We start from the raw sequence: 57,175 nt of genomic DNA, 5'->3' as shown, positions 1-57,175 counted from the left end.
GAGTCGCGGAAGACGTCCTCGCCGATCTGGTTCATCACGACAGAGAACCCGCCGAGGAACAACCCCGACAGCACCATCCCCGCCACGGCCGACCCCACCTCGACGGTCCGCCGCGGCGGAAGGACGCCCGCCGTGGACACCGCCTCGGCGCAACCGGCCGGCTCGCCCCGCCGAGGCAGCGCGTCCCGCCCGGAACGTGCTGCGTCGGCGGGCGCGTCAGCCGTCGTCGTCGGCCTTGCCATCGATCCTCACCTCCGAGAGGCGCAGCGTAGGGCTGTGCTCCGCGACGACGCCCGGCCCGTCGCACCCGTCCACGCGGACGCGGCGGACGTCCGAGTCCGCGACGTACCCGAAGTGGAAGCCACGGCGCGTCATGAGCTCCACGCCGTCGGCCATCGCCGGGTAGCCGGCCACCGGGTCGTCGGCGAACGAGACCACGACGTCGTCGAGCGTCAGCTCGGTGACCGGCTGCTCCGGCAGTCCGTACACGTGCGCGGCCGCCGCGTGCACGCCGCGGGCGCTGACGTGCGCGACGTGGATACGGCGGAAGAGCGGCGTGGTGTCGTCGACGGGGTGCGGGGTCCGGTCGGCGACGTGCGGCTCGTCGCCGCCGGGGCCGCAGAAGTAGAACGGGTTGATCACCAGGGGGCACATGACGTCACTCATGACGACGTTGCTCACGCGGACGTCCTCGACCACGCCGCCGCGCCCACGCCGCGCCTTGATCCGGATCCCGCGGTCGGTGCCCTGGAAGACGCAGCCGGTGATGACGACGTTCCGCACGCCGCCGCTCATCTCGCTGCCGATCACCACGCCGCCGTGGCCGTGCACCATCGTGCAGCCGGTGACGGTGATGTTCTCGCACGGCACGCGGCGCGGCGAACGCTCGGTGCCGGACTTGATCGTCACGCAGTCGTCGCCGACGTCGATGTGGCAATCGCTGATCCGCACGTTGCGGCACGACTCCGGGTTGATCCCGTCGGTGTTCGGCGAATCCGCGGGGTTCGTGATGCGCACCCCGGAGATCGCGACGTCCTCGCACAGCAGCGGATGCACCGTCCACGAGGGCGAGTCGCGCAGTGTGACGTCGCGGATGGTCACCCGCTCGCACTCGTGCAGCCCGATCAGGGTGGGCCGCGGGTGATCGAGGTCGCCGGGCGAGTTCCGGAACGTGTCCCACCACGGCACTCCCCCGCCGTCGATGGTGCCGAGGCCGGTGATCGCGACGTCGGTGGCGCCGTGCGCGTACAGGCACGGCGAGTGCACGACGGCGGGTGCCCCCTCCCAGCGGGCCTCGACCGGTGGGTAGAGGGCCCGGTCGGGGACGAACTCGAGCCGCGCGCCCGCCTCGAGCCGCAGCTCGACGTGGCTGCGCAGGCGCAGGGCGCCGGTGCGGTGCACGCCCGCCCCGACGGTCACGGTGCCGCCGCCCTCCCGGGCGGCGGCGTCGATGGCGGCCTGGAGAACGGCCGTCCGCAGCGTTCCGCCGACGTGTCCGCCGGTGGAGCGCACCGCGTCCACGATCACCATGATCAGCCGTTCACCTCGGCGTACGACGCCGAGAACTCCTCGACGATCTGGTCGAGACCCTGCCCCCGGAGCTTCTCGATGGTCGCCTCGTAGTCCGCCATCTCGATCTGCCCGGTGATGTACTGGTTGTAGGCGTCGTTGAGCTGCTGCTCGATCGTGGACCACTGCCGGTCGAACGTCTCGGAGGTCAGCGACTGCGCCGGGTTGACGACCATGTACTCGGTGTTCTCGGCCATGAGCTCGTTGCCGAGGTTCACGTACTCGTCCGAGCTCTGGAACGTCGTCACCAGCTCCGACGGGCGGGACGAGCTGAAGGGCTGCACCTCCTGCTCCCAGGCGGTCTGGTCGGTGATGGTTACGACGCCGTCCTCGTCGACCTCGAAGTGCTCGCCCTCCACGCCGTTCGTCATGAGCTCGAACGCCTCGGGGTCCATGAGCTTGTCGACGAAGCCGAGCACGGCCCGCAGTTCGTCCTCCGTCTCGACCTCCGTCGTGGGGATCGCGAGCCAGCCGCCCATGCCGCCGTTCGTGTCGGAGAGGATGCGGCGCTCGACGCCGTCGTACGTGATGTCGTTGATCAGGGCCCACTCCATCGGGGTGTCCGGATCCGCGCTCTGCGCCAGCGCGTTGTAGTTCTTCGCCTCGAACAGGCCGGTGACGACGATGCCGCCCTTGCCCTGGGCGATGCCGTCCTGCTGGTTCTGCTTCTGGACGGTGACGAACTCCTGGTTCACCCAGCCGTTCTCGTACACGTCCCGGTACCACTCCATCGCCTCCTTGAAGGCGTCGGTGGTGGCGGCCGGGACGACCTGCCCGTCGTCGGTCACCTCGAACTTCTGGCCGGCGCCGAAGTAGCCCGCGAGCGAGCGGAAGCCGACGAGGAAGCTCTCCTCGCGGTCGTAGAAGCCGACGGTGTCGTCCTTGCCGTTGCCGTCCGGGTCGTCCTCCGTGAACGCGCGGGCGACCGCCGTGAGCTCCTCGATCGTGTGCGGCACCTCGAGGCCGAGGTTGTCCAGCCAGTCCTGTCGCACGACGACGCCGTACCGGGCGGCGGGCTTCTGGTACGGGACGCCGTACAGCCCGCCGTCGATGCGGGCCGCGTCCAGGGTCGCGTCGGGGATCTCGGCGAGGTTCGGGAACTCGTCGAGATAGTCCTCGACGTCCCAGAACATGCCCGAGGTCAGCGCCGACCGCACCTGGGTGTCGTCGATGACGGTCAGCGACACGAGATCGGCCAGCTCACCGGAGGCGAGCGCCGCGTTGAGCTTCTCCTCCTTCGACGCGTCGGGCACCCACTGGAACTCGACGTCCATCCCGGTGTGCTCCTCCAGGGCCGTCTCGATCACGCCGCCCTTCTCGGGCGTCGTCGGCGTGTGGAGCATGGTCATCCAGGTGAGGCTGTTCTTCTCGCCGCCGTCGCCGCCGTCGGACGAGGTGCCGCACGCCGTGGTGGTGAGCGCCAGCGCCGTCGCTGCCGCCACCGCGGTTCCGATCCTGGCCTTCTTCATGGGGCCGTTCCTTCCGTGAGGTGAGGTCTTGCGGTTCGAGGGGTCGAGGGAGGAGGGCTTGAGGTTCGAGGGGGCGGGGCCGAAGCGCGGGAGGCCGGGGCGCGAGGCGCGGACAGGGCCCGGTCGTCGGTCAGGCCCCGGAAGATCCCCCGGGTGACGAGCCCGGTCGCGAACGCCGGGATGCCGACGCCGAACATGACCAGCAGCGGCAGCGCGAACTGCCACAGCAGCCAGCAGGCCAGGCCGACGGCGGTGGCGCCGAGGATCGTCCGGTGCAGGGAGCCGAACCCGATCAGCAGCGCCCCGGCGAGCTGCCGCGGGATCGTGGGCAGGTCCGTCGCCACCATCACCGGGTACACGTACGACGCCGCGACCCCGAGCACCGCGAGCGCGCCGACGTTGGCGGCCTGCACGTACCAGCTCGTCGCGAGGAACACGTTGGTGACGACGACGCCGCCGGCCGCCAGGAGGATCCAGGCCACGAGCGTCGCGTGCCAGGGCCGTTCGCGGGCGTACCGCCAGAAGGTCCTGGCCGGGGGCGGCGTCTCGCCGGCGCGTAGCCACCGGTCCAGGTACTTGGCCAGCGCGTACGACGCCGGGCCGATGCCGCCGACACCGAGGCCGAGCACCGTCGTCGTCAGCCACAGCAGGTTGAGGTACGCGACCCGGTAGACGCCGACGAGGAAGGTGTTGATCCGGACGAAGCCTTCGAACGAGAACATGCGCATCGCCTCCGCGGCCGACCTAGTAGACGCCTTCTTCGCCGAACCGCTTGGCGAGGCGGTTCGCCATGACGACCAGCAGCAGCCCGACCAGCCCCTTGAAGAGGCCGACGGCGGCCGCGTAGCTGAGCTGCCCGTTCTGGATACCGGCGGTGTACACGTAGGTGTCGAAGATCTCGCCCACCTCGCGGTTCAGGGAGTTCATGACCAGGAACATGTGCTCGAAGCCGAGTTCCAGGAAGTCGCCGATGGCCAGGATGAACATGACGATGATGGTCGGGCGGATGGCGGGCAGCGTGACGTGCCAGGTCTGCTGCAGCCGGTTCGCGCCGTCGAGCTCGGCGGCCTCGTAGAGCTGGACGTCGACGGCGGTCATGGCGGCGAGGTAGACGATGGTTCCCCAGCCGGCGCCCTTCCAGATCTCCTGACCGACGTAGAGCGGGCGCAGCCAGTCCGGGTCGGTGAGGAACGGGACCGGCTCGCCCCCCGCGGCCACGATGACGTTGTTGACGGAGCCGCCGTCGGTCGACAGCAGCACGTAGAAGATCGAGGCGACGATGACCCACGACATGAAGTGCGGCAGGTAGATCACCGACTGGACGGTGCGCCGGAAGGCGCGCGTGCGCACCTCGTTGAGCAGCAGCGCCAGGATGATCGGCACCGGGAACGCGAAGACGAGCAGCAGCAGGGAGACGACGACGGTGTTGCGCAGCAGCAGGAGGAACGTGTCCTCGGTGAACAGCCGCACGAAGTGGTCGAAGCCGACCCACGGGCTGCCGCCGATGCCGAGGAACGGCATGTAGTCCTGGAAGGCGATGACGAGGCCGCCCATGGGGGCGTACTTGAAGACGAGGAAGTAGAGGATGCCCGGGACGGCCATCAGGTAGAGGGTGCGGTGCCGCAGGAGTGACGACCGGCGTCGTCCGCGGCGGGGAGCGGACGGGACAGCGGGGCGCTCCGGAGCCGCCGGTGCCGTCGTGGTGGCGGAGCTCATCGCACCGCCCGCCCCGGGTTCTTCGCGACCGCCATCGGCATACGCCCCCTCCTGCTCGCCGTCGAGCTGACCACCGGCAAACGCTCCCGGACGGGAGCGAGCAACCGGTTTCCCGGGAACGTACCGGACATCGGTTAAACGTTGCAAGGGGGAAATGAGAAGTACTGGAAAGCGCTTGCTACGGTTGGCCCTGTGTTCGGGGTCGCTGTGCCCCGGATGTGGTCGGCCCGATGTCGAGCGGTCGGCCCGATGTCCGTGCGGTCGGCCCCTCCGGGGACCGATCGCAACGACATCCGACCGACCGCATCAGCGACGACGCGACGAAAGGCCACCATGGCGACCTACACGAACCCGGTGCTCGACGCCGACTGGCCCGACCCGGACGCGATCCGCGTCGGCGACGACTTCTGGATGGTCGCCTCGAGCTTCAACCGCGCCCCGGGGCTCCCGATCCTGCACTCGCGCGACCTCGTGGCGTGGGTGCACGTCGCCAACGCGCTGCCGGCCGTGCCCCCGCGGGAGCACTACGCCCTCCCCCGGCACGGCTCCGGCGTCTGGGCGCCGAGCCTGCGGCATCACGAGGGGACCTTCGTCATCGTGTACCCCGATCCCGATCACGGGATCTTCGTGCTCACCGCCGCCGACCCGCGCGGTCCCTGGTCCGAACCGTGGTGCCTCCTGCCGGGCCGTGGCCTGATCGACCCCTGCCCGCTGTGGGACGACGACGGCCGCGCGTACCTCGTGCACGGATGGGCCGGCAGCCGGGCAGGGGTCAAGAACCTCCTCACGGTCGTCGAGGTGGACCCGGAACTGCGGCGGGTCGTGGGGCCTGCCCGGACGGTGATCGACGGCGACGAACTGCCCGGGTTCGGCACGCTGGAGGGCCCCAAGCTCGACAAGCGTGATGGCTGGTACTGGATCTTCGCTCCGGCCGGCGGCGTCTCCACCGGCTGGCAGACCGTGTTCCGGTCCAGGTCGATCTGGGGACCGTACGAACACCGTGTCGTGCTCGAGCAGGGCGGGACGCCAGTCAACGGGCCCCACCAGGGCGCATGGGTCGACACGGCGGACGGAGCCCACTGGTTCCTCCACTTCCAGGACCGCGGACCGTTCGGGCGGGTGGTGCACCTCCAGCCGATGACCTGGGACGACGCCGACGGCTGGCCGCGGATGGGTGAGCCGCTGCCGGAGGAGGCAATGGGCGCCCGGGGCGGAAGCCCGGCCGGTCCGGCGGGCGGACGCGGGCGCCCGGTGCTCGAGCATCCCGTGCCACTTCCCCAGCTCGGTGGCGAGCAGCGGGAGCCGGCTCGCAGCGACGACTTCTCCGTCCCGGGACTCACGTCGCGGTGGCACTGGCAGGCCAATCCCGAGCCGACATGGTGCTCGGCGCCCGGCGACGGTTCGATCCATCTGCCCGCGCAGGCCGCTCCCCGCGGCAATCTGCGCGAACAGGGGGCGATCCTGTGCCAGCAGCTCCCGGGCCGCGCGAGCACGTGGACCACGCGCGTCACCCTGCACGGCGACGCGCCCGGCGCCCGCGCAGGGCTCGTGGTGCTTGGTCGCGAGTACGCCTGGATCGGACTCGTCCGCACGCCCGCCGGCTTCGACGTGGCATATGCGCGGAGCGTTCCGGGTGCCCGCGAGGACACGCTCGCACGCACCCTGGCCCCGGCCGCGACGCTCGACCTGCGGATCGCCGTCGACGACACCGGGACGGTCAGGTTCTCGTGGCGCGCGGTGGGTGGCGACGGGGCCGGCGACGACAAAGCCGGCGACGACGAAACTGGCGGCGATGAGACCCGCAGCCACCACGGGGCTCCCGGGCACGACGAGATCGGCCGCGATGACACGACACGCGGCGACGGCACGGCCGGCGCGGACGACACGACGGACGGTGGCCCTCGCGACCGCGCGCCGGCCGGTCGGGACGGCACCGCAAGCACTGGCCCTGCCGACACGGGCGGGCCGTGGCACGAGTTCTCCCCTGCCTGGGCCGCCGTCCCCGGCGGCTGGATCGGCGCCGAGGTGGGCCTGTTCGCGAACGCGCCGCTCGGCGTGTCCCTCGCGGAGGGCGACGGGGCGACGTTCGGCCCGGTCGGCGTCGTCGTCGCCGACAGAAGGGCCTGACGGCACCCAGGTCGCACGCTCCTACAGCATTCGGCGCGCCTGACGGGACGGCGGCGGCCGGCCAGGCCCGGCGACGAGCCCGCGCAGGGCCGCCGCCCGCCCGCGACACAGGGCCGGCGCCCATCCGCGACCCACAGGCCCCGCCCATCCGCGACACAAGGCCGCCACTCGGGGACAGCCGGGGTTCAGGCCGCGTCCTCCGCGACGGCACGCCGCCCACCGATCCGGCACAGGACACCACCAAGTGCGGCTCCGGCGGCGTAGCGCAGCAGGTCGGGCGCCCAGAAGGTGGTTCCGAGCACTATCCGGGCCAGGGGGAACCGCTCCGCGACGGCGACCGGTATGCCGGTGAGCTGGAACAGCTCGATCGCGAGGCAGACGGCGAAACCGGCGAGGGCAGCCGCGACCGGGGAGGTGCGCGGCCGTACCAGCACGACCAGCAGCACGACCAGCGTCGCATAGAGCGCATCGCCGACCGGACCGCCCACGACGCCTGGCAGTGCGGCCCGGGCCCCGAGCCCGGCGAGAACGACGACGACGGCGATCAGGACGGACGTCGAGCGCGGCATGGTGGCCCTCACGCGGAAACCGTCGTCAGAGGTGCAGGTAGGTGAGGTGGCGGAACCGGACGCCGGAGGCCGAGGTCGTCCAGTCCGGCGTCGAGGCCGGCTGCCAGGTCTCCGGGTCGATCGGTGGGGCGAAGGTGTCGCCCTCGACCTCGAGGTCCACCTCGGTCACCTCGAGCCGGTCGGCGACGTCGATCGCCTCGGCGTAGAGGCGCGCACCACCCATCACCCAGGTCTCGTCCCCACCGGGCGCGTCGGCCGCGAGCGCCAGCGCCTCCTGGAGCGATCCCGCGACCTCCACCATGGTGGGCGGAGTGGTCGATCCCTCGCCGTGGGTGGGGACGGTCGCCATGCCGATCACGGCGCCGAGGCTGGTGATCACCACGTTGGTGCGGCGGGGCAGGGGCCGTTTGGGGAGGGATTCCCAGGTGAGGCGTCCCATGACCACAGGGTGTCCGGACGTGATGGCCTTGAACCGGCCGAAGTCCTCCGGGATGCGCCAGGGGATCGCGTTGTCCGCACCGATCACGGGCCGGCCGGCGGCGTCGCGAGCCTGCGCCCAGATGAGGCCGATCATCACCGGTGTCCTCCGTCCCGGGCGACCGCCGTCGTCGACGATGATCCGCGCACGATCAGACCGCGACCGGGGCCTTGAGGCCCGGGTGGGAGACGTAGCCCAGGACCTCGATGTCCGCGTACTCGTAGTCGAAGATGGAGTCGCGGGGCGCGAGGCGGAGGGTCGGGTACGGGTAGGGGTCGCGCGCGAGCTGCGTGGCGACCTGCTCGAGGTGGTTGTCGTAGATGTGGCAGTCGCCGCCCGTCCAGACGAAGTCGCCGACGTCGAGCCCGGTCTGCGCCGCGACCATGTGGGTGAGCAGCGCGTAGGAGGCGATGTTGAACGGCACGCCGAGGAAGAGGTCGGCCGAGCGCTGGTAGAGCTGGCAGCTGAGCTTCCCGTCGGCGACGTAGAACTGGAACAGGGCGTGGCAGGGCGGCAGGGCCATGTCGCCGACGTCGGCCGGGTTCCAGGCGGTGACGATGTGGCGCCGTGAGTCCGGGTTCGTGCGGATCTGGTCGACGACCTCGGCGATCTGGTCGATCTGCCCGCCCGACGGCGTGGGCCACGACCGCCACTGGACGCCGTAGACGGGGCCGAGTTCGCCGCTCTCGTCGGCCCACTCGTCCCAGATCGTGACGCCGTGCTCCTGCAGCCAACGCACGTTGGACTCGCCGCGCAGGAACCACAGCAGTTCGTACACGATGGACCTGAGGTGCACCTTCTTGGTGGTGATCAGCGGGAACCCCTGGGAGAGGTCGTACCGGATCTGCCGCCCGAAGACGCTGCGCGTCCCCGTCCCCGTGCGGTCGCTCTTGTGCGTACCGGTGGTGAGCACGTCGCGCAGGAGGTCCTCGTACGGGGTGGGGATCGCGTTCATGCGGCCCACCCTACGACCCGGTGCGTCGGTCTGTCGCCAGGCAGCCCGGCGGCTATGGACAACGTCAGGACGAGGCGCGGGAGTGCCGCTGGCGGTGCGCCTCGTACAGGACGACCGAGGCGGCGCTGGCCGCGTTCAGGGAACTGGCCGATCCCGCCATCGGGATGCTGACCGTCGTGTCCGCGAGCTCTCGCCAGGCGTGCGACAGCCCTTTCGTCTCGTTGCCGATCAGGAGGAGCACCGGCTGCGTCAGGTCGAACTCGGACACGTCCGCGTCGCCGTGCTCGTCGGTGGCGACCACCACCACCGGAACGCCCGCCGCGCGTCGGTCCTCGACCCAGGCGGCCACGTCCCGGGCCGAGGCCGCCCGGACCACCGGCGTCGCGAAGAACGAGCCGGTCGACGCGCGGACGGACTTCGGGTCGTAGGCATCCGCGGCGTGGCCGGTCGTGATGACGCCGTGGGCGCCGAACGCGTCCGCGGAGCGGATGATCGACCCGATGTTCCCGGGCTGGGTCGGTCGGTCGAAGACCACGCCGAGGAAGTCGTGGCTCACCGGGACGCGGTTCAGGTCGTCGGGCCGCATGGCGACGACGGCGAGGAGCTCGACGGCGCCCTCGCCCTTCTCGCCCAGTTCCGCGAGCAGGCCGGGCGACATCGCGATCTGTTCCGCACCCGGGGTGCTCCCGAGCAGGTCGCGCGCCCAGGACGAGAGGGACCGTTCGCCGTCGTACAGCAGGGCGCGGATCTCCCAGCCGAACTCGATCGCCATCGAGAGGGGCCGGACGCCCTGGACGATGAACTCCCCTGCCCGATGCCGCTTGGTCCGGTTGCTCAGCAGCGTCTGCAACACCTGAAACCGGGCGTTGCGCGACGTGATCCGAGTGACAGCCACAAGACCTCCCATACCGCGGCCTGGCCGCGCGGCCCAGACTACTTCGGGGCCCACGCCGGCATGGGCCCGTACGGGTCCGTGGACCGCCGTCCGCACACGATCCGGTCCACCGCCGCTCCGCCGGAGGCATCCGTGCGATCAGGGGCCCTTCGGTGAGACTCCGGTATTCGCTCGCAGTTCCCGTAGCCGCCGTCCGCGGAGCCGGAACCAGGCGATCAGGCCCGTCAGGGCGAGCGCCAGGATGCCGCCGACGAGCGCGCCGGCCAGCGAGCCTCCACGGAAGGCCGGCGCGTCCACGTCCATGATGCGCTGGCCCGCGTGCGCGGCGTTCGACGACCCCAGCACGACCGACAGGGTGAGCAGGTTCGGGGCCGCGCAGACCACCGCGAGCACGAGGAGCGTCACCCTGGCCGGCACCGCGCGCCTGCCCGGCCAGGCGGCCAGCGCCAGCAGCACCACGGGTGCGGCGGTGAACACCGCTCCGATGAGGAAGCCCCACCATGATCCCGCCGCGAACGAGCCGTCCACGGCGTTGCCGATCGTCTGCGCCCACCAGCGGGGCAGGAACGCCGCGAGGAACTGGTACACCAGCCACGCCGCGACGATCACCGCGGCCGCCACGAGCAGCCGCTTCACCCAGCCGCGCCAGTCCAGCCAGGCATTCCCCGGTCTCGTGTCCGACGACGGCGGCCGGGCGCCCCCGGGAGCGTCGGTGTCGCCCGCACCGCCCGCGTTGCCCGCACTCTTCGCCGCCTTCTCCCCGTCGCTCATAGAAGCGATCATCGGCCGGGAGCGGCCGGGCCGCACGTCGCGCGGCGGAGCGACGGGTGGTGTCGCCAGGGTCGCCGCACCGGGCGCGAGGACAACGCACTCCGGACGAGAGCGTCACCCTCCGGCGTGAGTGCGTCGCCATCCGGCAGGACGGCGCCGCCATCCGGCACGAGGGCACCAGGAACGTCCCGACCGCGACCCGCGTTGCACGGTGGGCGGTTCCGCCGATGTCGTTCCCGCGACATCACCGCACGACCACTCCTGCGGCATCTCTGCACGATGTCGGACAGGGATGGAAGGATCAGACCCATGAGCGAGACGATCGACCAGACCACCGACGCCCCCGTGACCCCGTCGCCCACCGACCCCCTGTGGGTGGAGCGGAACGGCGTGCGCACCTACACGGGCTTCTCGGGGCGTGGAGCCCGCGTCGAGATCGGCCCGGTGGAGGCCGGCGCCGTCTTCACGCCGGGTGAGCTCCTGAAGATCGCGCTCGCGGCGTGCGCGGGAATGAGCAGCGACCGCGCGTTCGCGCGCCGGCTCGGGGACGACTACGCGGCCACGATCCGCGTGGAGGACCCCAAGGACATGGCCGAGGATCGCTACCCGACCCTCACCGAGAAGTTCGAGATCGACCTCGGCATGCTCGACGACGCCGATCGCGAGAAGCTCCTCACCATCGCCCAGCGCGCGATCGACAAGGCCTGCACGGTGGCCCGCACGCTCAAGGCCGGCGCCGAGGTGCCGCCCGCCCAGTTCGACCAGCCGGAACAGCAGGGCAGCTGAGTCTCCCCAGCCCCCACACCCAGGACCCGCACGTCCCGACACGTGCCGAGAGGACGACATGGCCAAGGACGAGCAGCAGACGGACCGCACGCAGCGCCCCCCGGAGACCGGTGCACCGGGCAGCGAGGTGCTCAAGCCCGACCACTCCATCGAGGTCACGCCCGCGGACTGGGTGAACTACAAGCCCAGCAGCCCGCTCGATCACCTGCTCGACAAGGCCGTGACGATGCCGTCCGCGGCCATCCACCGGCATGTCGACAAGATCCGCGCCCGGAACCCGAACGCGTCCCCGGCGGAGATCATCACGCTCCTGGAGAAGGAGTACCTGCGGGTCATCGAGACCACGGGCGGCGCGGTGGGTGCCGCGGCCGCGATCCCGGCGGTCGGGACCGCGACGAGCGCCGCCCTGTCCACGAGCGACGTCGCCACGTTCTTCGCGTCGTCGGCGGCGTTCTCGCTGGCCGTCGCGGACGTGCACGGCATCGCCACCGAGGACGTGCCACGCCGCCGCGCCCTGCTGCTTGCCACCGTGCTCGGGGACAAGGGGGCGCAGGACGTGGAGAACGCGGTCGGCGGCTCGGGCGTGGCCTGGGGCAAGGTGCTGCTCACGAGCATGCCCCGCACCACGCTGACCCGGGTCAACAAGGCACTGACCCACAAGTTCGTCCAGCGACAGCTCGCCAAGCAGGGCAGCCTGGTGCTCGGGCGCATCCTGCCGTTCGGGATCGGCGCGGTGGTCGGGTGGTTCGGTGCGCGCGCCCTCGGGCACACGGTGATCTCCCAGTCCCGGATCGCCTTCGGCCCTCCGCCGGACCACTTCCCCCGGGTGATCGAGGACCCGGCCGCCCGGAAGCCCTCCAAGAAGCCCTCCGGGGCGAAGCGGCTCGGCGGCGGGCGACGCCTCGGGCTGCCGGGGCGCCGGCGCCACGAACTGGACCGGGCCCAGCCACCGGAGGAGTGAAGCCGGCGGGCGCGTTTCCGCGACCAGCCGCTCGAGGAGTGAGGCCGACGAGAGCTGTCCCCGCGCACGGCCGGCGGGGCGCTGGTCCCGGCCCACCCCCGAGGAGCGAAGCCGGCGGGTGCTGTCCCAGGCCCGGCCGCCCGAGAGGTCACGACGGCCGCACCAGCGGTCCCGTCCCGGTCGCCCGAAGTTCGGGGAGGGGCCGCCCGGAAGCGAAGTTCCCGACCACGTCATTACTCTCGTCCCATGGCAGAACCGCGTCACACCGTCGACGGGCCGGCGCTGGCCCCGAACTACGCCCCGCTTCCTGTCACGGTCTCCCGCGCGCAGGGGGTCTACGTCTGGGACACCGACGGCGACGCCTACCTCGATTTCCTCGCCGGGTACTCGGCGCTGAACTTCGGCCACCTGCACCAGGCCCTCGTGTCCGCGGCGATCGGACAGCTCAAGCACCTCACCCTGACGTCGCGCGCGGTCGGGCACGAGCTCCTGGAGCCGTTCGCCCGCCGGATGGCCGACGTCGTCGGGCCGCTGACGTCGGGCGACCGGGAGAGCCTCGTGGTGCCGATGAACACCGGCGCCGAGGCGGTCGAGACCGCGATCAAGGCCGTGCGCAAGTGGGGATACGACGTCAAGGGCGTGCCCGAGGACCAGGCGAACATCGTGGTCGCCTCCGGGAACTTCCACGGCCGCACGACGACGCTCTCCGGCCTGTCCGGAAACCCGTCCGCCCGCGACGGCTTCGGTCCGTTCGCGCCCGGATTCCGGACGGCCCCGTTCGGCGACGCGGAGGCGGTCGGCGCGGCGATCGACGAGGCGACGGTCGCCGTGCTCATGGAGCCGGTCCAGGGTGAGGCGGGTGTCATCGTTCCCCCGGACGACTTCTGGCCCCGGCTGCGCGAACTGGCCGACGAGAACGACGTCGTCCTCGTGGCCGACGAGGTCCAGTCCGGCCTGGGCCGCACCGGTCACATCCTGGCGTGCGAGCTCTGGGACACGAAGCCGGACCTCGCCGTCCTCGGCAAGGCCCTGGGCGGCGGCATCGTCCCGGCCTCGGCGGTGGTCGGACGGCGTGACGTCCTCGAGGTCCTCACTCCGGGCACCCACGGCTCGACGTTCGGTGGCAATCCTCTGGCCTGCGCGATCGGCATCGCCGTCCTGGATCTTCTGGAACCGGGGCAGTACCAGGCCCGCGCAGCCCAGCTGGGTGAGGAGCTCCGCGACCACCTCCGGCGCCTCACCGACGAGGGCCTGCTGACCGGCTTCCGCACGGCGGGACTCTGGGCGGGCATCGATGTCGACCCGTCCCTCGTCCCGGGCCGGGACGACCCGGCGCGAGCCCTGGCAGAGGAACTCCTGGAGCGGGGCGTCCTCACCCAGGAAACCCAGGGCAACACGATCCGCCTCTCCCCACCCCTCTCGATAGCCCGCCCGGAACTCGACCACGCGATCGAGATCCTGGAGCTCTCCCTCCGGTCCCTTCGCGGAACTACTCCGCCAGCGCCTCGGCAGCAGCCAGCAGCACGCACGTAGCGACGCCGTCCATCGCCGCGGTCACCTCGTCCAGCGGCGGCATGGAGGGAGCCAGCCGAATGTTCTTGTCCTCGGGGTCCTTCCCGTACGGGAAGGTGGCTCCGGCCGGCGTCAGCGCGATCCCCGCCTCCTTGGCCAGCGTCACGACGCGCGCGGCCGTACCCGGCAGCACGTCGAGCGACACGAAGTACCCGCCTCGCGGATCGGTCCACCGCCCCACCTCGTACTCCCCGAGCCGTTCGGCCAGGATCGCGGTGACCGCCTCGAACTTCGGCGCGAGGATCTCGCGGTGCCTGCGCATGTGTTCCCGCACGCCGTCGGCGGAGCCGAAGAACATCGCGTGGCGCAGGTGGTTGACCTTGTCCGGCCCGATGGACGCCTTCGCGAGGTGCTTCTTGAACCAGGCGACGTTCGACGGCGACGAGGCGAGGAACGAGACGCCGGCGCCCGCCCAGGTGATCTTGGACGTGGACGCGTACATGATGACGCGGTCGGGGTTGCCGGCCTCGGCGGCGAGCTGGATCGCGGGGGCGGTCCGCGTCTCGGCATCGGTCAGGTGGTGCAGCGCGTAGGCGTTGTCCCACAGGATGCGGAAGTCGGGCGCGGCGGTCGGCATAGCGACCAGGGCGCGCGCCACGGCGTCGGACACCACGGATCCGTCGGGGTTCGCATAGGTGGGCACCACCCACATGCCCTTGATCGTGGGATCGGCGGCGACGAGTTGCGCCACCGCCTCGGCGTCGGGACCGTCCTGGGTCATCGGGACGGTGATCATCTCGATCCCGAGCTCCTCGCAGACGGCGAAGTGCCGGTCGTAGCCGGGCACCGCGCAGATCCAGCGCACGGTCTCCTCGCGCGACCAGGACGCCGGCGACTCCGGGAACCCGAACAGCATCGCCCAGACGACCGTGTCGTACATCAGGGTGAGCGACGCGTTGCCGCCGGCCAGGAGCTGCTCGACCGGGACGTCCAGCAGTTCCGCGAACATCGCGCGCAACTCGGCCAGACCGTCCAGACCGCCGTAGTTGCGCACGTCCGTACCGGCCTCGGCGCGGAAGCGGTCGCCGGGCAGCGCGAGCATCGGGTTCGACAGATCGAGTTGTTCCGCGGACGGCTTCCCGCGCGTCAGATCGAGCTTCAGGCCCTTGGCCTGGAGCGCCGCGTAGGCCTCACGCAGCTCGGGAAGGGCCGCGGCGAGCGCGGCAGCGTTCGGGGACGACGTCGTAGTGGTCACGCCAGAAACCCTACGCGCGAATCCCGGGCACGGACATCACGATCTCGCCCGGCGCCGACCCTGCCGTCACTCCTCGTCCTGGCAGTGCCGGTTGACCACCAGGACCGGGCACGCGCTGTGGTGCAGGACCGCCTGGCTCGTCGAGCCGAGCAGCAGACCGCGGAACCCGCCGCGGCCCCGCGATCCGACCACGATCAGGTCCGCCGCCGTGGAGAACTCGGTGAGCAGCTCGGCTCCGGTGCCGTCGAGCACGATCCTGCGGATCCGCATCCCGGGGTGCAGCGCCTCGTGCTTGTCGATGATGGCGTCCAGCCCTGCCGAGACGTCGGCGAGGACCTGCTCGTGGTCGATGTTCGACGGCAGCCACGCCAGCAGGCCCGCGCCGGACCCGACCGGCACCCCCGCGACGGCCGAGAGCTCCGCGCCCCACGCCTGTGCCTGCTCGATCGCCTTCGTGAGCGCCGCCTCGGCCTGCGGCGACCCGTCCACGCCGACGACGATCCGCCGCACCTCGGGCCCTCCGTCCGGCCCCGCCGCCCCGACCGCGTCGTGCCCGACGACGGGCCGGGGCTCGCCGGCCGGCGGTTCCGCGGCCTCGTCCGCGACACCACGGGACCACATGTCGCGCTTCGACGAACTCAGGGGCACCACCACGACGGGGCAGTGGGCGTGTGCCGGCAGGGCCGACGACACCGTGCCGAGCAGCCGCTCCGTGAACCCGCCGCGCCCGCGCGTGCCGACCACGGCCAGGCCGTGGTCGGCGGACAGCTCCACGAGCACGCCCGCGGCGTCGCCCGTGGCGACCGACGTCGTGACCCGGGCTCCCGCCGCGACGGCACGTTCCTCGGCCTCGTCGAGGACGGCCTTCGCGCCCTCGGCCATCGACGTGTCGTCGAACGCCGCGTAGCCGCCGTCGAGCGAGGCCGCCGTGAAGGAGGGAAGCGTATAGCTGCTCACGAGGTGCAGCGACCAGCCGACCCTGCCTGCCCAGGCCACCGCCCAGTCGAGTGCGTGCATGCTGGCGGCGGACCCGTCGACCCCTACCAGCACGACCTCGGGTCGAGCCATCTGCGTCCTCCTCGTCGGAGCGTGCGTCGTCGCACTCCAACGCTATCGCACGGACGAGAGCCGGGCCGGGACACGAGTCCTGGCCCGGCTCTCCACGGAGCACAGCAAGATCAGTACCGGATGAAGGTCGGGTTGCTCATCCAGATGGTGCGGAACTGCACGGTGCCGCCGGGCCGCGGGGCGTCGATCATCGTGCTGCCGCCCGCGTAGATGCCGATGTGGCCGGGGGCGTAGATCAGGTCGCCGGCCACCGCCGCGGAGGCCGGCACGACCGTGCCGCCCGCCGCCTGGGCCGACGACGAGTGCGGGAGCGAGATGCCCACCTGCGCGTAGACGTACGCGGTGAAGCCCGAGCAGTCGAACCCGCTCGGGGTCGAGCCGCCGGACAGGTAGGGGGTCCCCACGTACCGCGACGCGATCGAGATGATCTCGGAGCCGTTCGCGGAGGCCGGCACCGACGTCGCGGCCGATGCGGCCGCGGCCTCGGCGGCAGCGGCCTCCTCGGCGGCCGCTGCCGCGGCAGCGGCGGCTTCCTCGGCCGCCGCCTCGGCGGCGAGCTGCGCCTGGTACTCCTCGTTCTCCGAAGCCGGGGTGACGGAGACGACGCCGGACTCGGCGGCCATCTTGGCGTCGCGGGCGACGGTGACGACCGGGGCGGCGTCGACGACCTGGTGGGCCTCGTTGGCGAGAGCGTTCAGGTCGAGCGAGCCGAGCTTGCTGAGATCGCTCTTCACGGTCTCGCCCGGGGCGGCCTGCGCGGCGGCGGCGCCGAAGGTCGAGACAAGGATCCCGCCCGCGGCGGCCGCGACCGCGGTCCGGCGCCCGAGCTGGGAGTTCTGCACGAGATCGGTGAACGGAGTCACTGGTCGGCGCGCGGCGCGGTGGCGTCCGGCGGCAGTACGTGCGGTCACGAGTATCTCCTGGCCGCCTGCGAGGTCAGCTGTCGGGTTCGGGTAGGAGCACCCGGCGGCGCCTCGACGAGGTCTACGCCGCTTCACCCCTAGGACGCGCCCTGGCGCCCGGAAATGGGTCCCCCGCCCCTGTCATGCGGATCGTGGGTTCCCCGGGCCGGTGACAGGGTTCGGCGTCCGTCCGGAGGCTCGTCGGCGCCAGGCCGTCGAACGAGCTGAACGTACCGCAGGGCTAGCCACTATGTCACGCTATGGCAACGGAAATAGGCCTCACCGACCACTATCGCCACAGATCCCACATATCCGCGAGGCACGGCCGGCACATCCACCCCGTTCAGAGCCGGTCCACCACGTGATCCACGCAGGCGGTGAGGGCGGCGACGTCGTCGGGCTCGACGGCGGGGTACATCCCCACGCGCAACTGGTTGCGTCCCAGCTTGCGGTAGGCGAAGACGTCCTGGATGCCGTTCTCCGCGAGGATCGCGATGACCTTCCCGGCGTCGATACCTGGGTCGAGGTCGATGGTGCCCACCACGGTGGAGCGCTCCGCCGGGCGCGTGACGAAGGGCGAGGCCCAGTCGCGCGCCTCCGCCCAGTCGTAGAGGTTCTGAGCCGAGGCCGCGCAGCGCTTCGCCGCCCAGTCCAGCCCGCCGTTGCCGAGCATCCAGTCGACCTGGTCGGCCAGCATGACCAGGGTCGCCACGGCGGGCGTGTTCAGCGTCTGGTCCTTGCGGGAGTTCTCCACCGCCGTCGTGAGGGAGAGGAACTCCGGGATCCAGCGCCCGCCCGCCTCCACCCGGGCCGCGCGTTCCATGGCCGCAGGAGAGAGAACGGCCAGCCAGAGACCGCCGTCGGCTCCGAACGCCTTCTGCGGCGCGAAGTAGTACGCGTCTGTCTCGGTGAGGTCCACGGGGAGCGCGCCCGCGCCCGAGGTCGCGTCCGTCAGCAGCAGCGCGCCGTCGTCCGCGTCCGCGACGCGCCGGACCGGGGCCATCGCGCCCGTGGACGTCTCGTTGTGCGGGGTCGCGTACGCGTCGACGCCGCCAGCGGCCGTGAGGTGAGCGACGGAACCCGGCTCCGCCTCGATCACCTGCGAGTCCTCGAGGAACGGGGCGCGCGACGTCGCACGCGCGAACTTGCCGCCGAACTCGCCGAACGACGCGTGCTGCGCCCGGCGCTCCACGAGGCACAGCGTCGCGACGTCCCAGAACGCCGTGGATCCGCCGTTGCCGAGCACCACCTCGTACCCGTCGGGCGCACCGAGCAGCTCCGCCACGCCGGCCCGGATCCGCGCCACCAGGTTCCTGACCGGGGGCCGCCGATGGGAGGTGCCCATCACGGCGGGCACGTCGAGGAGGCGCCGCACCTGCTCGCCCCGCACCTTGGAGGGTCCGGAGCCGAACCGGCCGTCGGCGGGAAGCAGGTCGCTCGGGATCGTCATGGCCATACCTGAACTGTAGTTGGGGACTACGACATCGATGTGGCGCGCGGCGCAGGGTGCGGGCCGAGGGACCCGTGCCGCTTCGACGGATAGGCTGGGCGCGGGGCTGCGCAGAGAACATGGAGTTGACGTGACCGACCTGATCGACACCACCGAGATGTACCTCAAGACGATCTACGAGCTGGACGAGGAGGGCATCACGCCGCTGCGCGCGCGGATCGCCGAACGGCTGGGCCACTCCGGGCCCACGGTGTCGCAGACGGTCGCGCGCATGGAGCGGGACGGCCTCGTGGTCGTCACCGGCGACCGCCACCTCGAGCTCACCGAGACCGGGCAGGACAAGGCCCGCCGCGTGATGCGCAAGCACCGGCTGGCCGAGCGGCTGCTCACCGACGTCATCAAGCTCGACTGGGAGCACGTGCACGTCGAGGCGTGCCGGTGGGAGCACGTGATGAGCGAGCTGGTGGAGGAACGGCTGATCGGCCTGCTCGACCACCCGCACGTCGACCCGTACGGCAACCCGATCCCGGGCCTGGCCGAGCTCGGTGAGAACTTCGCCGAGCCGCGCTACCTCGAGGGCGTGGCCGCGCTGCCGACACTGTTCGAGACCGCCGCGAAGAAGGGCACGACCGCGCCGGCGTCGGCCACGCTGGCGCGGATCGCGGAGCCGTTGCAGACGGACGTGGAGCTGCTCGCGCGCCTGTCCGAGGCCGGTGTCATGCCGGGTGCCCGCATTTCGATCTCCCTGGACGGCGGCGTCTACACGGTTGGCGCCGAGGGCTCGGAGACCGTGCTCGACCTCCCGGAGGACCTCGCGAAGCACCTGTTCGCAGCGGTATAGCACCTGTGATGGGAATGTCGGCAGGAGTGCGGTAGCGTTCCGCACTCCTGCCGCTGTTATGCCGAGGAAGACCGAACAGACACATCTATCGGACTGATGAGGCCATTGCACTATTTTGAGACTTTGTGGTGAAAGGTTTCGATAAGACGTAGAGTGATCCCTATTGTCCGTTCGGTCCATCCTCGGTAACGTTGCGATAACGGCCCGCCCCTCAGATTCACCCGGGTCGAGCAGGGGGTCCTGCGTAGCCGCAGGGCCCGCGTCTGTCCCCCAGACGGGCGGCCGCTACGAGGAAACTCCGAGAGGCCAATAACTGAACATGTCAATCACCGACCACTTCGCCTACGGGCTCATCACACCCGTACTGGCGTTCTTGCTGTCGTGCACGGGCTGCGCCGTGGGCCTGTCCTGCACATCACGATCCCGGGCGGCGGGCGGATTCTCCCGTGTCGCGTGGCTGAGTCTCGGCGCCCTCGCCATCGGCGGCACCGGAATCTGGGTCATGCACTTCGTCGCGATGCTCGGCTTCGCACCCCAGGGCGTGACCATCCGCTACGACATCCCGCTCACACTGCTCAGCGCGGGCGTCGCCATCGTCGTCGTCGGCATCGGGCTCTTCGTCAACCAGATCGGCGGGCAGCGTCTGCCCGGCATGGTGATCGGCGGATTCCTCACCGGGTCCGGCGTCGCCACCATGCACTACATGGGCATGGCGGCCATGGAGATGAACGCCACGATGACGTTCGACGGCATGTACGTCATCGCCTCGGTGGTCATCGCCATCGTCGCGGCCACGGCCGCGCTCTGGTGCACCACGCACATCCGCGGTGCAGTCGCCACGATCATCGCCACCATCGTCATGGGCATCGCCGTGACCGGCATGCACTACACCGGCATGATGGGCGTCCGCCTGACCGGCGGCACCGACGCGATCCCGAGCGGCGTCTCGACCGGCGAGCTGCTCGTGCCGCTCGTGATGGCCGTCTCCGTGGTCACGCTGCTGCTGGTGCTCGTCGTCGGCCTCTGGCCGACGGAGGCCGAGCTCCGCGCCCAGGCCGAGTTCGAGCAGCGCCTGCGGGAGAGCCAGGAACGGGAGTACGCCCGCTCCGTGCACGCGCCGACGCTGGCGGCCACGACCGAGGCCCTCCGGGCCGGGCACAGCAGCCTCACGGGCGCGCAGTCCGGGTTCGGCGGCGGGGCGGCCGGCTCGCAGCCGCCCTCCGGACCCGCGGACCCCTCCAAGCTCCGCCCCCGATCGATGCAGGTCCGCTGATCCGGGACACCCCCTGCGACGGACGGATCCTCCCAGCCCGTTCGCTCGCCGGGAAGCCCGGTACGGTCCCCGCCGGTACGGTCCTCGGCGGTCCCGCCTTCCCAGGAGGCGGGACCGCCGGGGCGTGACGATCGGACGGCTCCGGTCCGACAGCCGGACATCGCGGCTTGACATACCACCCCAGAACGCTCGACCCTACGAGCGCCGCGACACGAAGAGGTCACCCCATGGCACGACGCCCGAACACCCAGGCTCCGGCGCGCGCTACCTGTCCGCCCACCGTCGCCCGAACGCTCGCCCCGGTGCTCGCCGTGGCGGCGGCACTCGCGCTGTCGGCCTGCTCGGTGACGTTCAACCCGGGCCCGGGCGAGGCCGCGTTCGAGGCGAACCGATGGCAGCTCGGCGAGGCGAGCGAGCCCGTGCGGAACACGACGGCATCCGCCGTCGGGACGGAGCCCGGGCCGGCGTCCGCGTCCGGCACGAGGTCCGCGCCCGGCACGGACGTGGATCCGGGCACAGAGCATCCGTCCACTGACGGGGACGGGGCGTCGGTCGTCGACGCCGTGGAGACGGGCACGATCGAGGTGCAGCCCGCACCGGAGAAGTCTCCGGACGACGACGCGGACCAGTCCGACGACGAGTCGCCGGACGAGGACGGCCCCGCCGGTGGGGGCGCGGCCGGGGACGACGACGGTGCGGGCGCGGACACGGGCGACGACGGATCCGGCGCCGGGGACGACGGCGGCACCGTCGTCGAGCCCGGCCTCAGCGCGTCGGAGCGGTACGCCAGAGCCCTCGAGGCCGAGGTGAACCAGCGCCGGGAGGGTCACGGCGTGACGGCGCTGGCGCACGACGACTGCGCCTACGCCGAAGCGCTGGAGCGTGCCGAGGCACTCCGCGGGCAGGATCTGGCGCACGCCCCCCTGGAGCCGATCTTCGACCGCTGCCCCACCTCGACCGTCGGCGAGAACCTCGCCCGCGGCGGCTGGAGCCCGGCGGAGGCCGCCGACGGCTGGATGAACTCCGAGGGCCACCGCGCCAACATCCTCAACGCGGGATTCACTCGGGGCGCCATCGCCTGCATCAGCGAGGACACGTCCTACGGCCCGCAGATGACGTGCGCGCACGTCTTCCTGGGCTGAGACTGGCGCGAGCGACGGCGATCGGTCGCACCGTGACCGACTCGCGGCCCCTCAGAGCCCGTCAGATGCCGAGGACCGCGCCGATCGGGCCCTGCAGGAAGTAGATCAGGAACAGGGCCGCCGTGATCCACAGGAGCGGATGGACCTGCCTCACCTTGCCGACCGCCAGTTTGATGATCACGTAGGTGACGACGGCGGCGCCGATGCCCGCCGTGATCGAATAGGCGAACGGCATGAGGATGATCCCGAGGAACGCCGGCACGGCGATCTCGAGGTTCCTCCAGTCGATCCCGGTGATCTGCACGACCATCAGCAGGCCTACCACCACGAGCGCCGGCGTGGCCGCCTCGAAGGGCACGATCGCGACGACGGGCGTGAAGAACATCGTCAGCAGGAAGCAGACCCCGGTGACGACGGCGGCGAGCCCGGTGCGCGCGCCGTCGCCCACACCCGACGCGGACTCGATGTAACTCGTGTTGGAGGACACGGAGCCCGCCCCGCCCGCGGCGGCGCCGATCGAGTCGACGACGAGGATCCGCGTGGTCCGCGGCGGGTTGCCCTTCTCGTCGAGCAGGCCGGCCTCGCCGCCGATGGCGACCATGGTCCCCATGGTGTCGAAGAAGTCGGCGATGAGGAGCGTGAAGACCAGCAGCAGCACGGCCACGACGCTCATCCTCGAGAACGAGCCGAACAGCGAGAACTGGCCGAGCAGCGACAGGTCCGGGAGGTCGACCCAGGTGTCCGGGAGCGCCGGGACGTTGAGCCGCCAGCCGGTGGCGACGGGCTCGCCGTCGGCGTCCTGCGAGCCGCCCGCCTGCACGATCGCCTCGACGATCACCGCGAGGACCGTGCTGGACACGATCCCGATGAGGATGGCGCCCTTCACCTTGCGCACCATGAGTACGACCGTCAGCAGCAGGCCGACGACGAACACCAGCAGCGGCCAGGACCCGAGCGATCCTCCGATGCCCAGTTCGACGGGCGTGGCCAGGGACGCCGGGATGCGCACGAACCCGGCGTCGACCAGGCCGATGAACGCGATGAACAGGCCGATGCCGACGGTGATCGCGACCTTGAGGTCGTGCGGCACCGCGTTGAACACGGCCTGGCGGAAGCCGGTGAGCACCAGGATCAGGATGACGAGGCCCTCCATCACGACGATGCCCATGGCGTCGGCCCACGTCATGCCCGGCAGGGCCGCGACGGAGTAGGCGACCACGGCGTTCAGGCCGAGCCCGGTCGCCATCGCCATCGGGAAGTTCGCGACCATGCCCATGAGGATGCTCATCACGCCGGCCACGAGTGCCGTGGCCGCGGCGACGGCGGCGAGGTTCGGTTCGGAGCCACCACCAAGGAAGTTCCCCTCGAAGCCGTTGTCCTGGACGGTCCCGATGATCAGGGGGTTGAGGACGACGATGTAGGACATCGTGAAGAACGTGACGAGGCCGCCCCGGATCTCCGTGACGACGGTCGAGCCGCGTTCGCTGATGCGGAAATACCGGTCGAGCACTCCTCGTGCCGCCGGTGCTTGCGTGGTCGCCATGGCGTGTCGATCCTCCGTGGTGCGTCGTGTCGCGCAGTGCAGCGGGAATCTACGTCAGGAATGTTTCACGTACGGTTCACGGAAGGAACAATTCAGGCCAGATCCGCCATGTCCTCGGTCACATCGTCGGCGCCGGCCTCGAACAGGGTCTTCACCTTGCCGGGCGTACGCGCGAAACCGACGGCGGGCACCCCGGCGGCCCGCGCCGCCTGCATGTCCGTCGCCGAGTCGCCGACCACGACGGCGTCCTCGGCCGGTATCCCGACCCGCGTGAGCGCGCCCCGGACCATGAACGGATTGGGCTTCATGAGGTCGGGCCGGCGGGGCGGGCGGCCGATCACCAGTTCGACGTACCCGGCGAGGTCGGTCCGGTTCAGGAACACCTCGATGGCCTCGGGCGCGTTGTTGCTGATGATGACGACGTCCTGCCCGCGCCTGGCGGCCGCCTTGAGCATCTCGCGCACGCCGGGCGTGGGCTCGGACCTCGCGGCCGCGGCGGCCTCGGCCTCGATGCAGGCGTCGTCGGTCATGCGGATGGCGATGCGGTCGAGGGTGCCGGCGTGGCGCAGCACCTCGAGATGGTCCTTGCTCTTCTCGAGCGACCTGGGGATCGGCACGGCGGCGTTGAAGAGGCCCCTCCGTGCGGCATCGGCGGCCGTGGCGGCGACGCTCGGCGGCATGAGCCGGGTGACCGGCCCGTCGAAGTCGAGCAGGATCGCCGACGCGGCCTTCACGATCTTCGATGCTTCTGGCATGTCAGGAAGTGTGTCAGATCGGTCCCGTTCGTGCAGGTTGGCGCCGTGAAAGGGCGAGACGTGCGGTAGCGGCGAGCGCCCCGAGATCGGCGCGGACGGCTCGGAACGCCCACCGTGACAGCAGGCCGGCGCACACCGCCGCGCCGGCGCCAAGGAGGACGGTCGACCAGTCGTCCAGGTCCAGCAGCCGCGGCAGCGCGGCCGCGAGCATCACGGGCAGCCCGAACAGGGCGAGCGCCCGCGCCGGTCCGCGGAACAGGGACCCGGCCGGGAAGCCCGCGGAGCGCGCGGCCACCAGGGTCGCCGTCGGCCACAGCAGCGCCCACGCCACGGAGTTCGCGGTGGCGACACCGAGCACGCCCCACGGCAGGCCGGCCAGCGACAGCGCCGCGACCAGCGGCTGGGACCACAGGTTGAACCGCAGGCCCTGCGTGGTGGCGTCGGCGGAGATGAACACCCACTGCATCGTCTGCGCGAGTGCCCGGCAGGTGGCACCGGCGGCGAGGATCTGGATCACCGTCCCCGCGGTGTCCCAGTCCGGTCCGAGAAGGATGCGGACGATCGGCTCGCCGAGGGCCGCGACCACGAGGAACAGCGTGGCGGTGCCGTAGGTGCCGAGCAGCTGCGCGCGCTGCATGTAGGCGAGCATCCGGCCCGGCTCACCGCGCAGCCGCGACAGCACGGGCACCGCGACGCGCTGCATCTGGTCCACGGTGAGGTTGATCGGCGCGACGATCAGGTGCTGGGCCCGGTCGAAGGCGCCGACGGCGGCGGCCGGCACGGTCAGCCCCATGACGGGGACGACGACGTTCCGGGCGCCGCTCTTGAGCACGTTCATGCCCAGGATGCGCATTCCGACCCGGAGCAGTGCGCCGGTCTCGCGCAGTTCTCCCGGCCGCCCGGGCAGCCAGCGCGCCGCGACCATGACCAGCACCGCCTGCACCGCCACGGGCGCGACCTGCAGCGCCACGACCGCTTCGATGTCGGCCCCCTGCACCGCGAGGAGAACCGCGACGCCGACGCCGATGAGCAGCCCGGCGGTCTCCGCCACGAACAGGCGCGTGAACCGGAGGTTCCGCATGAGATGCGTGCGCGACTGGATCATCAGTCCGTTGACCAGCGGGACGAGGGCGATCCAGCCGGCGACGGCGGCGAGGCGCTCGTCGTCGTACAACCGCGCGAGCGGGCCGGACGCGAGGGAGATCACCGCCGCGAACAGGACGCCCAGGCCGACGTTGACCAGAAAGAGCGTGGACTTCGCCCGCGCGCTGACGTGTTCGGCCTGGACGACCGCCATGGGGATCCCGAACAGCATGACGGCGGTGGCGAACGTGGCGATGGCGGTGACGATCGCGACCAGGCCGAACGCCTCGGGGGCGATGAGACGGGCGAGGAGGATCAGCACGACCGTGCGGGTCAGGACCGTCGCGGCCTGCCCGGCAAGCGTCACGACCCCGCCGCGGGCGCCGGTCCGTGCGAGGCTCGCGGTCGGATTGGTCACGACGCCCACGGTAGGCAGGCCCGCGCGCGATCGCGCGTCGAGCACCGGTCCGCCGTCCCGCCGACGTGCGCTCCCGGCCGGTGCCGGTCAAGGTAGTGAGCATGTCGATCGACCCCGCGCCCTGGGACGGGCACCGTCTGGTGTTCATCGGCGGGATGCACCGCAGCGGCACCACGCTCGTCGCGGACATCCTGGGCACGGTGCCCGGCAGCTCCGGGCTGCGGAACACCGGCGTGCCGATGGACGAGGGGCAGCACCTCCAGCGCGTGTACACCGGCGCGCGGGGCCGGATGGACCGGTGGGCGTACGCCCCGGAGGCGCATCTCACCGAGCACGACGCGACGCCGCACGCCGCCCGGGAGCTGTGGGACGCCTGGGCCCCGTACTGGGACCGCGACGCGCGATTCCTCGTGGAGAAGTCGCCCCCGAACCTCACCAAGATGCGGTATCTCCAGGAGCTGTATCCCCACGCGCGGTTCATCGCCGTGACGCGCCACCCGGTGGTCCAGGCGCTGGCGATCCGCAAGTGGGCAGGGCTGCGCACGGGACGCTACGGCGTGGGCCTGCCCCGGCTGGTCGGGCATTGGGTGCACGCCCACGAGGTCTTCGCCGACGACGCCGAATGCGTCGAGAATCTTCTGGTGGTGCGGTACGAGCACCTGATGCGCGAGCCGGGCGACGTGCTGGGGCGGGTCGCGGAGTTCCTCGGCACGCCGCCGATTCCCGCCGACGCCGTCGACGTGCACCGCAGCGACACCTACGAGCGAGCGTGGCACGCCACGTGCTCGGGCGTGCTGCGCCGCGCCGCCGGGCACCTGCGGCGGGCCGGCCGCCGGCCGTGGCGCGCACGTCAGGCGGTGGCCCGGGAGATCGCCGATCCGGCCCTGCTGCCGCGCTACCGCCGCGAGATCGCCGACCGCTACGCGGCCCGGATCGCGCGCCTGGGGTACGACGTCGACAACCTGCACGACGCCGCCCCGTGGGGCGTACGGGCCCTCAGTCGTAGATCCTGAAGTCCGGGTTGAACAGCGTCGGCCGGTCGGGGAAGAAGCGGCGACGGACCACCTCGTTCGTCGCCGCGAAGCGCTCGTAGAACCGGACCGCCTCCGTCCGGCCCACCACCGGCCCGTCGCCTCGGAACAGCCGCTCGACCGCACGGGCGACCGGCGCCCGCACCGGGTTCTTCCGGCCGAGCACGAACCGCGGCAGCACAATGTTGACCGCTCCGAGCACGCGCAGACCGCGCGGGCTGAGCGACGGGTTCGCCGGGCGCGCCGGTGGCTGCAACGGCACCGGCAGGCCCGCCACCTCCCGGAAGTCCTCGAGGACGCTCCCGCCCGCGAGGGCGCCCTTCTCGTAGATCCGGACCCGGACACGCTCCTGCCCGAACACGCTCGCCCACCGGTTCACCAGGGCGCCGTAGTCGAAGAACCCCGGCTGCGCGGGTTCGCCGGAGAAGGGGTCCCCCGCCGGCAGTCCCGCCTTGAGCCGCGTGCTGTACAGGCTGAGCGCCGCCTCGTGCTGCGGACGCAGGTAGACGACGACGGTGATGTCGTCGCAGAACCTCGCGAGCAGGCGGCGGAGGGTGGCGACCTCGGCGACGCTCCGCAGCCGGCTCTGGCAGTGCTCGCTGCTCAGCAGCAGGACGTCCGGATCCCACGACGCCAGCTCCTCGGCCAGCCCCTGCGTCACGGCCTCCCGGTGCGCCGGGACCTGGTCCGGGCTCGTCACGTGCGCCCAGCGCCGCAGGTCGTCGATCCGGTGCGGGTCGGCCGCCGCGGTCACGAGCCGCGTATGGCTGGCGACGCGTCCCGAACGCAACGACGACGGATAGCAGACGCCGTGCCGTCGCAGTTCGGCGGTCTGATTCACCAGGGCGGTCTGAATGGCCGTCGTACCGGTCTTCTCCGCGCCGATATGCAGAATGCCGCGTGGAATTCGGCCCATGTCCGAGGACGTTACCGACCCGTCCGGATTTGCGCGCCCGCTACCGGTGATCGCATTTCCTCTGCGGATGCACCACGTCCCGGACCGCGTGAAACTTGATCCGATGAGCAGCCACAGCCACCGCCGGGAAGCGGTTTTCGTCGTCGGCTCCGGCAGGAGTGGAACGAGCACCATCGCGGGAATTCTCCGGCGACTCGGATGCCACGTTCCCACGCCGGAGGTCGGGGCGGACGAGACGAATCCTCGCGGCTTCAACGAACCGCAGTGGATGGTCGACCTGCACGACGCCGTTCTCCGGCGCGCGGGCGTCGCGGTCGCCGACCCCCGGCCGGGCGCGGCGACCGACGTCGAGCACGCCGCGGCGAACGCGGGGACCGCGGCGGCGGCCGCGGCCTGGCTCGACGAACACTTCCGCGTCGCCGACCAGCTCGTGCTCAAGGATCCCCGGCTGGTCTGGTTCCTCACGCCGTGGCGCCGCGCCGCCGGCACGGCCGGCGCGCGAGCCTCCTTCGCGACGATGCTCCGGCCGCCGCCCGAGGTGGTGCGCAGCAAGTCCACCTACTACGGGCCGCAGCGGGACGCCGACGGCATCGCGATGTGGGTCAACGGCATGCTGCACACCGAGCTCGCCACCCGCGGCGCGCCCCGCGCCTTCGTCCGGTACGACGAGCTGCTGTCGAACTGGCGCGACCCCGTCGGCCAGGCCGCCGGCACGCTCGGGATCCGCCGCGCGCTGCGGCACGACGCCGAGGCCACGGCCGCCGTCGACGCGTTCGTGGACCCGGACCTGCGGCGCGTCTCGGTCACGTGGGACGACCTGTCGATCCCGCCGTACCTGCGCGACGTCGCCGAACGCACGTGGGACCACCTGTCCACGCTGGCCACGCCGGACGGGGACACACCCGCGACCTACCCGGCCGCGGACACCCTCCGCGCCGACTTCGCCCTCGCCTTCGAACAGCTCGACACCGCCTCGGCCTACCGCCGAGCCCGCAAACTCCTCCCCCGCCGAGCCCTCGGCGTCATCCCCCCACAACTCCGCAGCAGACTGGGCCGCGTCGCCAGACGGGTCATAGCGGACCGAGTGTGACGTCTGGCCTCAGACGCAGAACGTCCGCTCCCGCCAGCTCCCCACCACGCGGCCGGCGCGGTTCGCCACCAGGCCGATCCCCCGCCGCCGCTGCACCCCACCTCGTCCGCCGACGAGGATGAACACCACAGCACCCCCCACCACCAGCGGCACCCGCCATGGCGCGGGACGCGGCATGCCGTACCGCCGGAACTTGCTGAAGAGCTTCGCGCGCCCTTTGCCGTAGTTGAAGTACTGCCGCGCGATCGCCCGCACGCCGTCGCGCTCCACGTACCGGATCGCCGCGTCCGGGACCGCCGTCGTCGGGAAGCCCGCGAGGTGGGCGCGGTAGAAGAAGTCGGACTCGTCGCCCCCACCCTGGAAGGACTCGTCGAAGCCGCCGATCCGTTCCCAGACCTCGCGCGCGAACCCGCAGTTGGCGCCGAACGGCCGGGGCACGTCGGGCCAGGTGGACCGCTCGACGCCGCTCTCCCGCACGGTCACCGTCCCGTCGGGCAGCTCGCGGATCAGGTCGCCCCCGACGCACGGACCGCCGGCCGCGCGGGCCCGGTCCATGGCGGCGAGCCAGCCCGGCTGCACCTCGTCGTCGCAGTCGCACAGCAGGATGAACGCTCCGCGGGCGTGCCTCACCCCGACGTTCCGCGCGTGGTTGATGCCTCGCACGCAGCCGGCGTCGGCGCCCCGCACCCGCGGGTCCCGGGCCGCGTATCCGGCGACGACGTCCCGGCTCTCGTCCGTGGATCCGTTGTCGGCGACGACGATCTCGTAGTCGCCGTCGAAGTCCTGCGCCAGGAGCGCGTCGAGCTGCCGCGGGAGGTCGCGGGCGCCGTTCAGGCACGGTATGACGACGGAGATCACCGGTCTCATACGCCGATCGCCTCCCGCGTGTCGGCGACGACGGCGCCCAGCGCGCCGAAGTCGGCCCGTTCGTCGCGCAACCTGCTCGACGTCGACCGCCGGGCGAGCGCGAGCGCCTCCGGACTCGGCGCGAGCTCGCACGTCTCCAGCAGGCCCTCGATGGTCTTGTGCGGGTGCAGCGCCAGGTCCTCGTAGCGGACGATCTCGTCGATCTGGTCGCGCGAGGCGAGGATCGAGCGCATCCCCAGGGACCACTCGGTCGCGGCCTTCTCCGCCGGGCTCGGTGCGCGCTCGCCCGCGGCCGGCAGGGCGGCGTCGACGGCCGGGTCGCTGGGGACCAGCTCGGCACGCATGTGGCCCCACTTGCTGTCGCCGACGCCCCACCAGTCCTGGCCGTCGTGGGCGTTGCGCTCGTTCCAGGCCAGGACCGAGTGCACGAAGTCGTCCGGCCGGCGCACGATCGCGACGATCTTGCAGTCGGGGAACAGGGCCTTCAGGAACGGGATCCGGTAGGTCATCTCGGGGTACTTGTCGACCAGCCGGGGGGCGCGCACCACGGACAGGAAGTAGCCGAACAGCTTCTGGGCCCGCGCCCGCACGTCCGGGGTCGCGTCCCGGGCTTCCAGGCGGAACCGCCCGCGCGGTGCGTAGAAGCCGCTGACGTCCTCGTCGCCGCGCACCATGTTCCAGATCAGCTTCGGCTCGTTCAGCCACGCGACGTCCCGGTGCGCGCTGAGCAGCCGACTCAGGTGCGTCGTCCCGGATCTCCCGATGCCGACGACGAAGACGGGCCGGTCCACCTCCCGGATCCCCAGGCGCATCCCCAGGCCGAGGTTCGCCCGGACCACCGGGTTGAACCACTGCCCCCGCACCACGGCGGGCCGGCCCTCGAAGAACACGTAGGCGGCCAGCCGTCGTATCGCCGGCGGGAGGCCGGCCGTGCTCACGTACTCCCGGTTCAGCTGCGCAATCACTCGTCGGGTGCTCCTTGCTCGCCTCGGTGGGGCGATCTTCAGCGGGGAGATCTCACGGGCGGCCATGACATCTGGTCGACCAGGTGGTCCGGCGACTCGCCGAGCTCACCGTCGGCGAACTCACCGTCGGCAGCGGACGCCTGCGCCTCCTTGGGCGGCCACGCCCGGTCGCGCGCGGCCACGTCCCCGAGAGCGGCGGCCGCGTCCGGTTCCGTCGCTTCGGGCTCGGCCTCATCGCCCCCGTCCGTCGGCGTGGGCGGGCTGGCCACTGCGAGCCCGTCGGCCTCCGTCGCTTCGCCGGCCGGCCCGCGCGGCACTGTCACCTGCGCAGACGATTCCGCGGGCTCCTCCCGGTCGGCCGCCGCGGTCTCGCCCACGGCTGCCGCCTCGTCCGTGAGGGTCGCCTCCGGCGAGGCCCCCTCCTCCGGCGCGGGCCCGCCCGGCGGCACGACGGCGGTGGGACGCGCGTCCGCCGTCTCGGTCGTTCGCGTGCCGGGGCGCGCGGCGGCACGACGATCCGTGGCGCCCCGCCCGGCCGCCCGGCGCGGACGCGGGCGCACGGCGTGCTCGCTGAGGCCTGGGGCGCGACGGGCGAATCGGGTCGCACGGCGGCCCAGGCCGGCCGCGCGGCGACCGAGGCGGACGATCTTCCGCACGCCGAACGGGTTCCTCGCGCCGCGATGGCTCCCGACCGGCGGCGCGTCCTCGTCGCTCGAGTAGTAGCGGTACCGGTAGCCGGACCGCTCGGCGAGCTCACTCCGGTTCAGGACCGTGCCGACCAGGTCGGCGTCGACCGTGCGCAGAGCTCCGGCCGCCTCGTGGACGTGCGCCTTGTGCGCGACGCCCGCGCCGACGACGAGGATCGCGCCGCCGGTCATCTTCGCGAGGATCGCGCCGTCGGTCACCGGCAGGAGCGGTGCGGAGTCGATGAGCACGACGTCGTACTCCTTGGTGAGCCGCTCGATGACCCGCACCATCTGGACCGACCCGAGCAGCTCACTCGGGTTGGGCGGGATCTGGCCGGACGGCAGCACGTGCAGGTTCTCGTTGCCCCACGACTGCATGGCGTCGGCGAGATCGACCTTGCCGATCAGCACGGTGGTGAGGCCCACGGAGCCCTCCAGCCCGAGGTACCGCGAGACGCTGGGGCGGCGTAGGTCGCCGTCGACCACGGCGACCCGGGAGCCGGCGTCGGCCAGCGTGATCGCCAGGTTGATCGACGTCGTCGACTTCCCCTCCCCGGGCAGCGCCGAGACGACGACGAAGCACCGCGAGCTGCTCCCGACCTCGAGGAACTGGAGGTTCGTCCGCAGGCGCCGGAACGCCTCGGCGCGCCGGCCGTGCGGGCTCTCGGAGACGATCAGGGGCTGCCTCGGTGTCTCGGCGTCGAAGGGGATCATGCCGATCACGGACGCGCCGGTGATCGCCTCGACGTCGGCCGGGGTGCGGACGCGCGTGTCGAGCAGGTCGCGCAGCACCGCGACGCCGACCCCGAGCACGAGGCCCGCCAGCAGCCCGAGCGCGACGTTGAGCGCGGAGCGGGGTGAGACGGGCGCCTCGGGCACGGTCGCCTCGCGGATCGTGCTGATCTCGACCGGCGAGGTCTCGCTGCCCTCGTCGGTCTCGAGTTCCGGGACGACGGTGGCCAGGCTGTCCGCGATGCCGTTCGCCACGCCCGCGGCGACCGACGGGGACTCGTCCGTGACGGCGATGTTGATCAGGACGGTGCTCTTGGGCCGTTCGGCCGAGACACGGGACGCGAGCGACGCCGGCGTGTCCGCGAGGCCGAGCTCCTCGATCACGGGTTCCAGCACCCGAGGGCTGGTCACCAGCTCGGTGTACGAGGTCACCTGCTCGGCGGAGAAGTTCCGGCCCGCCACGAGCGAGCTCACGGAGTCCTCCCCGCCCCGTACGGAGACGAAGACCTGGGACGACGCCTGATAGCGCGGCGTGGCCAGCACGGTCACCACGACCGCGAGCACGACGGCGACCGCCGCGGTCGCCGCGATGGTCGTCCAGTACTTGCGGAGCACGCCGAGATATTCAGCCAGTCCCATAAGACCTCCGAGCCGGGAGCATTCAGAAGAATCCGGCGGGAAGAACCGCATCCCGTGCGGCGCGGAAATCACCCGCTTCCCGGTTGGGAGCGTATCCCGACAAGTCCGGGATCGCGCGCCGACGATCACACGACGACGTTCCGGCGACGCCCCGACAATGCGGACTGCGCCGGGCCTGGCTATGGTGGGGCGACATCGGCCGCCCGCGCAAGGAAAGCACCGAGAATGACGCTCGTCGCCCCACCCACGAAGGAGATCGCGGGCGAACCGGATATCAGCCCGCGGGCAGGAAAGCTGATTGTCGCGTCCACCGTCGTGATGATCGTGGGAATGCTGCTCGGGATGAAGCTCACGGGCCGTTTCGCGGTCTCGAACGTCGCACAGATCACCGGGACGCTCCTGTTGTTCATGGCACTTCCGCGGTTGTTGCGCCCGAAGGATCTCGTTCTCGTCGGACTCGGCCTGGCGTCGGTGGCGATCGCCGCGGTCGCGGCGGCCCTCCGGTACGGATACACGGCGTCGCCGTTCCACGCCGGGTACTTCCTGCTCGCGACGATCTACCTGGTGGGGATCTACCGCGCGTGCCGCGAGCGGTCGGCCGGTCCCGCGTTCGCCGAGGGCATCCGCCGGGCGGTTCCGGTCAGCCTCGTCGTGCTGCTGGCGGCCTACGCCCTCGAGATCGCCCAGGGTGTGCGCTTCCCGACGCTCGGGTTCGACGACAAGTCGCACGGGTCGGTGGCCGCGTGCTTCCTTGCCTTCGCGGCGCTGCGGTTCGGCCGCGGCCCGCACCGGATCGTCGTCGCGGTGGCGTTGTTCGGCATCGCGCTGATCACGCCGTCCCGCCTGCCCTACACCTTCGCTCCCTTCTTCCTGCTCGCGCTCTTCCTCGCGTACCGGGAGGTGCGGGGCGGGGCGCGGGCAGCCTGGCAGGTCTATCTCTCGCACCTCGTGCTGGCCACCGCGTTCGCGGCCCCCGCCGCGGTCGCCCTCCTGGCCGGGGACCGGTTCAGCGCCGGGCTCGAGCGCGTGCTCGCCGACGACGGCGCGGCCGTGGCCTCCACGGAGAGCCACCTCGACCTGCTCCTGGCGGGCGCGGAGCTCAAGACGGAGAACCTGTGGAACGTGCTGTTCGGGATCACGCCGGGCGGGTTCGCCGGCGTCCTGTACAACAGCGACGTCGACCTGCGCCTGTACCGGCTGCCCTTCGCCGCGATCGCCGAGGGCACCGCGCCGATGCACTCCAGCCTCGGGTCGATCCTGCTCGAGTTCCCCCTGTGGGTGGCCGTCGGGTTCGTGGTCCTGGCCGTCCACGCGTTCGTCCGCCTGCTGCGCCGCCGGGAGTTCGTGTTCGCCAGCTTCTTCGTGGCACTGATGGCGGCGACGACGTTCTACTCGAGTCACAACGAGCTCTTCTTCGTGATGTGCCTCGCCACCGTGCTGGTGCTGGCCTACTCGCCCGGACGCGACCTGCGCCGCCAGGCCAGCCCCGCCGGGTAGCCCGCCATCTTCGCCAGATCACCCGTGACCACCACGGCCGGGACCGCCGTCAGGAGACGCAGCGTGGCGAGCGCCCCCGGCGGACGCCGCCGCCAGGCCCGGCGGAAGAACTTGGCGCAGTAGCCGAGGAAGCCGAGCACGAGCAGGGGGCGGACCACGGCGGGGTACGGGCCGAGCCACCCCGCGATCCCCGCCAGGTAGGCCCCGTAGCGCAGCGCGTGCCGCCTGGGCCAGAGGCCGGACTTCCCGTCGCCCCGTGCGTACCGGTAGTACTGCTTCGCGTAGGCGCGCCAGGTGTCCCGCGCCGACCAGCGCGCGACTGCGCCGGGCGCGAAGGCGAACCGGAGTCCGTCCCGCTTCATCGCCAGGTCGAACACCAGGTCCTCGCAGTAGTCGAGCCACTCCGGATAGCCGCCGGCGGCCCGCCACGCGTCCCGGGTGACGAGCAGCGAGCGGCTCGACGGGAGGAACGTGTCCGGATCGATCTCGTCGCGCAGCGGCATCAGCACCGTGGCGAACAGCCGCTCGCTCCACGACGTCCACATCGGCTCGAAGAATCCGGCGACCACGTCGACGTCCTCCCGTTTCGCCGCCACCAGCGCATCGAGCCATCCCGCGTCGAGGCACGTGCCGGCGTCGGTCACGGCGATGAGCTCGTGCTGGGCCCGCTCGATCGCGAGGTTCCGCCCCTCGGAGATGTTCGCGCCCGGTGCCTCGATCACCGTCGTCTTCACGGTGGCGGTCGCACCCCAGGACTCCAGGATCGAGACGGTCGCGTCCGTCGAGCCGCCGTCGACCACCACCACCTCGTCGGGCAGCAGTGTCTGGGCCGACAGCGACTCGAGGAACGCCGGCAGGCCGCGCTCCTCGTTCAGCACGGTCATGACGAGCGACAGCTGCGGGGTCGTGCCCCACCTCCGGCGGGCCCCTCGGGCGCGCGCTGCGCCGCCGCTCATGCCCCGACCCCGATCATGGCGCCCGCCGAGTCGATCCGGTGCAGCTGTTCCGCGCGCCGGCCCACGGGCAGGAGGCAGTACGGGTGCTTCCGGTAGAACCGCCAGGCACCCGCGAGTTCCAGCTTCCACGCGCTCGCCGAGAATCCGCGCCCGGTCTCGCGGCCCCACCCGTGCAGCCACCGCACGTCGCCGTCGACCCGCACGCTCAGGCCCTGCTGCCAGGCCCGCACGCCCAGGTCGGCGTCCTCGTAGTAGACGAAGAACCCGTCGTCCCAACCTGCGAGCGCCTGGAAGTCCCGGCGGGTGATCGCGAGGGCGGCGCCCATCGCCCAGACGACGTCGACCAGCTCGCCCGGCCGGGCGAAACGCTGGTACCGCTCGTCGGGCAGGCGGAACAGGTGCTTGAGCTTCCGCGTGAGAAACGGTGTTCCCCGGCCGTTCTCCTGCGGTGTCCCGTTGGCGTTGACGAGCTGCGGCGCGACGATGCCGCCGTACCGGCGCGCGCCGTCCGCGAGGGCGGCGATCCCGTCCTCCGTGACCGTGACGTCCGGGTTGCAGAAGATCAGGACGTCCGCGTCGACGGTCGCCGCGCCGATGTTGTTGGCCGCCGAGAACCCCTGGTTGGACGGGAGGTCGAGCACGCGGGCGCCCAGTTCGCGGGCGACGCGTGCGGAATCGTCGGAGGACGCGTTGTCGACGACGATCCACGGGTAGGGGCCGAAGGGCTTGCCCTCCCAGAACTCCGCCAGGGCCCGGGCGCTGTTGTAGGTCACGGTGATCAGGGCGACGTCGCCGTCTGTGCCCACGGACGTTCTCCTCGTGTTCGGGGTCGGGATCGGGTGTCTCGGGCGCGGCGGTGTCTCGCCCGCGGCGGCCCGTGGCCGGAGGGCCGCTCAGTACGCCCCGCTCGGCATGAAGACCTCCCGCGCCGTGCGCAGGATGATCCCCACGTCCCCGAGCAGGGACCAGTTCTCGACGTAGTACAGGTCCAGCCGCACGCTCTGGTCGACCGGCAGGTCGTTGCGCCCGCTCACCTGCCACAGGCCGGTCAGCCCGGGCTTGACGTACAGGCGACGCTTCCACATGTCGTCGTACTGCCGCACCTCGTCGGCGACCTGCGGTCGCGGCCCCACCAGGCTCATGTCGCCCTTGAGGACGTTGATGAGCTGCGGGAACTCGTCGATCGAGTACTTGCGCAGGAAGCGCCCGACCCGCGTCACGCGGGGATCGTTCCGCGGCTTGTAGAAGACGCCGGCCTCGGCGCCGAGCGCCTCGGTCAGCCGCGCCTCGGACCCCAGGCGCATGGAGCGCAGCTTGTACATGGTGAACGGCTCGCCGTTCAGCCCGATGCGTTGCTGGCGGAAGAGGGCCGGCCCGCGGGAGGTGAGCCGCACGAGGGCGGCGCAGACGACGAGGGGCACGAAGGTCACCGCCAGGATCACGGTCGCGCCGACGAGGTCGAACGCGCGTTTGGCGCCGTGCTGCGGTCCCGTGTAGCCGGGATGGGTCACCTGCACCATCGGCACGCCGTCGACGGGTGTCACGACGAGCCGCGGGGCGGCGACGTCGGCCAGGCCGGGTACCACCACGAGCTTCGCGCCGGTGGGTTCCAGGTCCCAGGCGAGTTGCTTCAGGGCGGCGGGCGTCGCGCCCTCGTGCGCGGTGACGGCCACGGCGTCGGCGTCGACCCGCGCCGCGACGTCGGCGGCCTGCTCGACGGAGCCGAGCACGGGCACGCCGTCGACCGGCGACGCGGATCCGGCACCACCGCGCACGCACACGCCCACCACCTCGAAGCCGGCGCCGCTCGCCCGCTCGATGCGGCGGCCGAGGTCGCGGACCGCCTCGCGCGATCCGACGAGCACGGTGCGCCGGCGGCACTCGCCCCGGCGACGTCGCTCGTGCAGTCGCCGCTGCAGCAGCCATCGCCCGAGCACGAGCAGCGCGAGCCCGACCGGGAGCGTCACCGCCACGTACGAGCGCGCCAGGTCGAACTTCGCGAGGAAGCAGATCACTGCCACGAGGCCGAACATGGCGAGCGACCCGCGGGTCACGCGCAGGTACTCCTCGCGGCCGGAGCCGATGATCTCGGGTCTCCTGGACCCGGCCAGGCCGAGGGCGAGCACCCATCCCTCCACGAGCACGACGCTCAGCAGGACGTACAGTCCGCCGCGCGGTTCGAGCAGCTCGACCTCGACGGCCCGGTCGAACCGCAGGAAGTATCCGAGGCCCACGCCGAGGCTCACGGCGATCAGGTCGTAGGCCAGCGCCCGCGTGGTGAGACCGTCCTGCCAGCGGGCGGCGGCGCCCCGTCGCGGGCGCGGGATCTCGATCTGGAACGCGTCCGCACCCTTCGCGGGCGACGGCGGCCCGGAGAACTGTTCCTCCAGCGCCCTGGTCTCGCGATCCAGGTCGGGGACCGACACGGTGTTTCTCTCGATCGTCACGATCCATCCCGAGATCACTCGTCCGGCCACCGGGCCGGGCGCGGCGCCCACTGGGGGCACGGCACCCGGCCCGGTGATTGACGTCAGGTAGACCCGGCCCAGCACCACGGCCGGGGAGGAGGCCGCGCGGACGAGCGCGGCCTCCGTGGTCAGGCTCTGCCGCGCGCCCGGCGCGTCACGACGAGGGCGGCGACGCCGACGAGCAGGAGGCCGCCGGCCACCGCCAGATAGGGCAGACCCGTCGCGCCCGTCGCGGCGAGCCCGTCGTCGCCGGGCTGCTTGCCGTCGTGACCGGGCGGGATCGGCAGGACCGTGAAGGCCGCCGGGTTCGCCAGGTCGCCGTCGTCCGGATCGACGAACCTGACCGTGTAGTCGCCCGCCTTCAGGTCCACCATGGTGAGCGTCGCCGGGTCGTCGTCGTTGGCCAGGAAGGCGCCGCCGGCGTCATCCATGGCCACGATCTGGGTGGCGGGCCGGACCGCGGCGGGCTCGGCCGCGGTGGTGCCGACGTTCGTGGTGTGCAGCGCGGTCGTGGTGATCCGCGCGGCCGTCGTGTCCGCGGAGGCGACGGCCACGGAGGCGGGCTCGATCGCGGCGGTGTCGCCGGCGGCACCGTTCATGGTGGCGTCGCCGCTGCCCGCGACGGTCAGCTCCGCGGTGTCGACGATGCCGCCGTCCTCGTCGATCAACTGGAGAAGGCCCGTGGTGTCCACGGCGCAGGACACCGTGGCGTCGACGGGTGTTCCCTCGAAGACCACGGAGTCGCTCAGCGAGATCGTGCACAAGAACTCGTCCGGGCCGTAATCGTCGCCGTTGTCGTCGCCTACGGCGCTCGTTGCGCCGACAGGCATGGTGAGAGCCGCGAGTGTGAAGGAGGCGGCGATAATGCGTCGAAGCATTGCTCTTTTCCCCTGTGTGTTGCGTTCTGCTGCGTGAAGGTGCGTAACAGCACCTGACTCACGGGCCCGAAATGAACTCCTGGCGCCCGCTCCACGTCATTCAGCTCTGCCCAGCAGATCATCCGAGATCGTGATATCTGCGGGCCTGGGGCCCGGAGTAACACGAAGAATGATGTCTCCGGATTGACGCTTCCCGGTGATCATGGCATAGGTCACAGACACTGTCGCGCCGGGCGACAGTTCAATGTCTCGCGAAGCCACCGAGAATTCGCCCTGCTTCTTCGGGGTAAGTCCGATTTCTTGATCGCCCGAATATGCGCCCGCAACCCATCCACCTGCGGGTGCGTACACCAATGAGCGCAGCCGTATCTCTCCGGGATTCTTCTCGCCGTACCCCACGAAGTACTCCGGCATCACCCCGGCCCCGCCCTCGGGAACCCTGGAGGTGTACGTGACCGTCACGTCGAGTTCCCGCGAGCCGTCCCGGCGCTCCGCGACCACCGCCACGTCCACCTCGGTGTCGAGGTAGTAGGCGATCTTGGCCATGTTGATCCCCTGGGTGAACACGCCCACCACCGGGGAGTCGCCGCGGACACCGGTCAGGGAGCCGTCGAGCACGGTACCGGCGAGCCGCCGGTTCACGGCGTCGTCGCTCGACCACACCAGCAGCCGCCCCTGACGCGCGGACTCCGCGAGCGCGGCGATCATGTCCGCCTCGCCGCCCTCGCGCGGGTCGGAGAGCCGATCGAACGCCTGCTTGGCGACGTGCGCGAAGATCATGTCCTGCGCCCGTGGCTCCTCGTGCTCGAAGTACACGTCGTGGAGCAGGTAGTCCGCCAGTTCGTCCGGGGCGACCCGCCGACCCTCGGCGATCTCGACCGGCCCGGTACCGCGCAGCAGCGCCGCCAGTGTCACCGGGTCGGTCGTGAGGACGCCGTCCACCCGCTGTCCCGTCTCGCGCATCCACATCGTCCGTGCCAGCTCAGCCGTCCGCGGGAAGTCCGGCGTCATCGTCACGTTCTGCATCCAGCGCCCGACCTCGCCACCGGCGCCCAGCACCGACCGCTCGTCCGGCGTCAAGGGAAGCACCGGCTCGTCGTACGGGCCGAGCGTGCCACCCGGCAGCTGGTCCGCGAGCGTCACCGTGCCGTCGACGGCGCGCAGCAGCAGCACCGTTCCCGCGATGCCCCCGAGCGCGCGGGGCTCCGCCGGGTTCTGCACGAGGACCAGGTAGTCGCGCGGGCCCTCCGCGCCGAGAAGCGGGGGCAGCACGTCCGCCGCCCGCGCGGCCGTCGCCGTCGTCGACCGGAGGCCGTCGATCTGTGCGCGGAGTTCGGCGACGGCAGCGGTGACCTGCGGCAGCATCGCACCGTCCAGCCGCCCGACCCGCTCGGCCGCGAGTTCCACGGACCGGTCGGCACGGACGACATCGGGCGCCACCTTGCGGAGCGGCTCCAGGTCGATCCGGCCGTCCCGGGGGGCGAAGGTCCCGGGATCGACGAGTTCCGCGCTTCGGGCGAGATCCGGCAGGGCGCCCCGCGCGAGCTCGTCGACCACCTCGGACATCGTCGCGATCGCCTCGGCCGTAGGGCCGGTCCCGGGCAGTTCCCGCGCCACGGACCAGTGCGGCCCACGGGTGGCGTCATGCGCGCGACGCGCGTCCTCCTGGATGCCGGAGAGCCGCGCCTCGAGTCCGTCGGTGTCCCCCGCGAGGACGTCCTCCCGCAGCGCGGTGACACCGGCGGCCGCGTCGGACAGCGCGGCACGCGCCCGGAGGGCGTCGACGGCCGCCCAGCCGACCGTCACGGCGAGGAGGAGCAGCGCGACGACGGCCGCCCACAGCACGATTCGCAGCGCGCGGCGGCGTCTCCCGTTCCAGAAGGGCTCTCGTCGGCGCGGCGGCCGCGCCGGCGCCCCGTCCGGCAGTTCCGGCGCGCGCTCGAGGAGCTCGGAACCGGACCGACGAGCCGGCTGCGCCGTGAACTGCGGAGCGCCCGCCCATTTGTCGCCCCATCCCGGATGTGTCACAGGCCCCCCTGCCTGGAATTCAGAACTCGGTCCGCATTTCCGCCCCTCGACATCGGAGTCCCGATCGGACAGACATCAGACATTCGGGCGGATATCCCCGGCGGAATACACCGTTGCGCGATACGTTACCGGCGGGTCCACGACCAGTCCTGCGCAAGTGTGATCGCCTGTGGACAACACGACCGCGCTCTGGTTCTGCACCACCATGACGCGAAGAGTCCCCGACGAGAAGGTCCGCGCCCCCATGCCGTACACCGTGCTCACCGTCTGCACCGGGAACATCTGTCGCTCGCCCGCCGCCGCGGCCCTGCTGGCCGGCCGACTCGACGATTCGGTCCGCGTGTCGAGCGCGGGTACCGGCGCCCTGGTCGGCCACCCCGTCCCCGAACGGATGGCCGAGCTCGTGGCCGCCGCCGGAGGCGACGTCAGCCGCTTCGCCGCCCGGCAGGCGACCCCCGAGATGATCCGGGAGGCCGACCTGATCCTCGCCCTCACCGTGCGACACCGCGCCTGGGTGGTGGACCAGGTCCCCGCGGCCGTCCGCCGCACCCTCACGCTGCGCGAGCTCGGCCGGCTCGTGGGCACGATCCCGGCCGGCGCGTTCGATCCCTCGGCGCTGCCCGACGACGCCGCCCGGCTCGCCGCGCTCGTCCCCCTGGCCCTCGGCGAGCGCCCCCGCCACGCGGGAGCCCGGCACGACGACGACGTCGTCGATCCCTACGGGCGCCCAGCGTCCGCCTACCGCGCCTCGTTCGACCAGATCACCGAGGGCCTGGCGCCACTGCTGCGCGCGATCAGGCCGCGGCCCCGCTGGCCGTCGCTCTGACGCGGCTCCCTAGACTGGTCCCGTGCCCACCATCGTCGAGCTCCTGGCGCATCCGGAACGGCGTCGCCCCAGCCCCCCGGCCCCGCGTGCGAACCTCGCGCGCGTCCTCCTCGCCGGGATGGCGGTCTGGGCGGTCGCGCTCGTCGTCGCGCTCGTGATGGCCCTGACCGGCGCGGCGAGCTGGTCCGCCGTCGCGATCTGCGGCACGGGACTCGCCCTGGGGGCGCCCGGCATCCTCTGGGCCCGCCGACGCAAGGCCTGACGGTCGGACCCGGGTCGCACGCGCGGCTGCCGGGCCACGCGCCGGCACCATCACGCTGCGAAAGCAGTCCGCACCGTCCCCGGTGCCGACCGCCTCGATCAGTCCTCGGCGCCGACCGCCTCGATCGCACCGTCGTCCACCAGCGGGGCCTGGTCCGGCCAGTCGCTCGCGCGGGTCTCGACGTCGGTCTCCGAGTGCGCCCCGCAGCCGTGGTCGAGCGAGACGACCTTGCCGTCGTCGGGCGACCACTCGTTCGCGCAGACGCCGAACAGCTGCCCCATGGGACCGGCGAGCGGGATCAGGAAGCCGCAGCTGAGGCACTCGGACGCGGAGGCCACCGCGCCGGCCGACGTCGGACCGCGCGAACCCCGGTACCACCGCTCGGCCGCCGCGTCGCGGCCCTCGGGCGACAGCACCCGCGCACGAGCGAGCGCGAGTTCGTCGATCGCCACCTCGTCGATCTCGGGGTCACCGGTCGGCGTGAACCCCGGCTCCAGGCGCGGATCGTCGGCGCGGAACGGCAGCACGTCGCCCGAGCCGATGTCGCCGGGGCGCAGGCGCTCGGACCACGGGACCCAGGCCGGGGCGAGGATCGCCTCGTCGCCGGGCAGGAGCTCGACCTCGGAGACCGTCGCGGTGCGGCCACGGGGGACGCGGGCCACGGTCACGGTCCAGTGCCAGCCGCGGTACCCCTTCATGGTCGCCGCGAAGCGGTGCGACACCACGCGGTCGGCCTCCTGGGAGGTGCCGAGGTGCTCGCCGACGTCCGACGGGTGCTCCGCGACCTCCTGGGCCGCGGCGAGCGCCAGCTCCACGGCACCGTTGAGCACGGCGTCGCGGCTGGTGCGAGTAGTACGGCGAGCGGTGGCGCGCCGGGCGGGTGCTGTCGTCGTCACTGTGGGCCTCACGGGTGGTCGATCAGGCCGCGAAGTCGTCCGCGACCTTGCGCAGCATCTTCGCGATCTGCTCCGAGTTGGCGGGGTACCGCCCTCGCCGCAGGCTGTTCGCCGCGACGTCGAGGAGCTTGTGCAGGTCCTCGACGATCACGGCCATGTCGTCGGGCGGTGTGCGCTTGTTCTTGGCGACCGACGGCACCGCGGTGTCGAGCACGCGGACGGCCAGCGCCTGCGGCCCCTTGCGTCCGTCCGCGACGCCGAACTCGACCTTCGCCCCGGGCTTGGGCACGACGCCCGCGGGCAGCGCGGAGGCATGGAGGAACACCTCGCCGCCGTCGTCGCTCCCGATGAAACCGAAGCCACGATCGGCGTCGAACCACTTGACCTTGCCGGTGGGCACCTGAACCTTCTCCTGCTGCGCGGCGAGAGGGTCTCGCCGTTACGGACTGGGGTGGCCGCAGCTCGTCGACGCACGCGCGGGAACTGCTGACCAGAGAACAAGGTTACCGGTCCGGCGCAGGGTACGTCGCCTCCATTCCCGCGCATCGTCTCCCACAGGTCGGCCCCCGCACATCCCCCGGTAAATCCGCCGCCGAACATCGCCTCCCGCGCATCGTCGTCCTCACGTCGCCCGGACAGAACGGATGAAACGCCCGGACGGGGCGGCTGGAACGGCCGAGCCCGCTTGAGGAAACCCCCAGGTGCGCCCCGTAGCATGGGTGGGATGGCCTCATCGCTCCACGAGGCGCCCGCATCGGCCACCCGGCAATTCGCCGAGGACCTCCGGCAGCGCTCGGACACCGCGCTCGTCGCGCTGTTGCGCGCACGCGGCGATCTGGCCGTCCCGGCCCCCGCCACGCTCCGGTCCCTCGCGGCCCGGGCATCGAGCCACACGTCGCTGGAGCGCGCCCTGGCCCAGGTGGACGCCCTGGTGCTGCAGGTGGTCGAGGCGGTCACGGCGCTGGGCCGTTTCCCGCGCGAGGACGTACCGCACGCACTCGGCGCCGCGGTTCCCGACTCGGCGCTGCCCAGCGCCGCGGCGCGACGGCAGATCGACGACGCCGTCGAGGCCGCGGTGACCGCCGCCCTGCTCTGGGACGACGGTGGCGCGCTGCACCCCTCCCCCGGTCTCGACGAGGTCTTCGGCCACTACCCCGCCGGCCTCGGTCCGGTCCGCGGTGAGACGACCGACACCGACCGGCCCCTGACCGACCGGCTCCGCGCGACGCCGCCGGAGCAACGCGCCGTCCTGGAGGCGCTGGCGTGGGGACCGCCCGTGGGGCGGGTGCCACCGTCGGGTACCCGGCAGCGCGAGGCGGTCGACGAGCTCGTGGGCCACGGCCTGCTGGCCCGGGCCGACGCCCAGCACGTCCTCCTGACGAGAGAGGTGGGGCTCGCGCTCCGCGGGGGCCGGACGCACCGCGCGCCCGCGTTGCGCCCCGAACCCACCGGGCGGGCCGTCCCGGCGGAGACCGTCGCCGCGGAGTCCGCGAGCGCCGCGCTCGAACTCGTCCGGCGCGTGTCCGTACTGCGGTCGGCGTGGTCCGACGACCCGCCGCGCGTCCTGCGGTCCGGCGGCCTGGGGGTGCGTGACCTGCGCCGCCTGGCGGCCAGGCTGGAGTGCGACGAGGAGGCGGCGGCGTTCGTCGCCGAGCTCGCGGCCGAGGCGGGCCTCATCCGGGACGACGGCGAGGTCGATCCCTCGTTCGTCCCGCTGGACGTGGCGTGGTCCGAGCTGGACGACGCCGATCGCTGGGCCGTGCTCGCACGCGCGTGGGTGTCGTCGCACCGCACCCCGTGGCGGGTGGGGACGCGGGACGAGGGCGGGGCGCTGCGCTCGGCGCTCTCTCCCGACCTGGAGCGAGGCTGGGCGCCGCGGTTGCGCGCCGCGGTCCTGCGGGTCCTGGGCTCGAGCGGGAACGCGCTGCCTCCCGACGACGTCGTCGCCGTGCTGACCTGGGAGGCTCCCCGCAACGCCCCACCGTCGACCGCGGTGCGCGGCCTGCTGGCCGAGGCGTCGTGGCTGGGGCTGACGGGTGCGGGTGCGATGTCCCCTCCCGGCCGGGCCCTGCTGGCGGACGTCCCGGACGAGCCGATCGCCGACGCGCTGCGCGGGGTGCTGCCCCCGGAGGTCGGCGAGATCTTGCTGCAGGGTGACCTCACCGGTGTCGTGCCCGGGCGTCCGTCGCGGGAACTGGCGAGCCTGGTCGAGATCGCGGCGGACACGGAGTCGCGCGGCGCGGCCACGACGGTGCGGTTCTCGGCGGCGTCCGTGACCCGCGCGCTCGACCGGGGGCGCTCGGCGGACGATCTGCTCGCCGCCCTCGCCCGGCACTCGCCGGTGCCGGTGCCGCAGCCCCTCGAGTATCTCGTGCGCGACACCGCCCGGCGGCACGGTGCGGTGCGGGTGGGCGTGGCGTCGTCGTACCTGCGCGCCGCCGACGAGGTGACACTCGCCGGGCTGGAGCACGATCCCGCCCTCGCGCACCTGAGACTCGTCCGGCTTGCGCCGACGGTGCTGGTGTCGTCGGCCCCGCCGGCGCTTCTGCACGAGACCCTGCGCGAGCGGGGCGTGGTCTCCGCGCTGGAGGGCCCGGACGGCCGCGTGCTCGACGTGCGCCACCGCCGCCCCGAGGACCCGCGCGGTCCGCGCCCGCCGGCCGCCCGACCGGCCCGCACGATCGCCCACGGGGCACGCGGCGGGACCGACGCCGGCCCGCCGGTCCGCTCCCAGCCCGACCTGTCCGCACTGGTCGCGGGGCTTCGCGCGGCCGACGACGACGCCCACGCGTCGGAGCCCGACACCGCGCGCCCCGGCGACGCCGCGAGACCGCCCGCGCCGCCTCCGCCGTCGGGCACGGACGCGGGCACGGACCCGGGAACACAACCGCACGCCGACGGGTTGGCTCTGCTGCGCGAGGCGGTCCGGGACGGACTGCTGGTCCGGGTCGACGTGGTCGGCGCGGCCGGGAAGCTCGAGCGTCGTACGCTGCGCCCGCTGCGGCTCGACGGCGGCCGGCTGCGCGCCGTCGACCCGGCACGGGACGCCGAGATCACCGTGGCGGTGCACCGTGTCGCCCGCGTCGCGGCCCTCGACGACGGGCCGTAGGTCGCGCGGGCACGCGCGCCGCACGACCGTGACGGAGCTCCCGAGCACGACGGGACGACCCGCCGAGCACGACGGAACGAGAGAGAGAACGCCCATGGCCGACGGCCCGCTCATCGTCCAGAGCGACAAGTCGCTCCTGCTGGAGGTGGACCACCCGCGGGCGGCGGACGCCCGCCGGGCGATCGCGCCGTTCGCCGAGCTGGAGCGCGCTCCCGAGCACATCCACACCTACCGGCTGACGTCGCTGGGGCTGTGGAACGCGCGGGCGGCCGGGCACGACGCCGAGCAGGTGGTGGACACCCTCATCGAGTACTCCCGCTATCCGGTGCCGCACGCGCTCCTGGTCGACGTCGCGGAGATCATGGCGCGGTACGGACGCCTCCAGCTCCAGAAGCACCCGACGCACGGCCTGGTCCTCACCGCCACGGACAAGGCGGTGCTCACGGAGGTGCTGCGCAGCAGGCGGACGGCAGGGCTGGTCGGGGACCGGATCGACGAGGCGGCGGTCGTGGTCCATCCCTCGCAGCGGGGTCACCTCAAGCAGGTGCTGGTCAAGCTCGGGTGGCCGGCCGAGGACCTCGCGGGGTACGTCGACGGCGAGGCGCATCCGATCGCGCTGACGCCGGTGACCACGCCGCGGGCGCCGGGTGAGGAGCCCCGGGAGTGGGCTCCGCGGCCGTACCAGGCGCAGGCCGTGGAGGGGTTCTGGCACGGCGGGTCGGGCGTGGTGGTGCTGCCGTGCGGCGCGGGCAAGACGATCGTGGGTGCCGGCGCGATGGCGAGGGCCGGGACGACGACGCTCATCCTGGTGACGAACACCGTCAGCGCCCGGCAGTGGCGCGACGAGCTGGTGCGGCGCACGACCCTGACCGAGGACGAGATCGGCGAGTACTCGGGCGCGAAGAAGGAGATCAAGCCGGTCACCATCGCCACCTACCAGGTGCTCACCACGAAGCGGAAGGGCGTGTACACGCACCTCGAGCTGCTCGACGCCCGCGACTGGGGTCTCGTCCTCTACGACGAGGTGCACCTGCTCCCGGCGCCGATCTTCCGCATGACCGCCGATCTCCAGGCGCGGCGGCGGCTGGGCCTCACGGCCACGCTGGTCCGGGAGGACGGCAAGGAGGACGAGGTGTTCAGCCTGATCGGGCCCAAGCGGTTCGACGCGCCGTGGAAGGACATCGAGGCGCAGGGCTACATCGCGCCCGCGGACTGCGTGGAGGTGCGGCTGACGCTGCCGGAGTCGGAACGCATGGCGTACGCGACGGCCGAGCCCGAGGACAAGTACCGGCTCGCCGCCTCTGTGCCGGGGAAGAATCGCGTGGTGGAGACGCTGGTCGCGCGGCATCCCGACGACCAGGTGCTCGTGATCGGACAGTACGTGGACCAGCTGGAGGAGCTGGCCGCGCACCTGGACGCGCCGCTCATCACGGGGGCGACGACGGTCCGGGAGCGGCAGCGGCTGTTCGCCGCGTTCCGGACCGGTGACATCTCGCGGCTGGTGGTGTCGAAGGTCGCGAACTTCTCGGTGGACCTGCCGGAGGCGTCGGTGGCGATCCAGGTGTCGGGGGCGTTCGGGTCGCGGCAGGAGGAGGCGCAGCGGCTGGGCCGGATCATGCGCCCCAAGGAGGACGGCCGGACCGCGCACTTCTACGCGGTGGTCGCCCGCGACACGGTGGACCAGGACTTCGCCGCGCACCGTCAGCGGTTCCTGGCCGAGCAGGGCTACGCGTACCGCATCGTGGACGCCGAGGACCTGCTCGCGGCGTGATCGAAGACGGCGTGATCGAAGGCGGGTAGAGGACACCCCGCATATCACCTTTTCTGATTTGCGAGCCCCACGGCACCGGGTGACCATCAATGTCGTGACCCAGACCCCCGCCCCTCCAGTTCATCCGGTTCCGGATGTTCCTCCGGACCCGGAGGCCCACGCCGGGACGGCGTCGTCCCGGCATACCGTCCTCGCGGGCGTCATCGCCGGTGGCGTCCTCATCGGGTTGTTCAGCGCCGCGTTCGCCATCGGCGGGACGACACCGACGGACCAGGCCGAGGCGGACGTCGGCGGGACGCAGCCCCTCGCGTCCGAGCCGACCCCCACCGGCACGGAGCTCCTGTCCGCCAAGGTCCAGGCCGCGACGATGCAGGACATCCTGCCGTCGGCCATGCCGATCGTCGTCGACACGCCTGTCACGGACGAGGCCGGGGTGCTCTCCGCCGAGGAGTACGAACTCGTGTCCGAGGCCGTCGCCGCCGTCGAGGCGGAGACGTCGCTGCGGCTCTTCGTGGTGTACCTCGAGACGTTCGACGGCATCCCCCCGGAGGACTGGGCGGACGCGACGGCCACGAAGTCGGGCCTCACCCCGGAGGAGCTGCTGCTCGCCATCGCCACCACGGACCGCGTCCAGGGCCTGTCGGTCGACGTCAACGGGCCGGTGTCGAGCCGGGAGCACGCGTCGATCATCGTCGCCTCCGAGGACGCGGTGGCCGACGGCGACTGGGCCGGCGCCGCGGCCGACGCCGCCGACGCCGCGCTCGCCACGCGGGAGTCGGGCGCGTCGCCCTGGCTGACGGTCCTGGCGCTGCTCGCCCTCGTCGCGGTCGGCGCGGCGCTGGCGGTCGGCTGGTGGTATCTGCGGCACCGGCAGCCACGGGGCCAGCCGGGAGCGGCGGGAGCGGCGGAGATCGCGAGCGCAGGCGGCGACGGATCTGGCGCCGGGGATGTTCCGGCGGAGGAGACCGCGCGCGTCGGCGCGACCGTCGGCGCGACGGTCACCTCGGCCGTCGCCGGCGGCGAGCCGGCCGGGTCGAAGACGCCGGCCGCTCCCGCGTGGCCCGCGTCGGGCCCGGCCGTGGCCGCACCCGCACTGGCGCCGACCCGGTCCGCGGTCCCTACCCCGGTGACTCCGGCTCGGGCCGGGGTGGTGGCTTCCGTCGCAACGCCGGGCGTGGTCGGCACGCCGTCGGACGTGGAGGACGGCGAACTGTCGGGTGCGGCGCTGCCCGGCGGCGTGGCCGGGCGCGACGTTCCGGGCCGCGACGTTCCGGGCCGCGACGTTCCGGGCCGCGAGGTTTCCAGCGACGCCGCGCTCGATCGCGAGGTTCCCGGTCGCGACGTTTCTGACGGCGGCCCCCGGGACGACGAGCTGTCCGACGACGAACTGTCCGACGACGACCTCGCGGCCCGGGTCGACGACGTGCTCGTCACGCTCGACGACGCGCTGCGCACCTCGGCGCAGGAGTTCGAGCTGGCGCGCGCGGAGTCGAGCGGCGCGATCGTGCACGACCTCCAGGTCGTCCTCGCCGACGCCACCGAGCGGACGCAGGAGGCCTTCGCGTTGCGCGCCGAGCTCCTGGCGGCCGCCGACGGCTCCTGGCGGGACCTCGCGCTCCGGGTGCTGGCGACCTGTGCCGAGGCAGCGACGCTGCTCGACTCGGGCACGGCGCCGCTCGAAGAGGTACGCCGGCTGAAGGCCCGGGCGAACCGCCTCCTGAACGAGTCCTGGCAGCGTGCGGGCGGGCTCGACCGGCAGATCGAGCAGGTGCGCAAGGATCTCGCCGACCTCGCCGAGGAGTTCCCCGCCGACGCGGTGCGCCCGGTGGCCGACAACGCCGAGCTGGCGGAGCGCCTCGTCGAGGACGCCCGCCGGGCGATCGACACGGGCCGCGCCGCGAGCGCCAAGCGGGACCGGGCGTTCGCCGCCGCGACCGCCCGTGGCGCGCAGAACGCGCTGGGCCAGGCCGAGCGGCTGCTCCGGGAGGTGGAGGACACCCGGACCGACCTGACCGAGGCCACGCCGCGGCTGGACAAGGCGGTGGCATCGCTCACCCAGGACGTGGCCGACACCGAGCGGATCGCGGGTGGCGACCCGCAGGCGGCGATGGCCCGGACCACGGCCCGAGCCGCACTCAAGCAGGTCGAGGTCACCCGCGAGAGCGCCGACCCGTTCGCCCTGCTGGCCCGCATCGCCGCGGCCGAGGGCGCCCTGGACCGCGCGCTCGTGCGGCACCGGGACGCGTCGGAGGTCGACGCCCGCGCGGCCGCTCTGGTGCGGGACACCCTCGAGCGTCTCGACGTGCGACTCCGCCAGGTCGACACGCTGATCACGACCAGGCGGGGCGCCGTCGGGCCGGATGCGCGGATGCGTCACGCCGAGGCGGCACGCCTGACGGCCGCGGCGCGGGACGCGCGGGCGCGGGCGGACCGCGGGGCGGCGCTGGAGCTGGCGCACCGGGCCGACACGCAGGCGTACCAGGCGCTCACGGCCGCCATGCGGGACGCCGCCGACGACGGGGCACCCAGCGGCATGCCGCTCGCCGGGATCAACCTGACGCTCGAGGGCCGGCGCGGGCACGGCGCGGGCGCCAGCAACCGTGGCGGCCTGCTGGGCCTGCTCATCCGGTCGCCGAAGCACGTGCGGACGGGCGGGATCGGCGGAGGCTTCGGGGGCGGAGGCTTCGGCTCCGGCCGAGCGGTCTGAGCGAGCAGAGTGTGATCGGCCGGTTGCCGAGTGGCCGACCGGTTGCCGGGTGATCGGTCGCGCGGGGGACGACCTCGTTCCTCCGGGCCCGTCCCCTACTCCCGCGTCCCCTGTTCCCGCGACCCCGCGGGCCGTATCGCCGCGACGAAGGCGTCCGCGAGGCCGTCGCCGAACCGCGCGGTCTCGTCGGCGTGCTTCTCGATGTCGTCGACGACGGCGGGGACGTCGACGTCGCCCGCCTCGACGGCCCAGCGCGCCGCGAGGTCGGCGCCCGCCTCGGGATGGAACTGCACGCCGAGCGCGGAGCCCCACCGGAACGCCTGATAGGGGTACATGTCGCTGGAGGCCAGCCAGGTGGCGCCGTCGGGCAGCTCGACGACCGCGTCGGCGTGCATGCTCACCGCACGCGTCACGGCCACGGCGTCGGCGCCCGCGGCGCCGGATCCCGGCACGTCGACCCGCGCGGCGCCGGCACTCACCGCTTCGGTGCTCCGCCCGCCAGCGCCCGTCGCCTCGGTTCCCGCGGCGCCCGGGCCCCCGGAGACGGCCGCGAGCGCCGGACCCGTCACGACGTCGGCGAGTGCGGCCTCGCGCCAGGCGATGGCGGCCGCTCCCGCTTCACGCCCCGGAGGCGCCGCGACCTGCACGGATCCTCCGCCCGCGACGGCGAGCAGCTGGGCACCGAGGCAGATGCCGAGCGCCGGGACGCCGGAGCGCGCGGCGTCGGCGAGGAGGTCGCGCACGGCGGGCAGCCATGGTGCGTCGTCGTCGGAGTAGGCCGACATGGTGCCGCCGAGCACGACGAGCGCGTCGCCGAGGTCCCCCGCCGCCGGGATCGTCTCGCCGGCGAACGCGAGGACGAGTCGGACGCCCGGTCCCAGGCGTGCGGCGTAGCGGTCCATGGGGACGTCGCGGTCGTTCTGGATCACCGTGATCCGCGGCGCGGTGACCTGCGCCGCGGAGTGGTCGGAGGGTTTGGAGACAATCACGGTGGCTCAAAGTACATCCACGGCTACGCTGGGGTCCATGCCCGTTCCGTCAGCGCAGGCTCTGCCGCGTCGTACCTACCTCATCGTCGACGGCGAGAACATCGACGCGACGCTCGGGATGAACGTCCTGAACCGCAGGCCTGCCCCGGACGAACGACCGCGCTGGGACCGTATCTCGGCGTTCGCGCAGAAGGTGTGGTCGCAGGACGTCGTGCCGCTGTTCTTCCTGAACGCGACGTCGGGCCAGATGCCCATGCCGTTCGTCCAGGCGCTGCTCGCGATGGGGTACCGGCCGATCCCGCTCGCCGCGCAGGGTTCGGAGAAGGTGGTCGACGTCGGCATCCAGCGCACGCTGGAGGCTCTGCGCGACCGTCCCGGCGACGTGCTGCTGGCCAGTCACGACGGCGACTTCCTGCCGCAGATCGAGGATCTCCTGGAGGACGAGGACCGCCGCGTCGGGCTGCTCGGCTTCCGGGAGTTCGTCAACGCGCGCCTCGCCGAGCTCGAGGAGCACGGCCTGCACATGTACGACCTCGAGGGCGACGCCGACGCGTTCACGACCCTCCTGCCGCGGGTGCGGATCATCCCGATCGAGGAGTTCGACCCGGTCAAGTACCTGTAACTCCCGACAGTGCCTTCCCGAGCCGCCGGGCTCCGTCGTCCTCGGCTCGTACCTCGCCTGCGGGCGCCGTCGCTACGCTTCCGGTGGCCGGGGACCGGTTGGTTCGGTCCTGTCAGCTGCCGTCGGCCTCGAGCGCCGCCTGCTTCTTGCGCAGCCGGTGCAGCTCCGCGTCGAGGTTCTGCCGGGCCGGTTCCTCCCAGGCGGCGCCCATCGGCGAGCAGAACAGCGACTCGCGGGCCAGCAGCTTCGAGACGATCTTGATGCGCGCGGCCAGGTAGTGGGGCAAGGGGATGTGCTCGTACTCGGCACGCACTCGTGCCGTGTACTCCTTGTAGCGCTGCGGCTCGGCCGCGAGCATGGCCAGGTCGGCGTCGTTGAGCACGCACGCGTCCACGTCCGTCACGTCGGGGGCGTGCCGCAGCAACCCGTTGACCAGGTTCGCCACGCGGTCGGCGGACGCGGTGGGCACGCCGAGCCCGGTCAGTTCGGCGCGCGCCAGCTCGGCGCTGGCCGACGTCTGCTCGCCGCCCTTGGAGGCGTACGCCGTCTTGGAGGCGGCGTCGAACACGGCGCCGTGGTACCAGGCGGCCAGCCGGACGACGTCGGGCGAGTGCGTCTCCTCGGCCAGTTCGTCCACCCGGTGCAGCACGGCCCCGAGGTGTCGGAGGTCGTGGAAGTGCCGGTCGTCACCCGACCAGCGTTCGACGAGGTCCTCGCCCACCCGCTCGATCTCCTCCACGGGCGCCGTCGCACCGATCCCGGAGGCGCTCCGGACGAACGAGGAGATGTACCACTCCGGCGCCATGACGCCCATGCGATCAGACCTTCGATTCGGCTACACGTATTCCGGGACCAGGTGTGGCCCTGGCCACACTCTCACCCTATTACCGCGAGGCCGGTGCGGGGGACCGATCGTCGGTCATGCCGGGCAGGGTGACACGGACCGTCAGGCCACCGCCCGGCGTGGGGGCGACCCCGACCTGCCCGCCGTGCGCCTCCACGATCGCCGACACGATCGCCAGCCCGAGGCCCGACCCGCCCGACGCCCGGTTGCGCGACGAGTCCGCACGATAGAACCGCTCGAACATCCGAGCGGCGTGCTCCTCGGCGACACCCGGCCCGTGGTCCCGCACCTCGATCACGGCCTGCCCGTCCGGACCGTGTCCGACGGCGATCTCCGCCGGGGTCCCGGCGGGCGTGTGCCGCGCGACGTTCCCGATGAGGTTGGTGAGCACCTGCCGCAGCCGGTCGTCATCCCCCTCGGTCATCACGGGGCCGACGACGGCGGACGTGGCGAGGCCGATCATGCGCACGTCGCGGGACGGGTCGAGGGCGTGCAGGTCCTGCGCGCTCTCCCGCGCCAGGACGACGACGTCGACCGGTGCCCGCGCGATCGGGCGCCCCTCGTCCAGGCGCGCGAGCACGAGGAGATCGTTCACGAGCGTCCCCATGCGCCGGGCGGCGTCCTCGACGCGGCCCATCGTGTCGGCCACGCGCTCCCGGTCGGGGCCGTCCGGACCGTCCAGGGCGCCCATCCGGTACAGCTCGCCGTACCCGCGGATCGTCGCGAGCGGGGTACGCAGTTCGTGCGACGCGTCGGCCACGAACTGCCGCATCCGGGCCTCGGACGCCTCGCGTGCGGAGAAGGCCGTCTCGATCTGCGCCAGCATCGTGTTCAGCGACTCCGCCAGTGACCCCACCTCGGTCGACGGCGGCGGGGCGGGCACCCGCCGGGACAGGTCGCCGGCGGCGATGGACGCGGCGGCGGTCTCGATCTCTCTCAGCTGGCGGAGGGAGCGTTCGATCATGATCCAGGCGAGGGCGAGGCCGAGGAGGACGATCCCGATGCCGGCGAAGACGAGGGTGTGGGAGAGGACCTCCAGCGCGGCGTCTATCCGGGCAAGCGGGAGTGCGACGAAGGCGCTCTCGGGCTCGATGCTGTCCGTCGTGTCCGCGTTCAAGAGCGGTTGCACACGCCACCGCGTCGCCGCTTCCGAACCCTGCACGGCGCGAACCGTGAACGGCTCACCCGCGCGCTCCACCACCTCGTCGTAGGTGAGGTCCGGTATATCCGGGATGCCGTAGACCTCCACGGCGCGGTCGTCGCGCGGAGTCTTTACGCTGCCGTCCGCCCACCGGTACTCGATGTAGTACTCGCTCGGCAGCGTGGTCGACGTCCCATAACCCAGAACGGTCTTGGCGAGAGTAGGCCCCTGCCGCTCCAGTTGCGCGTCCACCTGATCGACCAGATACCCGCCGACGATCCCCCGCGCCAGCAGGCCCGTGATGATCAGCCCTGCGGCCAGCACGAACGCCGTGATCGCCACGAGCCGGGCCCGCAGGGGGACAGCGGCGATCCAGTCGGCGAGGCCACGCCCGCGCCCGGCCCCGACGTCCTCGGCCGGTCCCGACCGACGCCCAGGCATCGTGGACGCGGGCACGCCGAGAGCGGAGGCGTGTGTCACCGCGTCGCTCACCGTCGCATCGGTCGCCGTCGGGTCTGCCGTCTTTGCATCTGTCGCCGCCGCCTCGGCCGACACATCGAAGGCGATGGCCGGTCCTCCGGCGGGTGCGGGCGAGCCCTTGCCGCCCCGCCGGGGCCCGACGGGTGCCGCCTCGGCAGACTTGCCGGAGTCGTCGCTCATGACCTCACGCCGCTGGGCGCAGCAGGTATCCGACCCCGCGCTTGGTGTGGATGAGCGCGGGCAGCTCGACGGGACCGCTCGGCCCGTCGACGGTCAGGTGGTCGATCTTGCGGCGCAGGTAGGAGATGTACGACTCGACGATGTTCGCGTCGCCGCCCCAGTCGTACTGCCAGACGTGGTCGAGGATCTGCGCCTTGGACAGCACACGGCCCGCGTTGAGCATGAGGTAGCGCAGCAGCTTGAACTCCGTGGGCGAGAGGTCGATCTCGATGCCGGCGCGCCGCACCTCGTGCGAGTCCTCGTCCATCTCCAGGTCACCGACCTTCAGCACCGCCTCGTCCTCGGGGAGCGGGGTGCCCGTGCGACGCAGCACGGCCCGGATCCGTGCGACGACCTCCTCGAGGCTGAACGGCTTGGTCACGTAGTCGTCGCCGCCGACGGTCAGGCCCTGGATCTTGTCCTGGGTGTCGTCGCGCGCGGTGAGGAAGAGCACGGGTGCGTGCTTGCCCGTGGCGCGCATGCGGCGCGTCACCGTGAAGCCGTCCATGTCGGGAAGCATCACGTCCAGCACGACGAGGTCCGGATCCAGGTCCCGCACGAGCTGGAGCGCGCCGTTGCCGTCCGCCGCGGCATGCACCTCGAATCCCGCGAATCGCAGGGACGTGGCCAGGAGTTCGCGGATGTTGGGCTCGTCGTCGACGACGACGAGCCGCGCCTCTGGTGTCGCCATGAGTTCAGTGTGCGGCGACAGTCTGACACTTTCCTGGGAGCGTCGTGAATGGTTCGGGACCATCCTGACGACGTTCCGCGGGTCCGACGCCGACCACAGCGCGGAGTCGTCCACAGGCCGGTGTATCTCCCACGCGAGCCGGCCGGCCCGCGCCCTAGCGTCTTGACGGTACGACGACGGCGGCCTACCGGCCGCGGAACAGGGGGAACCATGCGGTACCAGGTGGACAGTGACCAGATGAGCGCGGCGAGCGGGGCCGTGGCGGCCTCGGTGACCGCCGTGCGGGCCGAGGTCGGGGCGATGATGCGGAACCTCGACGCGCTGCAGGGCACGTGGACCGGCGGAGCCGCGACGGCGTTCTCCGGAACCGTGACGCAGTGGCACGCCGCCCAGGTCCAGGTGGAATCCGCCCTGGACGCGATCCAGGCGGCGCTGGCCCGGGCGGCGCAGACCTACACGGATGCCGAGCTGTCGGCGACGCGACTGTTCGGCTGACGGAAGGGCGGATCCGACGGGCATGTGGCCGGTGGATCGGGCGCACGAGCCGGAACACGGCGGAGGCCGCCTCCCCCTGCGGGGAGACGGCCTCCGTCGAACGCGGGTGGCGTGGACTCAGAAGCCCATGCCGCCCATGTCGCCCATGCCACCGTCGCCGGCCGGGGCGGCCGCGGCCTTCTCCGGCTTGTCGGCCACGACGGCCTCGGTGGTGAGGAACAGCGCAGCGATCGACGCGGCGTTCTGCAGCGCGGAGCGCGTGACCTTGACCGGGTCGTTCACGCCGGCGGCGAGCAGGTCCTCGTACACACCGGTCGCGGCGTTCAGGCCCTGACCGGCCTCCAGCCCGCGCACCTTCTCCGCCACGACGCCGCCCTCGAGGCCGGCGTTCACGGCGATCTGCTTGAGCGGGGCGTCGATCGCGGCACGCACGATCTGCGCACCGGTGGCCTCGTCACCCTCGAGCTCGAGCTTCTCGAACGCGACGGCGCCGGCCTGGATCAGAGCCACGCCACCACCGGCGACGATGCCCTCCTCGACGGCCGCCTTCGCGTTGCGCACGGCGTCCTCGATGCGGTGCTTGCGCTCCTTGAGCTCCACCTCGGTGGCCGCACCGGCCTTGATGACGGCCACGCCGCCGGCCAGCTTGGCGAGGCGCTCCTGCAGCTTCTCGCGGTCGTAGTCGGAGTCCGACTTCTCGATCTCGCTGCGGATCTGGTTCACGCGGCCCGAGATGAGCTCGGCGTCGCCCGAACCCTCGACGATGGTGGTCTCGTCCTTGGTAACGACCACCTTGCGGGCGGTGCCCAGCATGTCGAGCGTGGCGTTCTCCAGCTTGAGACCGACGGTCTCGGAGATGACCTGGCCACCCGTGAGGATGGCGATGTCCTGGAGCATGGCCTTGCGGCGGTCGCCGAAGCCCGGGGCCTTGACCGCGACGGACTTGAAGGTGCCGCGGATCTTGTTCAGCACCAGGGTCGCCAGGGCCTCGCCCTCGACGTCCTCGGCGATGATCAGCAGGGCACGGCCCTGCTTCATGACCTGGTCCAGGATCGGGAGCATGTCCTTGACGTTCGAGATCTTCGACTCGACGATCAGGACGTACGGGTCCTCGAGCACGGCCTCCTGGCGCTCGGGGTCCGTCTCGAAGTACCGGGCGAGGAAGCCCTTGTCGAAGCGCATACCCTCGGTGAGCTCGAGCTCGAGCCCGAAGGTGTTCGACTCCTCGACGGTGATGACACCTTCCTTGCCCACCTTGTCGAGAGCCTCGGCGATGAGCTCGCCGATGGCCGGGTCGCCGGCGGAGATCGCCGCCGTGGAGGCGATCTGTTCCTTGGTCTCGACCTCGGTGGCCGAGTTGAGCAGCTGCTCGGTGACGGCCTCGGTGGCCTTCTCGATGCCGCGCTTGACGGCGATCGGGTTGGCGCCGGCGGCGACGACGCGCAGGCCCTCCTTGACGAGCGCCTGGGCGAGCACGGTGGCGGTGGTGGTGCCGTCACCCGCGACGTCGTCCGTCTTCTTGGCGACCTCCTTGACGAGCTCGGCGCCGATCCGCTCGTACGGGTCCTCGAGCTCGATCTCCTTCGCGATGGAGACGCCGTCGTTCGTGATGGTGGGGGCGCCCCACTTCTTGTCGAGCACGACGTTGCGGCCCTTGGGGCCGAGCGTCACCTTGACGGTGTCGGCGAGCTGGTTCAGCCCGCGCTCCATGCTCCGACGAGCTTCCTCGTCGAAGGCAATCATCTTGGCCATGGGGATGGATCCTCCGCTGGTGGCTTTCGTGAGCCGGCTCGGCGCCCGCGACGGACGGCCGCTCCCCGGACGATCACGTC

The 57,175-nt window shown here is 72.3% G+C and carries 50 protein-coding genes and 1 riboswitch (1 of these 51 running past the window's edge); of the genes, 17 read left to right on the top strand and 33 right to left on the bottom strand.

Annotated elements, in window-relative coordinates; genetic code table 11:
- The 5 genes in view from IIE03_RS05955 to IIE03_RS05935 are tightly spaced (at most 22 nt apart) and all read right to left on the bottom strand, a layout consistent with a single transcriptional unit that may run on beyond the window.
- On the bottom strand, positions 1–242 hold the 5' portion of the coding sequence (locus IIE03_RS05955) for a hypothetical protein (RefSeq protein WP_192861810.1). It extends 316 nt beyond the left edge of the window; 242 of the gene's 558 nt are visible here — the first part of the coding sequence; its start codon is at positions 240–242; its stop codon lies beyond the left edge, outside the window.
- Positions 217–1,530 (bottom strand): glycoside hydrolase family 28 protein, encoded by a 1,314-nt coding sequence (locus IIE03_RS05950; protein WP_192861809.1) that lies wholly within the window; start codon positions 1,528–1,530, stop codon positions 217–219. The genes IIE03_RS05955 and IIE03_RS05950 overlap by 26 nt, the downstream gene beginning before the upstream one ends.
- 2 nt (positions 1,531–1,532) lie before the next feature.
- The gene (locus IIE03_RS05945; RefSeq protein ID WP_192861808.1) at positions 1,533–3,038 is read right to left on the bottom strand and encodes an extracellular solute-binding protein; all 1,506 of its coding nucleotides are present in this window, start codon (positions 3,036–3,038) and stop codon (positions 1,533–1,535) included.
- Positions 3,035–3,760 (bottom strand): YesL family protein, encoded by a 726-nt coding sequence (locus IIE03_RS05940; RefSeq protein ID WP_192861807.1) that lies wholly within the window; start codon positions 3,758–3,760, stop codon positions 3,035–3,037. The genes IIE03_RS05945 and IIE03_RS05940 overlap by 4 nt, the downstream gene beginning before the upstream one ends.
- A 22-nt stretch (positions 3,761–3,782) precedes the next feature.
- Complete coding sequence (locus IIE03_RS05935) at positions 3,783–4,754, bottom strand: ABC transporter permease (protein WP_192861806.1); 972 nt, start codon at positions 4,752–4,754, stop codon at positions 3,783–3,785.
- Positions 4,755–5,087: 333 nt separating this feature from the next.
- Here IIE03_RS05935 and IIE03_RS05930 point away from each other — a divergent pair, with 333 nt between their 5' ends.
- Complete coding sequence (locus tag IIE03_RS05930) at positions 5,088–6,881, top strand: glycoside hydrolase family 43 protein (RefSeq protein WP_225997311.1); 1,794 nt, start codon at positions 5,088–5,090, stop codon at positions 6,879–6,881.
- A 185-nt stretch (positions 6,882–7,066) separates the two neighbouring features.
- On the opposite strand, the gene IIE03_RS05925 is transcribed toward IIE03_RS05930, so the two are convergent.
- From IIE03_RS05925 to IIE03_RS05905, 5 genes are all read right to left on the bottom strand, one after another.
- Positions 7,067–7,462: a ribosomal maturation YjgA family protein gene (locus IIE03_RS05925; RefSeq protein ID WP_318842825.1), complete on the bottom strand. Its 396-nt coding sequence runs from the start codon at positions 7,460–7,462 to the stop codon at positions 7,067–7,069.
- 13 nt (positions 7,463–7,475) lie between these two features.
- Positions 7,476–8,024 carry a dihydrofolate reductase gene (locus IIE03_RS05920; RefSeq protein ID WP_192861805.1) on the bottom strand — a complete coding sequence of 183 codons (549 nt, stop codon included), beginning with the start codon at positions 8,022–8,024 and terminating at the stop codon, positions 7,476–7,478.
- Positions 8,025–8,079: 55 nt separating this feature from the next.
- Positions 8,080–8,883 (bottom strand): thymidylate synthase, encoded by an 804-nt coding sequence (locus IIE03_RS05915; protein ID WP_192861804.1) that lies wholly within the window; start codon positions 8,881–8,883, stop codon positions 8,080–8,082.
- Between the two features lie 64 nt (positions 8,884–8,947).
- Positions 8,948–9,778: a TrmH family RNA methyltransferase gene (locus IIE03_RS05910; protein ID WP_318842824.1), complete on the bottom strand. Its 831-nt coding sequence runs from the start codon at positions 9,776–9,778 to the stop codon at positions 8,948–8,950.
- A 138-nt stretch (positions 9,779–9,916) separates the two neighbouring features.
- Positions 9,917–10,549, bottom strand: a complete 633-nt coding sequence (locus IIE03_RS05905; protein WP_225997310.1) for a hypothetical protein — start codon at positions 10,547–10,549, stop codon at positions 9,917–9,919.
- A gap of 309 nt (positions 10,550–10,858) precedes the next feature.
- On the opposite strand from IIE03_RS05905, the gene IIE03_RS05900 reads away from it, so the two are divergent.
- The 3 genes from IIE03_RS05900 (at position 10,859) to rocD (ending at position 13,829) form a co-directional block, all read left to right on the top strand.
- Entirely contained in the window at positions 10,859–11,335 is a 477-nt protein-coding gene (locus IIE03_RS05900) for an OsmC family protein (RefSeq protein WP_192861802.1), read from the top strand.
- 58 nt (positions 11,336–11,393) lie between these two features.
- Positions 11,394–12,296 carry a hypothetical protein gene (locus IIE03_RS05895; protein ID WP_225997309.1) on the top strand — a complete coding sequence of 301 codons (903 nt, stop codon included), beginning with the start codon at positions 11,394–11,396 and terminating at the stop codon, positions 12,294–12,296.
- Positions 12,297–12,542: 246 nt separating this feature from the next.
- Positions 12,543–13,829 (top strand): ornithine--oxo-acid transaminase, encoded by a 1,287-nt coding sequence (gene rocD / locus IIE03_RS05890; protein ID WP_192861801.1) that lies wholly within the window; start codon positions 12,543–12,545, stop codon positions 13,827–13,829.
- Here rocD and IIE03_RS05885 read toward each other — a convergent pair.
- The 4 genes from IIE03_RS05885 to serC all read right to left on the bottom strand — a co-directional run bounded on the left by IIE03_RS05885 (position 13,786) and on the right by serC (position 18,489).
- Positions 13,786–15,063, bottom strand: coding sequence for an aspartate aminotransferase type Ic (locus IIE03_RS05885; RefSeq protein WP_192861800.1), 1,278 nt, complete (start codon positions 15,061–15,063; stop codon positions 13,786–13,788). The two genes, rocD and IIE03_RS05885, sit on opposite strands and share 44 nt — an antisense overlap.
- Before the next feature lie 66 nt (positions 15,064–15,129).
- The gene (locus IIE03_RS05880) at positions 15,130–16,131 is read right to left on the bottom strand and encodes a universal stress protein (RefSeq protein ID WP_192861799.1); all 1,002 of its coding nucleotides are present in this window, start codon (positions 16,129–16,131) and stop codon (positions 15,130–15,132) included.
- 110 nt (positions 16,132–16,241) lie between these two features.
- Positions 16,242–17,042, bottom strand: a complete 801-nt coding sequence (locus tag IIE03_RS05875) for a C40 family peptidase (RefSeq protein ID WP_192861798.1) — start codon at positions 17,040–17,042, stop codon at positions 16,242–16,244.
- Positions 17,042–17,228, bottom strand: a riboswitch (cyclic di-AMP (ydaO/yuaA leader). It overlaps the preceding gene by 1 nt.
- A 148-nt stretch (positions 17,229–17,376) precedes the next feature.
- Positions 17,377–18,489: a phosphoserine transaminase gene (gene serC / locus IIE03_RS05870; RefSeq protein WP_192861797.1), complete on the bottom strand. Its 1,113-nt coding sequence runs from the start codon at positions 18,487–18,489 to the stop codon at positions 17,377–17,379.
- A gap of 124 nt (positions 18,490–18,613) precedes the next feature.
- Here serC and IIE03_RS05865 point away from each other — a divergent pair, with 124 nt between their 5' ends.
- The 3 genes from IIE03_RS05865 to IIE03_RS05855 all read left to right on the top strand — a co-directional run bounded on the left by IIE03_RS05865 (position 18,614) and on the right by IIE03_RS05855 (position 21,739).
- The gene (locus IIE03_RS05865; protein WP_192861796.1) at positions 18,614–19,324 is read left to right on the top strand and encodes a metal-dependent transcriptional regulator; all 711 of its coding nucleotides are present in this window, start codon (positions 18,614–18,616) and stop codon (positions 19,322–19,324) included.
- Between the two features lie 319 nt (positions 19,325–19,643).
- Positions 19,644–20,597: an MHYT domain-containing protein gene (locus IIE03_RS05860; protein WP_225997308.1), complete on the top strand. Its 954-nt coding sequence runs from the start codon at positions 19,644–19,646 to the stop codon at positions 20,595–20,597.
- Between the two features lie 227 nt (positions 20,598–20,824).
- Positions 20,825–21,739, top strand: a complete 915-nt coding sequence (locus tag IIE03_RS05855; RefSeq protein ID WP_192861795.1) for a CAP domain-containing protein — start codon at positions 20,825–20,827, stop codon at positions 21,737–21,739.
- 61 nt (positions 21,740–21,800) lie between these two features.
- Here IIE03_RS05855 and IIE03_RS05850 read toward each other — a convergent pair whose 3' ends face one another.
- From IIE03_RS05850 to IIE03_RS05840, 3 genes are all read right to left on the bottom strand, one after another.
- The gene (locus IIE03_RS05850; protein WP_192861794.1) at positions 21,801–23,282 is read right to left on the bottom strand and encodes an NCS2 family permease; all 1,482 of its coding nucleotides are present in this window, start codon (positions 23,280–23,282) and stop codon (positions 21,801–21,803) included.
- Positions 23,283–23,374: 92 nt separating this feature from the next.
- Complete coding sequence (locus IIE03_RS05845) at positions 23,375–24,037, bottom strand: HAD family hydrolase (RefSeq protein ID WP_192861793.1); 663 nt, start codon at positions 24,035–24,037, stop codon at positions 23,375–23,377.
- A 13-nt stretch (positions 24,038–24,050) separates the two neighbouring features.
- Positions 24,051–25,538 carry a lipopolysaccharide biosynthesis protein gene (locus IIE03_RS05840; RefSeq protein ID WP_192861792.1) on the bottom strand — a complete coding sequence of 496 codons (1,488 nt, stop codon included), beginning with the start codon at positions 25,536–25,538 and terminating at the stop codon, positions 24,051–24,053.
- Between the two features lie 101 nt (positions 25,539–25,639).
- Here IIE03_RS05840 and IIE03_RS05835 point away from each other — a divergent pair, with 101 nt between their 5' ends.
- Positions 25,640–26,551: a sulfotransferase family protein gene (locus IIE03_RS05835; protein ID WP_192861791.1), complete on the top strand. Its 912-nt coding sequence runs from the start codon at positions 25,640–25,642 to the stop codon at positions 26,549–26,551.
- Here IIE03_RS05835 and IIE03_RS05830 read toward each other — a convergent pair.
- Entirely contained in the window at positions 26,535–27,410 is an 876-nt protein-coding gene (locus IIE03_RS05830) for a hypothetical protein (RefSeq protein ID WP_192861790.1), read from the bottom strand. The genes IIE03_RS05835 and IIE03_RS05830 overlap by 17 nt on opposite strands.
- Before the next feature lie 178 nt (positions 27,411–27,588).
- Between IIE03_RS05830 and IIE03_RS05825 the strand changes: the two genes are divergently transcribed.
- Positions 27,589–28,575 (top strand): sulfotransferase family protein, encoded by a 987-nt coding sequence (locus tag IIE03_RS05825; RefSeq protein ID WP_192861789.1) that lies wholly within the window; start codon positions 27,589–27,591, stop codon positions 28,573–28,575.
- A 9-nt stretch (positions 28,576–28,584) separates the two neighbouring features.
- On the opposite strand, the gene IIE03_RS05820 is transcribed toward IIE03_RS05825, so the two are convergent.
- Genes IIE03_RS05820 through IIE03_RS25660 form a run of 3 tightly spaced genes read right to left on the bottom strand, consistent with a single transcriptional unit; the run spans position 28,585 to position 32,464 of the window.
- Positions 28,585–29,442 (bottom strand): glycosyltransferase family 2 protein, encoded by an 858-nt coding sequence (locus tag IIE03_RS05820; protein ID WP_192861788.1) that lies wholly within the window; start codon positions 29,440–29,442, stop codon positions 28,585–28,587.
- Positions 29,439–30,407 carry a sulfotransferase family protein gene (locus IIE03_RS05815; protein ID WP_192861787.1) on the bottom strand — a complete coding sequence of 323 codons (969 nt, stop codon included), beginning with the start codon at positions 30,405–30,407 and terminating at the stop codon, positions 29,439–29,441. The genes IIE03_RS05820 and IIE03_RS05815 overlap by 4 nt, the downstream gene beginning before the upstream one ends.
- A gap of 38 nt (positions 30,408–30,445) precedes the next feature.
- Complete coding sequence (locus IIE03_RS25660; RefSeq protein WP_225997307.1) at positions 30,446–32,464, bottom strand: tyrosine-protein kinase domain-containing protein; 2,019 nt, start codon at positions 32,462–32,464, stop codon at positions 30,446–30,448.
- Between the two features lie 225 nt (positions 32,465–32,689).
- On the opposite strand from IIE03_RS25660, the gene IIE03_RS05805 reads away from it, so the two are divergent.
- Complete coding sequence (locus tag IIE03_RS05805) at positions 32,690–33,961, top strand: hypothetical protein (protein ID WP_192861786.1); 1,272 nt, start codon at positions 32,690–32,692, stop codon at positions 33,959–33,961.
- On the opposite strand, the gene IIE03_RS05800 is transcribed toward IIE03_RS05805, so the two are convergent.
- The 5 genes from IIE03_RS05800 to IIE03_RS05780 form a co-directional block, all read right to left on the bottom strand.
- On the bottom strand, positions 33,913–34,917 hold the full coding sequence (locus tag IIE03_RS05800; protein WP_192861785.1) for a glycosyltransferase: 1,005 nt from the start codon (positions 34,915–34,917) through the stop codon (positions 33,913–33,915). The genes IIE03_RS05805 and IIE03_RS05800 overlap by 49 nt on opposite strands.
- Complete coding sequence (locus IIE03_RS05795) at positions 34,914–35,723, bottom strand: glycosyltransferase family 2 protein (RefSeq protein ID WP_192861784.1); 810 nt, start codon at positions 35,721–35,723, stop codon at positions 34,914–34,916. Before IIE03_RS05795 ends, IIE03_RS05800 begins: the two co-directional genes overlap by 4 nt.
- 87 nt (positions 35,724–35,810) lie before the next feature.
- Entirely contained in the window at positions 35,811–37,364 is a 1,554-nt protein-coding gene (locus IIE03_RS05790; protein WP_192861783.1) for a sugar transferase, read from the bottom strand.
- Between the two features lie 149 nt (positions 37,365–37,513).
- On the bottom strand, positions 37,514–38,215 hold the full coding sequence (locus IIE03_RS05785) for an LPXTG cell wall anchor domain-containing protein (protein ID WP_192861782.1): 702 nt from the start codon (positions 38,213–38,215) through the stop codon (positions 37,514–37,516).
- Positions 38,216–38,359: 144 nt separating this feature from the next.
- Positions 38,360–40,291, bottom strand: a complete 1,932-nt coding sequence (locus IIE03_RS05780) for a DUF4012 domain-containing protein (RefSeq protein WP_192861781.1) — start codon at positions 40,289–40,291, stop codon at positions 38,360–38,362.
- Positions 40,292–40,460: 169 nt separating this feature from the next.
- On the opposite strand from IIE03_RS05780, the gene IIE03_RS05775 reads away from it, so the two are divergent.
- On the top strand, positions 40,461–41,117 hold the full coding sequence (locus tag IIE03_RS05775; protein WP_318842823.1) for an arsenate reductase/protein-tyrosine-phosphatase family protein: 657 nt from the start codon (positions 40,461–40,463) through the stop codon (positions 41,115–41,117).
- A 22-nt stretch (positions 41,118–41,139) separates the two neighbouring features.
- The gene (locus tag IIE03_RS05770) at positions 41,140–41,379 is read left to right on the top strand and encodes a DUF2530 domain-containing protein (RefSeq protein ID WP_192861780.1); all 240 of its coding nucleotides are present in this window, start codon (positions 41,140–41,142) and stop codon (positions 41,377–41,379) included.
- A gap of 98 nt (positions 41,380–41,477) precedes the next feature.
- Here the strand turns inward: IIE03_RS05770 and IIE03_RS05765 are convergent, their stop codons facing one another.
- Together IIE03_RS05765 and IIE03_RS05760 are read right to left on the bottom strand one after the other, a co-directional pair.
- Positions 41,478–42,275 (bottom strand): DUF3027 domain-containing protein, encoded by a 798-nt coding sequence (locus IIE03_RS05765; RefSeq protein WP_192861779.1) that lies wholly within the window; start codon positions 42,273–42,275, stop codon positions 41,478–41,480.
- A 22-nt stretch (positions 42,276–42,297) separates the two neighbouring features.
- A complete protein-coding gene (locus IIE03_RS05760; RefSeq protein ID WP_192861778.1) occupies positions 42,298–42,675 on the bottom strand; it encodes a cold-shock protein in 378 nt (125 codons plus the stop codon).
- A 324-nt stretch (positions 42,676–42,999) separates the two neighbouring features.
- Between IIE03_RS05760 and IIE03_RS05755 the strand changes: the two genes are divergently transcribed.
- The 3 genes from IIE03_RS05755 (at position 43,000) to IIE03_RS05745 (ending at position 49,862) form a co-directional block, all read left to right on the top strand.
- Entirely contained in the window at positions 43,000–45,384 is a 2,385-nt protein-coding gene (locus IIE03_RS05755) for a helicase-associated domain-containing protein (RefSeq protein WP_192861777.1), read from the top strand.
- A 94-nt stretch (positions 45,385–45,478) separates the two neighbouring features.
- Entirely contained in the window at positions 45,479–47,155 is a 1,677-nt protein-coding gene (locus tag IIE03_RS05750; RefSeq protein ID WP_192861776.1) for a DNA repair helicase XPB, read from the top strand.
- Between the two features lie 94 nt (positions 47,156–47,249).
- On the top strand, positions 47,250–49,862 hold the full coding sequence (locus IIE03_RS05745) for a TPM domain-containing protein (protein ID WP_192861775.1): 2,613 nt from the start codon (positions 47,250–47,252) through the stop codon (positions 49,860–49,862).
- 95 nt (positions 49,863–49,957) lie between these two features.
- Here IIE03_RS05745 and IIE03_RS05740 read toward each other — a convergent pair whose 3' ends face one another.
- A complete protein-coding gene (locus IIE03_RS05740) occupies positions 49,958–50,851 on the bottom strand; it encodes a type 1 glutamine amidotransferase (protein ID WP_318842822.1) in 894 nt (297 codons plus the stop codon).
- 37 nt (positions 50,852–50,888) lie between these two features.
- On the opposite strand from IIE03_RS05740, the gene IIE03_RS05735 reads away from it, so the two are divergent.
- Positions 50,889–51,473, top strand: coding sequence for an NYN domain-containing protein (locus IIE03_RS05735; RefSeq protein ID WP_192861774.1), 585 nt, complete (start codon positions 50,889–50,891; stop codon positions 51,471–51,473).
- Between the two features lie 112 nt (positions 51,474–51,585).
- Here IIE03_RS05735 and IIE03_RS05730 read toward each other — a convergent pair whose 3' ends face one another.
- The 3 genes from IIE03_RS05730 to IIE03_RS05720 all read right to left on the bottom strand — a co-directional run bounded on the left by IIE03_RS05730 (position 51,586) and on the right by IIE03_RS05720 (position 54,848).
- Positions 51,586–52,287, bottom strand: coding sequence for an HD domain-containing protein (locus IIE03_RS05730; protein WP_192861773.1), 702 nt, complete (start codon positions 52,285–52,287; stop codon positions 51,586–51,588).
- A 70-nt stretch (positions 52,288–52,357) separates the two neighbouring features.
- Positions 52,358–54,118 (bottom strand): sensor histidine kinase, encoded by a 1,761-nt coding sequence (locus IIE03_RS05725; RefSeq protein ID WP_225997306.1) that lies wholly within the window; start codon positions 54,116–54,118, stop codon positions 52,358–52,360.
- Positions 54,119–54,122: 4 nt separating this feature from the next.
- Positions 54,123–54,848, bottom strand: a complete 726-nt coding sequence (locus IIE03_RS05720; protein WP_192861772.1) for a response regulator transcription factor — start codon at positions 54,846–54,848, stop codon at positions 54,123–54,125.
- Positions 54,849–55,058: 210 nt separating this feature from the next.
- Between IIE03_RS05720 and IIE03_RS05715 the strand changes: the two genes are divergently transcribed.
- On the top strand, positions 55,059–55,343 hold the full coding sequence (locus tag IIE03_RS05715; protein ID WP_192861771.1) for a WXG100 family type VII secretion target: 285 nt from the start codon (positions 55,059–55,061) through the stop codon (positions 55,341–55,343).
- A gap of 117 nt (positions 55,344–55,460) precedes the next feature.
- On the opposite strand, the gene groL is transcribed toward IIE03_RS05715, so the two are convergent.
- Positions 55,461–57,095: a chaperonin GroEL gene (gene groL, locus IIE03_RS05710; RefSeq protein ID WP_192861770.1), complete on the bottom strand. Its 1,635-nt coding sequence runs from the start codon at positions 57,093–57,095 to the stop codon at positions 55,461–55,463.
- Positions 57,096–57,175 lie beyond the last annotated feature (80 nt).

This window comes from Myceligenerans pegani (genome assembly GCF_014892515.1).
Taxonomy (GTDB): Bacteria; Actinomycetota; Actinomycetes; order Actinomycetales; family Cellulomonadaceae; genus Myceligenerans; species Myceligenerans pegani.
Note: the sequence above shows the minus strand (reverse complement) of the source record. Positions and strands in the feature narration are given on the sequence as shown.

What these genes read in the sequence shown, in the direction of transcription:
- IIE03_RS05755 (WP_192861777.1), top strand. Translation starts at nt 43,000, where the DNA reads ATGGCCTCATCGCTCCACGAGGCGCCCGCATCGGCCACCCGGCAATTC.
- IIE03_RS05895 (WP_225997309.1), top strand. Translation starts at nt 11,394, where the DNA reads ATGGCCAAGGACGAGCAGCAGACGGACCGCACGCAGCGCCCCCCGGAG.
- IIE03_RS05805 (WP_192861786.1), top strand. Translation starts at nt 32,690, where the DNA reads ATGACGCTCGTCGCCCCACCCACGAAGGAGATCGCGGGCGAACCGGAT.
- serC (WP_192861797.1), bottom strand. Translation starts at nt 18,489, where the DNA reads ATGGCCATGACGATCCCGAGCGACCTGCTTCCCGCCGACGGCCGGTTC.
- IIE03_RS05855 (WP_192861795.1), top strand. Translation starts at nt 20,825, where the DNA reads ATGGCACGACGCCCGAACACCCAGGCTCCGGCGCGCGCTACCTGTCCG.
- IIE03_RS05825 (WP_192861789.1), top strand. Translation starts at nt 27,589, where the DNA reads ATGAGCAGCCACAGCCACCGCCGGGAAGCGGTTTTCGTCGTCGGCTCC.
- IIE03_RS05735 (WP_192861774.1), top strand. Translation starts at nt 50,889, where the DNA reads ATGCCCGTTCCGTCAGCGCAGGCTCTGCCGCGTCGTACCTACCTCATC.
- IIE03_RS05800 (WP_192861785.1), bottom strand. Translation starts at nt 34,917, where the DNA reads ATGAGCGGCGGCGCAGCGCGCGCCCGAGGGGCCCGCCGGAGGTGGGGC.
- IIE03_RS05920 (WP_192861805.1), bottom strand. Translation starts at nt 8,024, where the DNA reads ATGATCGGCCTCATCTGGGCGCAGGCTCGCGACGCCGCCGGCCGGCCC.
- IIE03_RS05935 (WP_192861806.1), bottom strand. Translation starts at nt 4,754, where the DNA reads ATGAGCTCCGCCACCACGACGGCACCGGCGGCTCCGGAGCGCCCCGCT.
- IIE03_RS05950 (WP_192861809.1), bottom strand. Translation starts at nt 1,530, where the DNA reads ATGGTGATCGTGGACGCGGTGCGCTCCACCGGCGGACACGTCGGCGGA.
- IIE03_RS05945 (WP_192861808.1), bottom strand. Translation starts at nt 3,038, where the DNA reads ATGAAGAAGGCCAGGATCGGAACCGCGGTGGCGGCAGCGACGGCGCTG.
- IIE03_RS05750 (WP_192861776.1), top strand. Translation starts at nt 45,479, where the DNA reads ATGGCCGACGGCCCGCTCATCGTCCAGAGCGACAAGTCGCTCCTGCTG.
- IIE03_RS05820 (WP_192861788.1), bottom strand. Translation starts at nt 29,442, where the DNA reads ATGAGACCGGTGATCTCCGTCGTCATACCGTGCCTGAACGGCGCCCGC.
- IIE03_RS05845 (WP_192861793.1), bottom strand. Translation starts at nt 24,037, where the DNA reads ATGCCAGAAGCATCGAAGATCGTGAAGGCCGCGTCGGCGATCCTGCTC.
- IIE03_RS05730 (WP_192861773.1), bottom strand. Translation starts at nt 52,287, where the DNA reads ATGGGCGTCATGGCGCCGGAGTGGTACATCTCCTCGTTCGTCCGGAGC.
- IIE03_RS05915 (WP_192861804.1), bottom strand. Translation starts at nt 8,883, where the DNA reads ATGAACGCGATCCCCACCCCGTACGAGGACCTCCTGCGCGACGTGCTC.
- IIE03_RS25660 (WP_225997307.1), bottom strand. Translation starts at nt 32,464, where the DNA reads ATGGGACTGGCTGAATATCTCGGCGTGCTCCGCAAGTACTGGACGACC.
- IIE03_RS05905 (WP_225997310.1), bottom strand. Translation starts at nt 10,549, where the DNA reads ATGAGCGACGGGGAGAAGGCGGCGAAGAGTGCGGGCAACGCGGGCGGT.
- IIE03_RS05860 (WP_225997308.1), top strand. Translation starts at nt 19,644, where the DNA reads ATGTCAATCACCGACCACTTCGCCTACGGGCTCATCACACCCGTACTG.
- IIE03_RS05930 (WP_225997311.1), top strand. Translation starts at nt 5,088, where the DNA reads ATGGCGACCTACACGAACCCGGTGCTCGACGCCGACTGGCCCGACCCG.
- IIE03_RS05715 (WP_192861771.1), top strand. Translation starts at nt 55,059, where the DNA reads ATGCGGTACCAGGTGGACAGTGACCAGATGAGCGCGGCGAGCGGGGCC.
- IIE03_RS05725 (WP_225997306.1), bottom strand. Translation starts at nt 54,118, where the DNA reads ATGAGCGACGACTCCGGCAAGTCTGCCGAGGCGGCACCCGTCGGGCCC.
- IIE03_RS05835 (WP_192861791.1), top strand. Translation starts at nt 25,640, where the DNA reads ATGTCGATCGACCCCGCGCCCTGGGACGGGCACCGTCTGGTGTTCATC.
- IIE03_RS05880 (WP_192861799.1), bottom strand. Translation starts at nt 16,131, where the DNA reads ATGGCTCGACCCGAGGTCGTGCTGGTAGGGGTCGACGGGTCCGCCGCC.
- rocD (WP_192861801.1), top strand. Translation starts at nt 12,543, where the DNA reads ATGGCAGAACCGCGTCACACCGTCGACGGGCCGGCGCTGGCCCCGAAC.
- IIE03_RS05850 (WP_192861794.1), bottom strand. Translation starts at nt 23,282, where the DNA reads ATGGCGACCACGCAAGCACCGGCGGCACGAGGAGTGCTCGACCGGTAT.
- IIE03_RS05940 (WP_192861807.1), bottom strand. Translation starts at nt 3,760, where the DNA reads ATGTTCTCGTTCGAAGGCTTCGTCCGGATCAACACCTTCCTCGTCGGC.
- IIE03_RS05785 (WP_192861782.1), bottom strand. Translation starts at nt 38,215, where the DNA reads ATGCCTGTCGGCGCAACGAGCGCCGTAGGCGACGACAACGGCGACGAT.
- groL (WP_192861770.1), bottom strand. Translation starts at nt 57,095, where the DNA reads ATGGCCAAGATGATTGCCTTCGACGAGGAAGCTCGTCGGAGCATGGAG.
- IIE03_RS05900 (WP_192861802.1), top strand. Translation starts at nt 10,859, where the DNA reads ATGAGCGAGACGATCGACCAGACCACCGACGCCCCCGTGACCCCGTCG.
- IIE03_RS05720 (WP_192861772.1), bottom strand. Translation starts at nt 54,848, where the DNA reads ATGGCGACACCAGAGGCGCGGCTCGTCGTCGTCGACGACGAGCCCAAC.